The organism is Frondihabitans sp. PhB161 (genome assembly GCF_003814635.1).
In the GTDB taxonomy this organism is placed as follows: Bacteria; Actinomycetota; Actinomycetes; order Actinomycetales; family Microbacteriaceae; genus Frondihabitans.
In genome coordinates this window covers 339,604-397,274 of sequence record NZ_RKQW01000004.1, presented here as the reverse complement: position 1 = coordinate 397,274, position 57,671 = coordinate 339,604, and the positions used below count along the sequence as shown (strand labels likewise).

Here is a 57,671-nt window from a genome sequence, read left to right as displayed (position 1 = left end):
GTCGGTGCCCGTCCAGTAGCGAAGTCCGCTCTCCCCCTGCGACCGGAACGAGTCGCGGTAGCTCGTGAGCTGGCTGCGCACGTAGTCGTAGTCGTCGGTGAGCGGAAAGACCTGCACGGCCGAACTGTCGAAGACCGTCAACCCGATCCGCTCGCCGTCGAGCCCCTTGGCGAGCGTGGCGAAGGTGTCGACGATGCGCGCGTCGACGTCGGTCATCGAGCCGGACACGTCGAGGCAGAGCATGATGTCGCGCTTGTACGACTGAGGCTCGACGACGTCGCGACTGGCCACGCGGGAGGAGAGCAGCACTCCCGCACCGGAGGCGACGACCACCACGACGAGCAGGGCGGACAGGAGCGCTCGGTACCGACGGAGGACGCGGCGGTACTCCGGCAGCTCGGTGAGCCGCTCGCTGTGAGCGACGGGGGTTCCGTCGCGGTGGAGCCGCTCGCGAGTGCGGCGGCGCCAGCGGACGTAGACGAAGGCGCCGACAATGGCGGCACCGATGGCCGCGAGGGGCATCCACCAGAAGATCAGCTCCACGAGTGCACCACCTGACGCGCCTCGGCGATCGCGGCATCGGGATCTCCCGGGTGCTGCTTCTGGAAGGCGGGCGGGTAATAACGCTCCACTGCGCGAGTCACCGACGGCAACGGCGTGCGACGGAGGTCGTCGAGCGTCATGACCTGCGCGTCAACCCCGGCCGCCTCGGAGGCGAAGAAGCGGAGCAGCAGGCTGAGGCGGCTGTGCACGGCACGCTCGTCGAGACGCCCTGCAGAGGACTCCGACCCGACCTCGTCGATCATGGCGGAGTACTTCCGTTGGAGTTCATGGAGATCGACCCGAGGTGCCGGGCCCTCGACAACCGGCCGAGGGACTCTCGTCGCAGAGAAGCGCACGACGAAGACGTACCAGGCGGCGACGAGCGCCAGGAGGAGGACTCCGACGACGAGATAGAGCACCCAGCGGTCGTACTGGGTGGGGCCGAAGAAGCCCCTATCGCCCAGCACGGCGCTGCTTCTCGAGAAGGGTGAACAGGCCGGCGACAACCTCGCCCTGTGATGCGACGCGGTGGCTCGTGACGCCCAGCTGACGCAACTCGTGCTCGGTCGCCTCGACGGTCGTGGCCGCCGTCTGCTCGAAGAGGACCTGGAGCGATCGATTGGAGCGCACGTACGCCGGAAGCGCCGCCACCTCCTGCACGTCGTAGACCGGCGCGCCCATGGTCGCGCGGCGCATGAGGTCGGCATCCCCGATCGTCAGCCAGAGGAGTTCGTGGCGGACGCGGAGCCGACGCAGTGCGGAAACGTGCTCGTCGGTGAGTCGCCCGTCGTCGGTGACGATGAGGATCATCGAACGGGTGGTCAGTCGGCGAGCAACGTGCTCGAGCAGCCCCAGGACGTCGCTGTGGGGAGCATCGAGAGTGATGCGCTCGTCGACGACGCGCAGGAGGCGCTCGAGATGCTCGTCTTTCTGGCCGGACGGAAAACTTTGGACGCCGCTCTCGTCGCCGACCACGAGCGAGACGACGTCGCCGTGACCGGTGGCGATCGACGCCAGAGCGCCCGCCGCCATGATGGCGATATCTTTTTTCGCTTCCCCGCTCTCGGCGGTGGCCGCCATGTTGCGGCCGGTGTCGACAACGAGCACCAGGCTGTGCCGACGCGACGCGATGTAGCGCTTGACGAGGGGCTCGCCGTGTCGCGCGGTCGCCTTCCAGTCGATGTCTTTCACCTCGTCGCCGGGGACGTAGGCGCGCAGATCGTCGAAGTCGTGGCTTCGACCCCGGTGAACCGACGCGTAGCCGCCCTCGAGCAGGTCGAGGGTTTTGCGAGTCGCGAAGAGGCTCATCTTCGTCTTCACCCGGAACAGGAGGCCCGCCATGAAGCTACGGCGTCTGAACGGCGCCGAAGATGGCGTCGATGATCGTCTCGGGGCGCACCTCGTCAGCTGCGGCTTCGTAGCCGAGGATCAACCGGTGCCGGAGAACGGAGTGCCGCAGATGCTTGACGTCTTCGGGGATGACGTAGTCACGCCCATTCAGGATCGCAAGGGCACGGGCGGCCCGGGTGAACGCAATGCTGGCGCGGGGGCTCGCCCCGAACTGCACGTAGTCGGCCATCGTTCCGGGGATGTAGCCCTGCGGATGCCGGGTGACGTAGATGACCTGGACGATGTAGTTGACGATCGACTGGTCGATGTAGACGCGCTTGGCGACGTCTTGCAAGAACGTCACGTCGTCGAGGTGGACACCCGTCGACTCGGCCGCCGAGTTGTCGTCGTACACGCCCGTCTCGATCCGACGGATGACCTCGGCCTCTTCGGCCGGCGACGGGTAGTCGAGGATCTCTTTCAGAAGGAACCGGTCGAGCTGTGCCTCGGGCAGCTGGTACGTGCCCTCCTGCTCGATGGGGTTCTGCGTCGCGAGCACCAGGAACGGTTTGGGGAGCTTGTAGACCGTGCCGCCGATCGACGTCTGCTGCTCTTGCATGGCCTCGAGCATGGCGCTCTGCGTCTTGGCACTCGACCGGTTGATCTCGTCGAGCAGCACGAAGTTGGAGTGCACGGGGCCGAGCTGGGTCACGAACGTCGACGACTGGGCGTCGTAGATCTGTGTGCCCGTGATGTCGCTGGGGAGCAGGTCGGGGGTGCACTGGATTCGCCGGAAGCTCGCGTCGACCGCCTGCGCCAGTGTCTGGGCGGCGGTGGTCTTGGCAAGGCCGGGCACACTCTCGAGGAGGACGTGACCACCCGTGATCAACGCGATCAGAAGCGACTCGCGAAGACCCTCTTGCCCGACGACCTTGGCCGCGAACGCCTTCGACACCCGGGCGACGACCTCACCCGCGCGCTCGAGCTCGGCAGCGCTGACGGGGGCTGCATCGGCAGCCGTGACAGGAGCAGCCGTGACAGGAGCAGCGTCGGTAGCAGTCACCCCGTCGGCCGGAGACTCGGGAGTGGTCGTCGCGGCGTCGGTCACGCGGTGATGACCTCCGGCGAGCCGAGCTCACCCGGGGGCATCTCGGCGGCGAGACGGTTGGCCTCGCGGATGAGCGTCTCGACGATCTGGTCTTCAGGGACGGTCGCGATGACCTCGCCCTTGACGAAGATCTGGCCCTTGCCGTTGCCCGAAGCCACACCGAGGTCGGCGTCGCGCGCCTCGCCCGGACCGTTGACGACGCAGCCCATGACGGCGACGCGGAGCGGCACGGTCATGCCCTCGAGGCCATCGGTGACGTCGTTGGCGAGCTTGTAGACGTCGACCTGAGCGCGACCGCAGCTGGGGCAGCTGACGATCTCGAGCTTGCGCTCGCGCAGGTTGAGCGACTGGAGGATCTGCAGACCGACCTTGACCTCTTCGGCGGGCGGAGCGCTGAGCGAGACACGGATGGTGTCGCCGATGCCCTCCGAGAGGAGGATGCCGAAGGCGGTCGCGCTCTTGATGGTGCCCTGGAACGACGGGCCGGCCTCGGTGACACCGAGGTGAAGCGGCCAGTCGCCTCGCTCGGCGAGCAGGCGGTAGGCCTTGACCATGACGATGGGGTCGTTGTGCTTCACCGAGATCTTGAAGTCGTGGAAGTCGTGCTCTTCGAAGAGACTTGCCTCCCACACAGCGCTCTCGACAAGCGCCTCGGGGGTCGCGCGACCGTATTTCTGCATGAGGCTCGGCTCGAGCGAACCGGCGTTGACGCCGATGCGGATCGAGACGCCCGCGGCCTTGGCGGCGGCGGCGATCTTGCCGACCTGATCGTCGAACTTGCGGATGTTGCCCGGGTTGACGCGAACTGCGGCGCACCCGGCGTCGATCGCCGCATAGACATAGTTGGGTTGGAAGTGGATGTCGGCGATCACCGGGATGTTGCTCTTCTTCGCGATGATCGGCAGCGCTTCGGCGTCGTCACGGCTCGGCACGGCGACACGCACGATGTCGCACCCGGAGGCCGTCAGCTCGGCGATCTGCTGGAGCGTCGCGTTGATGTTCGTCGTCGGGGTCGTACACATCGACTGGACGCTGACGGGGGCGCCGCCACCGACGAGCACCTTGCCGACCTTGATCTGACGCGTCTTACGACGCGGGGCAAGGGTTTCGGGGATTTTGGGCATTCCGAGATTGACTGCAGGCACGTTTCACATCGTAAGCCCGACGCCCGACAATCGGCTCGACGGCGAGGCCGGTCTCTCGAACGCTCAGCCGATCGAGATCGGGTTGACGATGTCGGCGTAGAAGAGCAGCAGGCTCATGGCACCGAGGATGGCGACCACGGCGAAGGTCAGGGGGATCACCTTGGCCGTATCGACGGGCCCCGGATCCTTGCGTCCGAAGAGCTTCGCGAAGAAGCGACGCACGCCCTCGATGATGGCTCCCGCGACATGGCCGCCGTCGAGCGGCATGAGCGGAATAAGGTTGAAGACGAAGAGCGCGACGTTCAGCGAGGAGAGCAGACCCACCAGCACACTGGCGCGGTCGAGCACGGGCACCGAGTTTAGGCTCGCCACGTCGCCGGCCATGCGGCCGACGCCCACGACGCTGACCGGGCCGTTGGGGTCGCGCTCTCCGCCGCCGAAGGCCGCCTGCGCCACTCCGATCAGGCGCTGCGGCAGGTTCAGAATCAGGTGGCCGACATTGGCGATGTTGCTGCCGACAGCCGGCAGCACGGCCGACACGGGCGACTGCTGCCGCTCGTAGACCGAGCCGATGCCGACGAACCCGACCTCCTCGGTCTCTTTCGCCCCCGACGAGTCGGTGACGTAGTTGCCGTTCGCGTCGGTCACGTAGCGCTTCGTCAGCAGCGGGGTGATCTCGAGCGTCTCCCGTGCGCCGTCGCGAAGCACGACCATGTCGACCGCCTGGCCCGACGACTTCTGGATGATCGACGTCGACTGATCCCAACTCGAGACGGTCGTGCCGTCGATGCTCAGGATCCGGTCGCCCGCTCGAATGCCAGCCGCGGCCCCGGGCGACTGGGTTGCACCCGCGGGGCACGTCGTCTCGGTCGACCCCGCTGGCAGCACGCACGCCGAGACCGAGCCCACCGTGGTCGTCGGCTGCTGCGTGCCGATGCCGCAGAGCACGACGGCGAACAGAACGATGGCGATGAGCAGGTTCATGACGGGCCCGCCGAGCATGATGACGATTCGCTTCGGCACGGCGAGCCGGTAGAAGGTGCGCTGCTCCTCCCCCTCGTCGACGGTCTCGGCGCTGGCCGTGCGGGCGTCCTGCACGAGGGTCTGGAACACGCCGGTCGTGGCGGTGCGACCCGCCGCGACCCGATGCTGCTCACCCGGTGCGCCGAGGGCGTCTTCCGCGACCTCGGCGGTCCTCTGCGGTGGGAACATGCCCGACATCGAGATGTAGCCGCCGAGGGGGATCGCCTTGACCCCGTACTCGGTTTCGCCCTTTGTGCGCGAGAAGATCGTCGGCCCGAAGCCGATCATGTACTGGCCCACCTTCACGCCAAACGCCTTCGCCGGAATGAGGTGGCCGATCTCGTGCAGGCCGATCGACACGATGAGGCCGACGACGACGATCAGGATGCCGACGATATAGAGCAGGACTGTTTCCACGTAGGGCACAGTACGGGACGGAAGGCATGAACGAGCCGCAAGGTCGCTGTGCCTCGCGGCGGGTCGGCGGATCCTTCGGTCTCTGGACCCGAGCTAGCGGGAGCCGAGGATCCGGTCCGCCGCCGCACGAGCCCAGCGCTCGGCATCGAGCACACCCTCGAGCGTCAGCTCCGCCGGCTCGTGCAGGTCGACCACTGCCCTGATGGTGTCGAGGATGTCGAGGTAGCCGATGCGACCGGCGTGGAAGGCGAGCACGGCCTGCTCGTTGGCGGCGTTGAAGACGGCCGGGAATGTCGCCCCGGCACGGCCGACCTGTTTGGCCAGATCGACCGAGGGGAACGCGACGGAGTCGAGGGGCGCAAACGTCCACTCCGAGGCGGTCGTCCAGTCGAGGGGCCTGCCGACGCCCGGCACGCGGTCGGGCCAGGCCATGCCGAGAGCGATCGGCAGGCGCATGTCGGGCGGCGACGCCTGGGCGATCGTGGAGCCGTCGACGAACTCGACCATCGAGTGGACGATCGATTGCGGATGCACCGTGACGTCGATCCGGTCGTAGTCGATGTCGAACAGCAGATGCGCCTCGATCACCTCGAGACCCTTGTTGACGAGGGTGGACGAGTTGGTGGTGACGACGAGGCCCATGTCCCAGGTGGGGTGAGCGAGGGCTTCTCGCGGTGTGACGTCTTTGAGCTGGTCGCGGGTCCGCCCGCGGAACGGGCCGCCCGACGCCGTCAAGACCAGGCGGCGGACCTCCTGCTGCGTGCCCGAACGGAGTGCCTGTGCGATCGCGGAGTGCTCGGAGTCGACGGGAATGAGCTGACCGGGTGACGCCTTCGCCTTGACGAGGTCGCCGCCGACGATGAGGCTCTCCTTGTTCGCCAGGGCGAGAGTCGCCCCCGATTCGAGGGCGGCCAGGGTCGGACCGAGCCCTACCGAGCCCGTGATGCCGTTCAGCACGACGTCGGTCTCGACGTCGTGGACGAGAGCCACCGACTCGTCGGTGCCGAGAGCCGTGTGCTCGACGCCGAACTTCGCCGCCTGCTCGGCCAGCAGTTCGGCGTTCGTGCCGGCGGAGAGACCGACGATTTCGAACAGGTGCGGGTTGGCTTCGATGACTTCGAGGGCCTGGACCCCGATGGAGCCGGTGGATCCGAGAACGGTAACGCGTCGCATGCAGTCAGCCTATTGCGGGCGGCTGATCGGCCCCGTCTTTGGGTCTTGGCCCCGTCTTTCGGTCTCTGCACCGTCATTGGGCGGTGTTCGCGTCGGAAACCGGTGTCGAGAAATCCGTCTGGCCCTCAGGCCGAGGTGATCAGCCCTGCGCGAGGATGTCGACCACGAAGACGAGCGTGTCGGTTCCCTTGATGCCGGCGGTCGTGTTGCCGGCCGAGCCGTAGCCCTCGCTCGGCGGCACGATCACGACGACCTGCGATCCGATCGTCTGACCGACGATGGCTTTCTTGAAACCGGCGACCACCTTGTCGGTAGAGAACGAGGTGGGCCCGCTCCCCCAGCTCTGGTCGAACACCTCGCCGGTGCGCCAGAGCGTGCCCTGGTACTGCACGGTGACCGTCGCGCCGCTCTTCACGGTGGCGCCGTCGCCCTTCTTGAGCACCTCGAGTTTGAGCGACTTCGGCGCCGTCGTCTTGGGAATCGTGACCGTCGGCTTGCCGTCGGCCGCCAGCTTCACGGCCGGGAATCCGCTCTTCGGCGCCACGGTCGTGCCGGTCGCCTTCGTCGGCACCTTGGACAGGATGTCCATCACGATGACCATGTCGTCGCCGGCAGCGACACCGAGCGACTCGTTGCCGGTCGTGCCGAACATGTCGGCCGAGTCGGCGACCGTCACAGTGCGGGAGCCGACCTGGGCGCAGTGCATCCCATCGACGAGGCCCGCGAGGTAGAGGTCTTTCGAGACCGTGAACTGGGTGGCCGCGGAGCCCGAATAGCCGGCGGTCGAGATCTTCTTGCCGGTCTCGGCGTCGTAGATGGTGAAGGCGACGTCGAGGAGGGTGCCGCTGAGGGCCTTCTCGCCGGATCCTTCGATCACGGTCGACCGCTGGGTCGACGTGACCGACAGGCCCTTGTCGAACTTCACGGTGGGAGCGGCGTCGAGCTTCCCGGTGACCTTTACCGACTTCGACGCAGTACCCGCGGAGGGCGACGCGCACGACGACTGGGTCTCGGCGGCGGCGGTCGACGAGGGGTTCGGGGTCGACGTCGAGGTGGCAGAGGTGCTCGGGGATCCTGAGCAGCCGGCCAGAGCGACGGCGACAGCGGGAACGAGAGCGAGAGCGGCGAAAGCGGAGAGTCTGGGCATCGCCAGCCAGTGTCGCTGAGCTTTCAGGCGGGAAGCTGAGCGTTCGCCACGACGACGGTGGGTTCGTGGCGCACCGGGAAGTTCATCGAGGCGGCGATGAAGCACTTGGCCGACGCCTCCCGGTGCGCCTCTCGCGCCCGCTCGACCATCGACTCGTCGGCCACCGTGACCGTCGGATGCAGCACGACCTCGGTGAAGTGCCCGCCCCCGTCGGACGTCTGCACCATCGTGCCGGTGGCGTCGTCGACGTAGCCGGTGACGACGACGTCGACCGTCGTGCACACCCAGAGGTAGCTCAGCAGGTGGCACTGCGACAGGGCGCCGAGAAGCATCTCTTCGGGGTTCCAGCGATCGACGTCGCCGCGGAACGGCTTGTCGGCCGACCCGAGGATCTCGGGCTTGCCCGTCACGGTCAGCGTGTGATCGCGCCCGTACGAGCGGTAGTCGCGGGTTCCCTCGCCGCGATTGCCCGTCCAGACGGTGTGCAGCGCGTAGGTGTGGTCGATCATGCCGTCAAAGTTACACTCGGCCTCATGAGTCACGAGCACCAGGATCCGAAGCCCGCCACGTCGCGTCATCCGCTGGAGGTGTCGGGAAGCGTGGAGCTCGCGGTACTCGAGCGCTCCGGTATGGCCGAGAGTCGCCACATCGGCGCCGCCGCCGTGGTCGACTCGTCAGGGCGGATCGTGCGAACGCTCGGTGATGCCGCCGCCTCGATCTATCCGCGCTCGTGCCTCAAACCTTTTCAAGCTCTCGCCGTGCTGCGGTCGGGCGTGCGACTGGAGGGGCCGGAGGCGGTGCTTTCGACCGCCAGCCATGCCGGGACCCCGCGTCACCAGGCCGTCGTCGAGGGCATGCTGGCCCGGATCGGTGCTACCGAAGACGACCTGCTGTGCCCGCCCGACTGGCCGTATGATCGCGACACCGCCCGGACGGCGAGCGACAAGCGACGCATCTTCATGAACTGCAGTGGCAAGCACGCGGGCTTTCTTCTCGCCTGTGCCGAGAACGGCTGGGACCCGCGCTCGTACGACGACCTCGACCACCCGCTGCAGGTGGCTGCCCGAGAGACGGTCGCCGACTATCTCGGCGAGACGGTCGATCACGCCGGTGTCGACGGCTGCGGTGCACCCGTGTTCGCGGCGACGCTGACTGGGCTCGCGGGGGCCGTGGCTCGTCTGGTGCGGTCGGCCGACACCGACGACGACCCTCTGGCCGGCCACCTGGTTCGCGCCGTGTTCGACGACGCCTGGGCCCTCGACGGCGAAGGCCGCGCGAACACCGTCACGATCGACGAGACCGGCCTGTTCGCGAAGCTGGGTGCCGAGGGAGTCATGATCATGGGAAGCCGTGAGGGACTGGCCGTCGCCGTGAAAGTGCTCGACGGCAACCTCCGGGCCGGGACACTCGCAGGACTGAGCTTGCTCGAAGCCGAAGGGGCCGTCGCATCGGACGCCGTCGATCGCGTGCTCGACCAGACGCTGGAGCGCGTGACCGGCGGCGGCGTCGTGGTCGGCGGGATTCGGGCCGGCGCGGCGCTTGCGGGGCTGCGCGGCTGATTCGCGCGGCTGAATTGCGGGGCCGTGCGGCTGAGTTGCGGGGCTGCGCGACTGACGCCCGAGGCCGATTTGCGCGGTGATCTGCGGGGCTGCGTCACGCGGTGCTCCCGAGGCGTGACCGGTCGGGGCGAACTGGTCGGTCGGCCGGGGGCTGTACGACGGCCCCGAGCTCAAGGGCGGTCCAGGCGCCACCGCACTCCCCCGCTGCACGCACGCAGGCGATGCCGTCGGGCCCGACCCAGACATCCACCGTCTCCGGCGGCACAGCCAGACCGAGAGCTGCCACCGGCGGTGAGACCTCGACGAGAGTCTCGGCCCCGAGCCGGACCACGGACGAAAGCAGCGCACTGAGTGCCGGAGGGGCGAACAGGCGCACTCGCGTCGCTGACGCAATGAGAGGGGCCCTCTCAAGGATCCGCGGAGCCGCCTCACCCCCGACCTGCACCGCGCTCACGACCGCTCCCGATCCCACGACTACGCTCCTCGCCCGAGGAGGATCGCAGCCCCGAACGAGCCCAGCGAGCTCCTCGGCCATCGCCTCGTCAAGACGCCTCTCGAAGTCGAGCCGCGCTGCGGCACTCCCGTCGCGTCGACGCCGCTCTCGCAGCGCCGTGCGAACGAGTACCTCCGCGACGGCGGCGAGTGCGACCACGCCCATGCCGACCGCGAGCATCGGCGTCGGAGGCGAGAGCGCCAGAGTGACTGCAACGAGGAGGCCTAGGGCCGCGGAAGCGACGATGGGAAAGGACGGCGCCGGAGCACCCGGCGGAGGCTGCGGTGCGGTGAGGTGGACGTGGCTCATACGTCGAGTCAAGCCGTCGCGACACCTCGGCAGACGTGGATGCGGGGATTTGTGGTGAGACGGTCTCGGATCCTCGTCTGTGGAGACGAGGTGACGCCCGGCGACTCGGGCCCACGCTCAGAAAGTCGTGATCGCGTGCAGCGAGTCGCGCTCGCAGCCCGTCTCAGCTCACGATGAAGAACTGCTCGCCGATTTCGACCCGCGTTCCCCGGGGCACGCGAACCCGCTTGCCCGGCTCGGCCCGGCGGACCTCCTGCGACGGTGCCTTCACGATCGTGCCGTTGCCCGACCAGCGGTCGGCGACCCACAGGTGGCCGTCGTCCTGGCCGAATTCGAGGTGCGTTTTCGACACCGATCGGCCGGGGTCGAGGATCCGAACGAGCAGCTCGATCGCCTCGCCCGGCTGCGGCGTCGGCGCTCGTCCGACGAGGCCGCTTCCCTGAACGGTGAAACTCTCGCCCGTCGAGAACTGGAGGATGAAGGACTCCCCCACCTCGCGACGCGGCACGATGCGAGTGCTCTCGACGTCGTCGGCCGGCGCACCGAGGGTCACGGCCCAGGGCGCGGCCGACGGCGAGGGCTGCGGCGCGGGGGCGACGGTCGGCACTGCCGATTGCGCCGCGCGGCTCGCCGCAGGGGCCTCGGGTTCGGCTGCTCGCACAGGGGGTTGCGGGGGGCTGACGGGCCGATCGACCAGGGCCTCGGGCACGTCGCCGACGCGGACAGGAGGCACCTCCGGCGACGAGGCGGGCGGTGTGCGGCGCGCGGCCGTCGGAGCAGAGTGCGTGGGAGTTCCCGCGTGCCGGATCGGCTCGACGGGGGCGGCAGTAGGAACAGAGGGATCGGACGCGGGTTGCGAGGGCGCAGCTGACGACGACGACCACAACTGCGGCGCTTCGCTCGGCTGTCGACGACCGAAGAGGCGTCGTCGCTTGGGCGCGGGAACAGGATCAGGCACGAAAGGCGGAGACACCTCGACCGGCGACGGCAGGGGCGTCGGGGTCAGCGGAGCCGACCGGGGGGCCGGAGGGGCCTCGTGCGTCTCACCCGGCTGCGGGCGTCCCGGCTGAGCGCCTTCTGGCAGGGGGCGTTCCGACGGGGTCCGTCCACTCGATGGTGCCGCAGCAGTGCCGGTGATCGGCACGATGGGCCCGGTGAAGGAGGCGGCTACAGACTGGACCACGGCCCCGCACTCGCCACAGAAGATATCGCCCTGGTGCAGGGGTGCGCCGCAGTCCGAGCACACGGCGCCGGCCGATTCGCGCGCTGTTGTCGGCGCAACGAGCGGGGCGATCACGTTGGTATCGCCCTCGACGGCAGCCACGTCAACGCCGGGCGGAGCGGCAATGGGCTCAGGATCCGACGACTCATCCTCGAGCACCGGCTCGACCGCCACCGCAGGTGCGACGTCGGCGACCTCGACCTCGTCGTCGTCATCGTCGGCGGGCAATTCCACGGCGGCCGCGTGATCGACCACCTCAGGAGCGTCGGCGGTCTGCGCGGCAGCGGGGAGCGAGCCGGGGACGTCGGCTTCGTCGATCGAGTCGTGCGTGGTCGGGGTGGGGCGGGCATCCACTTTGACCGCGGGGTCAACCGTGATCGGAGTCACCGACGCCGTCCACAGCGGCCCGGACGCCGGACGCACCGTGCCCGTGTCGGGGCGCCGGGGCGTCTCGTCGTCTCCGGACTCGCTGTCCTCAAGAGCGCTGCCTTCGGGTGCGCCGTCTTCGCGCACGCCGTCTTCAGGCGCACCGTCTCCGCGCTCGCCGTCGAGCCACCAGGGTGTGCCGGCCGGAACAGCGGTGGCCTGGGGCTCCTGCAACACCCAGGGGCGGCGCGGCGGTGCCGCCACCGGTGCCTGCTCGACCGGAGCCTCGGCACGGAATGCAGCCCAGTCGGCCGCGGTGATGGCACGACCGCACTGGCCGCAGAACATGGCTCCGTCGGGCAGCGGGCTCGAGCAGGTGGGGCAACGCATGTGTGGTGAGTGATCCCTAACGCTTGAAAGGCTTCCGGCCATGGTATCCACGGAGCGACCTCGTCGAGACCGCGGCCCGGAATCGTTGCCACCGCGTGAGGCCGGTATCGAGATGGGTGCGCATCTCGCCGACCGCCTTCCAGACGCGATCCGCGTCGGGCGCGGACGGCGGCTCGGGAGCGAAGACGGCCCGGTCGACCACGCGAGCGAGAACGCCGGCGCGGGTGCTGCCGACCGCCGCCGCGACCTCGCTTCGCGTGGCGGAGCCCGGGGTGGGGATGCCGTGGTCGACGACGGCGTCGTGGTACTCCTGCCATCCGTGAGTCATGCGGACGCCAGGGTCACGGGCCCGGCGCCGCCGCACCCGTCGACGCCCCTTGACCGCAACGATCGCGAGGAACGGCGACATCACCAGGCCTGCTATGAGGGCGGCCCAGCCTGCGATGCGGCCGGCGGCGACCACGAGGGCGATCCAGGCCGGTGGGTCGGTGGGGCTGTCCTGGCGGCTCTGCGGTTGGGTCTGATCGTTCGGCGGGTCGGCCTCTTGCTGGGGTGGCTGAATCACCGACTGGGGTCTGGAGACCTGGTTCGGATCGACCTGCTGGTCTTTCGGGATCTCGCGGGGTTCCGGGTTCGGGTCGAGCGAGACCCAGCCGTACTGGGCGGTGTCGACCTCGATACGAGCCGTGATGTCGGATCCTGTAAAGGTCGCCGTGCCGCCCGTCGATGACGAGCCGGCGAATCCCAGTACCACCCGCGCGGGGAACCCGAGTTCGTCGGCCATCAGCGCGGCTGCCGCGGCGTATTGCTCACCGTCGCCGATCATCAGGTTGTCTGTGAAGAGGCGGGTGAGTCGGTCGGCTCCGTGGCCGGAGAGGCTGGCGGGTTCGTCGGAACCGACGCCGTGACTCACGTACCCGTTCTTCTTCAGGCCGTCGAGGGCCGCCTGCAGGCGTGGGCCCTGCCCCTGAACCCCGTCGACGTACGACTCGAGGGCGGCCGTGAGTGCCGAGGGCACCTTCGTCGGCGCAGGCACAGTGGCGTCGCCGGGGGTCAACGACTGGAGCGCCGCTCGCGAGGGCTGTTGCGGCTCGACGGCAGTGAGCCGATACGAGTCGTCTTGTGCGAGCCCGCCGAGCACGGCGGCGGTGCCCGTGGTGTCGTTGTAGAAGAACGCGTCTCGAAGAGCGGTGCTTCTCGAGCCGCCGAAGTCGATCGACTCCAGCTTGCCCACGGTCGGAACCCAGACACCCGTGTAGCCGTCGACGGCTACATCGATCGTGACCTGCCTGCCCCTGACCTGAGCCTGATCGATCGACGTGGGCACGCGCGTAAAGGTGCCAGAAGCGGTCGAGACTTCGTCGCTGCCGACCGAGTACTGCACGCCGTCGTAGGTGTCGAGAGTGGCGATCCTGACGAAACCGCCCGCTCCGAGACCGGTAACCGTGATCTGGGGTGTGTCGGCCTCGGCGGACTGCTCGTAGGCGCGGAATCCGCTGAGGGGGCTCACGTAGTCGCGCGGATCGAAAGGCGTCTGCACGGCGTCGCGGGCGACCCAGCGGGACGACTTCGGACCGATTGCACCGGTCACAGCCGCTCCCGCGGCGGTCGCGACGACGAGAGTCAGCAGCGTTCCGGCGACGGCACGGCGTGCCACGGCGCCGTGACCGGACCGACCGCGAGCCTCACCTCCGGATGGCCTCCGGCGGCCGGCAGCCGTTCCCCGTGTCAGCAGGTCGATGGCCAGGCGCCGCCGGCGAAGCCTCCACCAGACGATCCAGAGCACCGACACCGCGAGCAGCACCAGTCCGGTGACCAGGGGCAGGAGGGGCTCGCGCGGACCGAGGACGATGCCCACCAGATAGATCAGCGCGGGCGGCACGAGCGCGAGCTCGGCGCGGCGGCTGCGGAACGCCGTGCTGAGCCCCACGGTCGTCCCGGCGAGCACGAGCACTAGAGCCGGGACCAGCAGGGCCTGATAGTCACCCACCGGGAGCGTGATGGTCAGCAGCTGCTTCCAGCCGAGCGCGACGCCCCCGACCAGCTCACGCAGACCGTCGACGGTCGGGAGCACCCCGTAGAGCGCTTGGTTCGGCACCGCGAGAGCGACCCCGAAGACCCCGAACGCCACGATCAGAAGCGCGAGGATCCAGACGCTCGCCAACCGCAGAAAAAGACCGGCGAGAGCGATGGTCGCCCCGAGCGCGAAGCCGCCGACGAGCAGGATCAGGAAGGCGCTGCTGCGGTAGATGGGCCAGAGGGTGGCGCTAGCCGCCACCATGACGACGAAGTAGAGGGCTGTCTGGGCCAGGGCGAAACCGGTGCGGATCTTCGGCCGGGTGGATCGCGGGCGGAGCCCCGGCCCGCGGGCCGTCGATCCAGTCGTCGGTGTTTCTCTCCGGTCGACGACGGTCATGACGCCACCGTCCGTGCGAGTGACTTCTGCAGGTCTTCGAGGTAGCCGACCGTCAACACGGTCATGTCGGCGACGCGACGAAGGCCGGGAACCGTCTCGGGATCGCAGACGATCGCCACCGTCTCGACGCCCGCCGGGAACGCCGAGGCGGCTGCGCGCAACTCACCGATACCCGTCGTCGAGCCGACCACGAGGAACGCGACCGAGATGCCGGCGACCTGCTCCCCCGTCACCCGAGCGACGTCCGAGATTCCGAGCGCGGCCTCGGAATAGGCCACCAGCGAGAGATCGTCGAGGAGACGGGTCGGGGTGAGGGTCGACAGCGGACGGACGGCCAGGGTCTTCCGCTTCGCGAACTCGGGGGTCCGCTCCGACACGACCACCGAGACCTCCCGGGCGTCGCGAATCGCGCGCACCCCGAGTGACGCCGCCACGCCGACGCCGAGCTCGAACTCCTCCTCGGTGGCGAAGTCGGCGTTAGCGAGGCTCAGGGCGATCACGATGTGGCTGCGACGTGTCTCTTCGAATTGCCGCACCATGTAGGTGCCCGCGCGGGCGCTGGACTTCCAATGGATGTGGCGGCGGTCGTCGCCCGGAAGGTATTCGCGAAGGGCATGGAACGAGATATCGCTCGGCGAGAGGTCGCGGGTCGGACTGCCCTCGAGGTCACGGATCAGCCCGGTACTCGTCGACGGAATGCCGATGGTGCGCGGGTGGACGAACAACTCGACGACGTCGGTCCAGTCGAGCTCGCGGCGGACGAGGCCGATCGGATCTCCGCGAACCGTGCGAACCGGCCCCACGGGAATGACCCCGCGCTTGTTCGTCGGCACCTCGAAGGTCTCGTCGACCGATTCACCCCCGCGCAGGCCCGGGAGGGTGAGCTCCACCAGACCGGCGCCGATCGGAATCTCGACGGTGATCCCGAGCACGCGGCGCCTCGTCGGATTGCTCACGGTCACCCGACCGGAGGCCTCATCACCCACAGCCACCCGGCTGTGAGGCAGATCGAGAGCGATCGTGAAGACGCTGCGACCGATGGCCGTGACGACCGCCAGGATCAGGATGACGACGAGCGCGAATCCGACCGTGACGAGCTCGACCCAACCGAGCGCATAGCCCGCCAGGAGGCAGGCGGGGGTGAGAATCAGCAGTGCCCAGCCGACCGGGGTGACCACGCTCGAGGCCACCTCGACTCCCCGGCTGAAGACGAGGGCGAGCCGGCGCCCTAGCCGCACGATCAGCACGACGATGTCGGCGCTGAAGCCCTGCCTGTCGCCCACGATCCGGGTGCGGGCGTTAGTGAGCCCCTGCGTGCTGGTTCCGTAGTGCGAGTCGGCAGTGGCGTTTCGCGTGCTCTCGCCGCGCGCCCGATCGGGGCCCGGCCGCCCAGCGCGAGACCGCTCCGCCGGCGATCCCTGCACCCGCAAGCCCTCGGTTCGAGCGCGTTCTCCCGGCGGCGTCACGCGTACGCCGCCGCACAGGTCACGCGGAGACCCTCTCGGCGGGCGGCGCGATCTCGATCAGCAGTTGGCTGATGACGCTGCTGGCGGTGACTCCGTCGAACTCCGCTTCGGGATCGAGCACGATCCGGTGGGCGAGAACGGGCTCGGCGAGCAGCTTGACGTCGTCGGGCGTCACGTAGTGCCGACCGGTCGACGCCGCGTACGTCTTGGCGACACGCACGAGGGACAGAGCGCCGCGGACGCTCACACCGAGGCGCACTTCGGGAGCCGTTCGAGTGCCCTCGACTATCCGGGCGACGTAGTCGGCGACGACCGGATCGACGTGCACCGTTCGCGCGAGGCGAGACATCTCGCCGATGACTCCCGCCTCGACGATTGGCGACAGGCTGCCCTCGTGAACGCGAACCGCGGAGTCTTCGAGGATCCGCAGGGTGGCCGCATGGTCGGGATACCCGATGGAGGTCTTCATCAGGAACCGATCGAGCTGCGCCTCGGGCAGGCGGTAGGTGCCCGCCTGTTCGATGGGGTTCTGGGTGGCGATCACCATGAACGGCGACCCCACCTCGTGCGTCACCCCGTCGACCGTGACGCGCGACTCCTCCATGACTTCGAGAAGCGCGGACTGGGTCTTCGGGCTCGCCCTGTTGATCTCATCGGCGAGCACGATGTTCGCGAAAATCGGTCCGCGGTGGAACTCGAACTCGCTCGTCTTCTGGTCGTAGATGCTGACGCCGGTGATGTCGCCGGGCAGGAGGTCGGGGGTGAACTGGATCCTGGAGCTCTCGCTCTGCACGGTCTGCGCGACGGCTCGGGCGAGTGACGTCTTGCCCGTGCCGGGGAAGTCTTCGAGCAGAAGATGGCCTTCGCTCAGAAGGGCCGTGAACGACAGCTTGATCACGAACGACTTGCCGAGCAGCACCTTGTCGACGTTGCCGACGAGGCGCGCGAAGATATCGGCGAACCAGGTGGCCTGCTCAGGCGTCATGCTCATGCTCGGGGGATTCCTTTGGTGTGGGTGACGATCGCGGCGCTGGGGCTTACGGTGTGGCCGGGTCGGAGAACGTGTGCTCGTAAGTCTGCCCGTTGGCGGTCACTCTGATATCGAGGCTCGGCGCAAGGAGACCCCCTCCGTCGACCGTGCAGGAGTTCGCGCCGCTCACCGCATCCTGCCAGTCGCCGCCGACACAGCGGAATTCGAGCTTGCTGTAGCCGGGGTTCGCAGCCGGGTCGTAGTTGAACGCGTAGCTGCCGGTGAGAGTGAGGTCCGTCGGCCCCGTGTAGGTCGCTCCGACATCGGTGCTGACGGGTGTGGCCGAATTGCTCGTTCCGGCGGGCCCGCACACTGTCGCAGCGGCATCGCGGCAGCCGCGAACGGTATAGGTCTGAGGCGACCCGTACACACTTCGATCTTGAGAGCTGGTCAGCTGGTCTCCGCGCTGCACGGTCGTCCAGACGCCCGAGCTCCGCACCTGGTAAAGCACGGCCGTTCCGCTGGCGACAGACAGATCGCCGACTGTGACATCGGAGAAGACCGAAGTCGTGCTGGGCGCTACGGCGATTGACGCCGAGGCCTGCCCCGGAGCCGCCAGGCTCTGCACGCCGTCCGACTTCGCCGCCGAGCAGAAGTAGCCGTTGTCGGCGTAGACGAAGTACGTGTACGACTTGCCGTCCGACGCGTTGGAGTCGACGTACGACGTCGCCTGCAGCGAACCCGAGATCGCGCCGGGCTTGCTGGTGGCACTGCACGCGGGGGTCGAGGATCCGGCGGCATCGCGCCCCACCACGTAGTTCACGGCGCTGCCCCCGTTGCTCCCCGCGGCCGTCCAGCTCACCGTGATCGCGCCGTTTCGGTCGCTCGACGCGGTGATGCCGGTGACCGGCGCGGGCGTGCCCACGGGTGAGCCCGTGACCGCGCCGCTGCGAGCCCAGTCGTCGGAGCTATCGACCTCCGCGGCGTTCTTGGCGTACACCTGCACCGAATACTGCGCACCCGGGGTGAGCCCGCCGATCGTGGTCGAGGTCGACGAAGCGGGTACGGTCTGCGATCCGGGGGCACCGTCGCCGGCGATCTCGACCACGTAGCTGGCGACCGACGTGCCTCGGGCCGGTTTCGGCACGGCATTCCACGCGATCACGAGCGCACCCGGAGTGGTCGACGACGGGGTGACTGTCACCCCGGTCGGGGCCGAGGGGACGAAGTCGGCGCTGTACGCCGAGCTCAGGGCACTCGGTTGCGACGCTCCGACGGCGTTGATCGCCTGGACGGAGAACTGGTAGCGCACGCCGGGCTCGAGGTCGGTGAGCGTGCACAGGGTGGAGGTCCCGCAGTCTTTGACGTAGGTCGCCGAGCCCGAGGTGCCCGTGAGCCGGTACGACGTGATCGCGGAGTTGTTGGCCACCGACGCCTGGTAGGCGAGCGTCAGTTCGCCGCCCACGAAAGTACCCGAGCGCGTGGGTGCCGCCGGTGCGTCCGGGACGTCCTGCACAGAGATCGTGACATTGCCCCAGACGTACCGGGACGGATCGCCTGTGACGTCAGCGATCTGGTACTGCAGGTTCGAGTTCGTCGGCCTCGCTGACGCGGACACCGTGACGGTCAGGCGGCTCTTGTCGGCGGAAGGCTTTACCGACACCCCCTTCGGCAGGGAGCTGCCGCCGAGGCCGCGGATCGCGATCACGCGCAGCGCCTGACCCGGGAACGGGTTCGCGGCCCGATCGTTGGCGAGGACGTCGACGACCGTTGTCGAACCGCGCTTGACGATCGCGGTGTCGGCGGCGGCGATCGCCAACGGCCTCGTCGAACGGACGACCGTCATCGAGACGGATCCGGCCTGCGCAGCCGACGTGCGGTCTCGAACGGTGACGCCGATCCGGCCCGTGTCGCCCGTGACGGCACTCGAGGTCGCCGAGACGGTGAGGTTCGAGCCGGTCAGCTCCACCCGGAAGCCTGGCACGCTCGACGTGGTGAGGGCGTAGCGGAGCTGCCCGAGGTCGTTCGGGTAGTTGTAGGTGGTGAGACGTCGGAGGTCGAGAGTGCGAGACTCCCCCGGCTCGAGATCGATCGATGAGGCCTGGAAGACCGGCGGCTGATTCTGCCTGGCAGTGACCGTGATGGGCAGCACGAGCGTCGCGACGTGACCGTTCGGGTCGTCAGCCGAGGTGCCGTCGGTGACCTGGAACGAGATCGACGCCTGGCCGAAGAAGCCAGCGGCCGAGGTGAATCGAAGCCGACTCGGGCCGACCACGAGCTTCGCTCCGTCGGAGTGCGTAGCCCGAACGGTGCTGCTGTCGGTGACCCGGACCCCGTTGGATCCCGTTGCCACGACGTGGTCGTTGAGGTCGATGTCGAGGGTGGCGCCGCTGACCACGGAGAGCCCGGGCGCCGTCTCGTCGATCTGTGGGAGCGTCTCGTCGGAGCCCGGCACGCGGATGAACGCGTAGGTGGTGATGCGCGAGTCGTCGGGATGAGAGACGGCGAAGGGGATGATCTGGCTTTGGGCGGTGACGGTGACCCGGATCCTTTTGTTGGAAAGAACCCTCGCCGTGTCTCCGTACCCGTCGACGAGGCGCAGGCCGAGGCTCGAGACGCTTCCGTCGGCGAAGAACACGTTCGCGAGCACGTCGACGTCGACTGTCGTGCGGCCCAGCACGTCTTTGAGCGTAAGCACACTGTCGGCGGCTTCGGGGTAGTTGAGCTCGGCCCGGGGGTCGACCTTGACCGTGATGAAGTTCGAGCTGCTGCCGCCGCTGGCATTCGCCACCGTGTAGACGAGCCCGTAGGTGTTCGTCTTGGCGGGTGGCGTGACCCGCACCACGCCGTCGGCGAGGATCGTCGCCTTCACGGACGTGTCGTTCGGGCGAACCGCCGTGACCCGCAGCGCCTGCCCATCGGGGTCGGAGTCGTTGGCCAAGACCCGCACCAGAATGCTTCCGCCCGGCCGCATGGTGACTGCGTCGGCCACCGCGATCGGGTCTTTCGATCCCTGGGCGCGCGGGGCGATGCCGATGCGCACTGTGCCGGTCGCCCGAGCACCGAGCCCGTCAACGACCGTGTACGTGAAGGTGTCGGTGCCAGCCGAGTAGCTCCCCGCCTGGTACTCGATGTCGCCGGCTCCGACGCTCGACACGCTGCCCTTCTGCGGGTTCGAGTCGACGCCGAGCAGCTGAACGGAGTCGCCGTCGGGGTCGATGTTGTCGAGGGGCACCTGCACCCGCACGGTCTGCCCCGCCACGACCCGTGCCGTCACGGTCTGCGGAACCGGCGCCTGGTTGGTGGAGCGGTCGGATTCGCGAACCGAGATGCTGACCTGAGCCGTCGCCCTCTGACCGTCGGGCCCGTCGACGGCATACTCGGCCGTGAAGTTTCCTGGTGTGGTGGGCGCGAGGTACCGCAGTTGCTCCCCCGACACGAACAGCAGCCCTCCCCCCGACGAGACGTTCGAGACGAGTTTCGGCTCGAGCACGATGTCTTCGCCGTCGGGCTGCTCGTCGTTGGCGAGGACGTCGATGTCGACCGCTTGGCCGGCGCGGGCGGTGACCTGGTCATTGGTCGCGATCGGCGGCTGGAGTTGCGACGGCTTCGGGATCTCGACCACGGTGACGGTGCCCGTCGACGACGCGAGCCCGTTCGAGACCGTGTAGGTGAACGAGACGGGGGCCTCGATGGGCTGCGCCAGCGTGATCCGGAGGTAGCGCTGCTCGAGGGTCTGCACCTGGACTCCCGACGCGGTCGCCGGAGCATCGACGGCCGTGACCATGAGCACGTTGCCCGCCGGGTCGATGTCGGTCGCCGTGATGTCGACCGACTGCGAGCTGAGCGTCTGCACGAAGACGGTCTTCGGTGTCGTGATCGGAGCCGTGTTCGGGTCGAGAGGGCTGCGGACGTCGACCCGGATCGTGCCGGTGGCGGTCTTCTGACCGTCTGTCACTGTGTACTCGAGCTGGTGCGAGCCCACGTTGCCCGAGACGAAGGTGAACGTGCCCGTCGAGTAGCTCGGCGTGATGGTCACGCCCGATTTCGCGGGGACGCTGTTCAGCTTGATCGCGCCGGAACCGCCGGAGGCGTAGCGGAGCGGATTGATAGTGGTCGTGCGGTTCTCGTCGACCTGGACGGAGAACGACTCGGCGCGGAGGGGCGTGGCGCCAGGGGCGTCGACGGTGATCTGCAGGGTTCCACGGCCGGTCGAGCGGCCATCCGAGAGCGAGAGCACGATCTCTTGGGTCGACGGCCCGTCGCCGGCATCCTGGTAGACGACCTCGCCGGTCGGCTTGAACGTGACCGTGCCCCCGTCGCCACCCGATGCGCCGGTCAAGTAGAACGGATCGCCATCCGGGTCGACGAACGATCCCAGAGTGTCGACCGTCACCCGCCCCGACGACGAGACGACGTCGCGGAGAGCCCGCACCTGCTTGGGAGCGCCGTTGAGGGCATCGCCGTGGATTCCGACCTTCACCCGCGCCGTCGAGGTGCCACCGCGGCCGTCCGAGATCGTGTAGTCGAACGTCACCGATCCGGTCGCCCCCGCGGGGAGCGTCAGCATGATCTGCTGCCGGTTCGACACGACCTGCACTGTCGCGCCTGCCGACGTGGGATCGGCCACCGAGTCGATCGAGATCGGATCGCCGTTGGGGTCGTAGTCGTTGAGAAGCACCGGAAGCAGGGTGGCTCGCCCAGCCCGGGCACCGAGGTTGTCGGCAGTCGCCACGGGAGGCTTCTGCTGCACCTCGAGCTTCTCTTTGTCGTCGGTGACGGGTGTCTCGTCGTTCTGCTGGTCGCGCTGATCGTCGATCAGGTCGCCCCAGTTGTCGATGAGCTGGCCGTCCCGCTGAATCGCCCACGCCCGTCCCCCGGCCGTGTCGTTGAGCACGACCCGAGAACCCGTCACGGCGAAGGCCAGCGCCGCCGACGACGGCACCGAGGCCAGCTCGGTCACGCCAGTACCGGCCGCCCCTGCACCCGGGCAGTCGGTCCACGACGCGCCATCGGTCCATGCGGCGTACGAACAGCCGCCGACGACGACCGGTCGTGCCGGTGTTCCCGATTGATCGGCGACCCGATTCGTCACCGTGCCGCCGAACGACACCGAGACGAGGCCCGAAGAGCCCGCGACCAAGATCGAGGATCCGGCATCCGCCGATCGCTGCAGCGTCGCTCGGCCTGTTATCTCGCCGGAGAGCTCCACCGCGCGACCGTCGACCACGAGCGTCTTGGTGGTCCGGTCGAGAACCGCCCAGTGGGATCCGACGGTCGCGACCTGGAAAGCATCACGCTTGGGCAGACTCAGGCGCGCACGGTCGGTGACCCCGAACCGGGTGACCGACGAGACGATGGAGAGCTCGCCGGTATCGGCCGAGTAGGCGGAGAGACGGCCGGAGGGGCTCATGCCCGTCGTCACGGCCGACCCGAGGCTGAGCTCGGCCTGGGTCTGCGCGTCGAACGAGGCCAGAGTGTCGACCGGTGTCGTCCAGAACTGTCCGGTCTTCTGCGAGAGAACAACTGCCGTGTCGCCCGCCAGCAGCACGTCGGGAGAGTCGGGCGGAAGGGGCACGGTCTGACCGAGTTCGGCCGTGGCCGTGTCGACCACGCCGACCGTGGCGTCGCTCCGGTTCACCAGCAGGACATTCTGGGGATCTTGCACCACGGAGATGTCGGAGCTACTCGATCGGACGGCCGAGTTCAGCTCGAGCACACCGGGATTGGCCCGCCCGACGGCCGAGAGCGACTGGTTCGTCACCCAGACGGTTCCGTCGTCGAGGTTGAGTTTTTGGGCCTGGTAGCCGGGGCTCGTCAGGCCGATGGTGGCCGCGACGGCCGCCAGAAGCACCACGCCCAGACCGGTCGCGGTAAACGATCGGTGGGTCGACAGATACGAGAGGAGCCGCCTCACCCGGTCTCCTCCGGCGAAGCGCACTTTTCGGCGCTGACCTGCCCGGGTTTGCCCTCGCGGGTGACGGTGACCGTGATGCAGACCTGCTGGCCGGAGTCGACGGGCGCGAGGAACGTCGAGGAGGTTTGGGTGCTCGAGTCGGTGCCCTGCGTGACGAGGTACGAATCGCCGCTCCGGATGCCCGGATCCGCCCAGCTGAATTCGATCGACGATCCCTTGGTCGTCGCCTGGATGTCGCTGACCCGTGGAATGTCGGTTGACGTCGATCGCACGAGGAAGAGCGTGGCGACGCCCCCGAGGGCGATGAGCACGGCCGCCGCCGCGATGACGCCCCACCACAGGTACTGGCGACGCCGTACCGGCCCCGCCGGGCGCGTGCCCGTCGACCGGGGAATGGCATTCGAGTTGCGCGCCCCGGTGTCGAGCGTGCGCGAAACGGGCGTCGACGAGGCAGCGGGTCGACGACGTCGCCGTCGATTCGACGAGCCCGAGGTCGGCGTCTCGGAACCGCGCACCCGGGTGCGGTCTTCGAGATCGGCGACGGTGGCCAGCGCCCAATCGTCGACCGCCACCTCGATCGCGGTCTGGGCGACTCCGATCTCGGATTCGACCTGCTGGAACTCCCGGATCAGCTCCAGAATCGAACCCTGGCGGTTTTCGGGTCGGTGCGAGAGCGCTCGCGCGAGTGTCGCCTCCAGCCCGGACGGCACGTCCGTTCGGCCGATCGCCTGGAATCGACCCTTCTCGATTCGAGCCATGAGGTCGCTCGAGGTGTTCGATCCCCCCATCACCTCGAACGGGCTGCGACCGGCGAGAAGCGAGTACACCGTGGCGCCGAGCGACCAGACCTCCGAAGCGATCGTGCCCGAGCTGTCGTCACGCAAGACCTCCGGGGCCGACCACGGGATCGACAGCCCCACGACCTCGCTCGGTTCGCTCTCGCCGAGCGAGGCGGCGATGCCGAAGTCGGAGAGCACGGGATGGCCATAGGCGGTCATCAGGATGTTCGACGGCTTCACATCGCGATGCAGAACACCCTGCCGATGGGCCGTCTCGAGGGCGCTGCCGATTTTGACGGCGATGCGGAGGACGTCGGCGACGGGGATGCGCTCGCGCCGATAGCGCTCGCTCAGCGACGACGAGCACAGCTCCATCACGAGATACGGACGCCCATCGGCCGACACACTCGCCTGGTAGACGGTGAGGATGGAGGGGTGAGCGCTCAGCTGCGCCATCAGATTGGCCTCGGCCTGGAACATCTGACGAACCTGGTCGTTGACGACCTCGCTCAGCATGACCTTGACAGCGACCTGTCGCCTCGGCATGTTCTGCTCATACAGGAACACATCGGCGAAACCACCCGAGCCGAGCACGTGCATGTGCGAGAAACCCGGGAGGACAGGGGGTTGAGAAGGGAGGCGTCGTGCCATGTCGCCCCCTCCTCGAGTGCGTGCGGATCAGCATTCGCAGGGCGTTGGGTGCGCCCGTTTGTCTCCGCCCGGGGCTGATGCTCTGCGAGCCCCGACGAATTGCCGATGTCCGTCATTGTAAGCGGAGCCGCCGACACCCCTCTCGTCTCAGGGGTGCATCTGGGGACAACCGGGGACACCCCATTTCGGGGGGTGCCGGGCACTGAGACCCGACGTGGGCCGCCACGAATCAGTTGCGGGGCAGCTGTCCCGTCGGAACGGTCGCCTCGATGTCACCCGGGTGCTCGGCACCGCGCACGTCGACGACCACGGCCGTCACGTTGTCGCGCCCGCCCGCCTCGACGGCCGCCGAGACGAGAGCCTGAGCAGCCGCGTTCGACTCGGGGTTCGCATCGAGCAGCGTGGCGATCGCTCGCGGGTTCAACTCCTTGGTGAGACCGTCGGAGCAGACCAGGATCCGAAGCCCCGGCCGGGCAGGGACTCTCCAGTAGTCGGGGCTCGGCTCCGCCCCGAAGCCGATCGCCTTGGTGATCACATTGCTGTCGGGGTGATTCTCGGCGTCATCGGGGTGCAGCATGCCCGCCTGGACCATCTCCTGCACTACAGAGTGATCGACGGTGACCTGGCGGAGCACACCGGAATCGAGCATGTAGACGCGCGAGTCGCCGACGTTGAAGATGGTGAAGAACGCCCCCTCGCCCTCCCGCGTGAGAATCGCTCCCGTGACCGTGGTGCCCACACCCAGCTCGGTGCCGATGGCGGCGATCTCGATGTCGTCTGTCGCTGTGCGAAGGGCTTCTTCAAGGGCCTCGGTGTCGAAGAAATCACCGTCGGCGGCCTGGTCGAGACGGGTGACGACCGCGTCACTCGCAACGTCGCCGGCGCTGTGCCCGCCCATCCCGTCGGCGACCACGAAGAGCGGTGCCCGGGCGATGAAGCTGTCTTCGTTGTGGGCGCGACGCTTGCCGACGTCGGTAGCGCCCGCCCAGTCGAGCACGACGGTCGACCCCTCGTCGAAGCGAATGCTGTGGGCGGTCGTCGGGCGGCCGATCTCTGTCACGGAGTGAAGTCTTCCTGAGGAGTGATGCGCGTACTGGGCAGGATCTCGAGACGGTTACCGTCTCCGATGTCAATTGTGGTGCCGACGAGCACGACGATCGACTCGCCTTGCCGAAGAGCGACCGGATGCCGCCCCGGAATGGTCACACGCGTTCCGTTGGTCGAGCGGAGGTCGGTGACCACGACGGCACTGCCCTCCTGCCTGATCTCGACGTGAGTGGACGAGACTTCGCGCCGGGGCGACGGAGCGGTCAGCAGCACCGGCGTGACTCCCCGGACCACCCGGGGCGCAGAAGGACGACGACCCACTATTACCGGGGCAGTGAGCTCCACCGCCTCGGAGCCGATCCGAACGCGATGAAATCGCTGGGGGCTGAGCATCGCCACGGGCCCTCCTCGATCGACCGCCGGTCGGCGGATGGGATCACGCTACCAATGGTCGACAGTCCCGGTTCTCCCGGCTCTTTCGTCGCCCCTTGTCAGGCCTGTGGAAAGCGCCCCCGCGGTTGCTGCGCTTCCTTCTAGCGTCGCCCCATGCAGAAAACACGCCTCTTTCCCACCTCCTTCGTCCGCCACGACTCCCCCGTTGGGGCCTTGGGCATCCACACCCGATCCGGCAGCATCATCCGCGTCGACATCGCCCGAGGCGGCGTCCTCCCCGGAGAGGGTCTCGACGACTGCCCCACCGCTCTCCACGACGAGGCGCGTCGGCAGTTCGACGACTACTTCGCGGGCAAGCGAGATCGATTCGACCTGCCGCTTCTGCAGATCGGCACGCCGTTTCAAGACGAGGTCTGGGGCGCACTCCTCCGCGTCGCGTGCGGTGAGACCATCAGCTACGGAGAGCTCGGCCACCGTGTGGGCCGTGAGAACGGCGCCCGTGCAGTCGGCGGCGCCATCAGTGCCAACCGCATCGCCATCCTCATCCCGTGCCACCGTGTCGTGGGTTCCGATGGTCGAATCACCGGCTACACACCCGGCGAGGGCATCGAGACGAAACGCTGGCTGCTCCGACACGAGCAGGAGGCATTCGCCTGACAGGTGCCCGGTCGCCGTGCCCACGCCGGCACGACCGTCACGAGTGTTGCGCTCTCTCGGAGAAGGTCCCGAGGATCCCGCTGGTCACCCGCGAAGGACGGACTCCGACACGATCTCGAGCTCAGCGCCCGAAGTGTCGACGACGATGCCGTCATCTCGTGCCCACCCCACGAAATCCTCGATCGACTCGAGCGAAGGGCGCGAAGCCAGGAGCCGTGCAACGAGCACGCCCTTGGTCTTCTTGTTGAAGTGGTTGAGCGCGCGCCGCCGACCGCCTTCGTCGGACACGATTCGAACGAAGGCACTGCCGGCGGGCGCCGGGCCGAGCTCGGCGTAGCCCTCACTTCGGAGGTCGATCACCGGTCTTGCGGCATCCGCCAACACCCGGGCGACTGCGCGTGACCAGTGCGCCTTGAGCGCGACTCCCGGCAGGCGCGAGTCATGAGAGAGGCGGTACGCCGGAATGGGGTCGGTCGCCCCCACCAGGCCGAAGAGGGCGGAATGAATGGCGAGGTGCTCGCCAGCCCAGGCCCATGCCTCCGGCGGAAGCTCCGACGCACCAATGGGATCGTAGGCGACTCCGGTGTACCTCTCGAGGGCCCGCAGGGTGGGTGACTTCTTCACGAGACGGTTGCGCTCGACCTCGGTCGCGAGACGAGGGCCGATCTTCAGAGCCGCCATAGTCGCCTCGGGGTCGCGGCTCAGGCGATGCAGCGCAGCCGTGACCGATCGCCGCTGCCGGTCCAGACCGGGAAAAGACAGCGCTGTGAAGTCGAGAACGGAGTCGGGTGATCCTCCGTCGCGCTTCGTCTCGGACGGGGGCAGAAGAAAGAGGAGGGGCATCAGCATCTCGAAAGCAGGCGACGACTCGCCGTCGCACAACACGTGGGCATAGGTGAGGAGACGGGGCGACCGACCCCGGACAGACGAAAGCCCGGGCGGGAAGTGCAGAGTGCACTGCCCGCCCGGGCTTTTACGGCTGGGTTGGAACGATCAGACCAGCGACGCGTTCCGGGCGACGATCGTGACCGTGTCGTTCTCCACAGAGAGGAACCCGTCTTCGGCCGTCGCCTCGACCGTGGCACCACTTGCCTGGCGGACGCGAACCTGCCCGGAAGCAAGGATCGCCAGAACCGGCTCGTGACCCGGAAGGATACCGATCTCGCCCTCGGTGGTGCGAGCCGTGACCTGCGCGGCTTCGCCCGTCCAGATCTGCTGATCCGCCGAAACGACGTTCACTGTGAGAGCGGCCATGATCAGCCGTTCTCCTTCTGGATCTGTGCCCACTTCTCTTCGACGTCAGAAATGGAACCGACGTTGAAGAATGCCTGCGTTGCGACATGGTCGAACTCGCCGTTGGCGATAGCGGTGAACGACTCGATCGTGTCTTTCAGCGGCACAGTCGAACCCTCGACACCGGTGAACTTCTTCGCCATGTAGGTGTTCTGCGAGAGGAACTGCTGGATGCGGCGCGCACGCGAAACGGTGATCTTGTCTTCTTCGGAGAGCTCGTCGACACCGAGGATCGCGATGATCTCCTGGAGCTCTTTGTTCTTCTGAAGGATCGCCTTGACGCGGATGGCCGTGTTGTAGTGGTCCTCGCCCAGGTACCGCGGGTCGAGAATGCGGCTTGTCGAAGACAGCGGGTCGACGGCCGGATAGAGACCCTGAGACGCGATTTCGCGCGACAGTTCGGTCGTTGCGTCGAGGTGAGCGAACGTCGTCGCCGGAGCCGGGTCGGTGTAGTCGTCGGCAGGAACGTAGATCGCCTGCAGAGAGGTGATCGAGTGACCGCGGGTCGAGGTGATGCGCTCCTGGAGCACACCCATCTCGTCGGCGAGGTTCGGCTGGTAACCAACGGCCGACGGCATACGGCCGAGCAGCGTGGAGACCTCGGAGCCCGCCTGCGTGAAGCGGAAAATGTTGTCGATGAAGAGCAACACGTCTTGCTTCTGCACGTCGCGGAAGTACTCCGCCATCGTCAGCGCCGACAGGGCCACGCGCAGACGCGTTCCCGGCGGCTCGTCCATCTGGCCGAAGACGAGGGCGGTCTTGTCGAAGACGCCCGCCTCTTCCATTTCCATGATGAGGTCGTTGCCCTCACGGGTGCGCTCACCGACACCGGCGAAGACCGAGACACCACCGTGATCCTGCGCAACGCGCTGGATCATCTCTTGGATGAGGACGGTCTTTCCGACGCCCGCACCGCCGAAGAGGCCGATCTTTCCACCCTGAACGTAAGGCGTGAGGAGGTCGATGACCTTGATACCGGTCTCGAACAGCTGAGTCTTCGACTCGAGCTGGTCGAACGCCGGCGGCTGACGGTGGATCGGCCAGCGCTCGGTGATCTCCACCGTCTCGCCGGGGGCACCGTTGAGGATGTCGCCGGTGACGTTGAAAACCTTGCCCTTGGTGACGTCTCCGACCGGGACCGAGATCGGTGCTCCGGTGTCGGTGACCTCCTGGCCGCGGACGAGTCCGTCGGTCGGCTTCAGGGCAATGGCGCGGACCAGGTCGTCGCCGAGGTGCTGTGCGACCTCGAGGACGAGGTCGACGTGCTGGTCACCGATGGTGATCGACGTCTTGAGCGCGTTGTAGACGCCGGGGATGGCATCGTGCGGGAACTCGATGTCGACGACAGGACCGGTGACGCGGGCGATACGCCCGACACCGGGAGCCTTGTCGGCCTCGACTGGCGCGGTGGCGATGTCAGTCATTTTTCTCTCTTCTCATTGCCTCTGTGGAAGGCAGGCTACTTGGCCGAGCTCAGGGCGTCTGCGCCGCCCACGATCTCGGAGATCTGCTGCGTGATCTCGCTCTGGCGCGCATTGTTGGCAAGACGCGTGTAGTCGCGGATCAGGGTGTCGGCGTTGTCGCTCGCGGACTTCATCGCCTTCTGGCGAGCGGCGTGCTCGGAAGCGGCCGACTGCAGCATCGCGTTGAACAGGCGACTCTCGATGTACACCGGGAGGAGCGCGTCGAGGACGCTCTCCGCATCGGGCTCGAACTCGTAGAGAGGCAGAATCGCGTTCTCTTCGGGCTCTTCGACACCCTCGACGACTTCGAGAGGCAGGAGTCGGACGACCTCGGGGGTCTGCGTCACCATGCTCACGAAGCGGTTATAGACGACGTGGATCTCGTCGACACCGCCCTCGGCCGAGTCGGTCAAGAACTTGGAGACGACGGCGTCGCCGATCTCCTTGGCCGTCGAGAACTGGGGCTGGTCGGTGTTGCCCGTCCATCCCTGCTCGGCGTCACGCTGGCGGAAGGCGAAGTAGCTGGCCGCCTTCCGACCCACGAGGTAGTAGACGACCTCCTTGCCCTGGCTCCGGAGCAACGTGGCCAACTCTTCGCCCGCCTTCAGCACATTCGACGAGAAGGCCCCGTTGAGGCCCCGGTCGGAGGTGAAGAGGACGATGGCGGCTCGGTCGATGGACTCGGGCTCGGTGGTCAGCACGTGGTCGACGTTCGAGAACGTCGCCACGGCTGACACGGCGCGGGTGACCGCACGCGAATAGGGACCGGACGCGACCATGCGCGCCTGGGCCTTCTGGATCCGCGAGGCCGAGATGAGCTCCATCGCCCGGGTGACCTTTTTGGTCGTCTGGGCAGAGCGAATGCGCTGTCGGTAGACCCGAAGTTGCGCTCCCATGTGTCTCCTGTTGGTGTCGTGTGAGGAAAAGGTCGGTCAGCCGCTAGCGCGACTTGACGATCTTCTCCTGGTTGACGTCTTCGGCGTCTGTGGCCGTGAACTCTTCGCGTCCGACCGAGGCGAGAGGCTTGCCCTCGCCGGTCTGGAACTCCTTCTTGAAGGAGTCGATCGAGGAGTCGAGCTCGGCGACGATCTCGTCGGAGAGGACGTTCTTCTCGCGAAGGGTCGTCAGGACATCGCCGTTGCGGTCGAGGTAGTCGTGCAACTCGGCCTCGAAGCGCAGGATGTCGGCGACGGGAACCTCGTCGAGCTTTCCGTTGGTACCGGCCCAGATCGAGACGACCTGCTTCTCGACGGGGAACGGCGAGTACTGGGGCTGCTTGAGCAGCTCGGTCAGGCGAGCACCACGAGCGAGCTGGCGGCGGCTGGCCTGGTCGAGGTCGGAAGCGAACATGGCGAAGGCCTCGAGCGAGCGGTACTGGGCGAGTTCGAGCTTCAGCGTGCCGGAGACCTTCTTGATCGACTTGACCTGAGCGTCACCGCCGACTCGCGAGACCGAGATTCCGACGTCGACAGCAGGGCGCTGGTTGGCGTTGAAGAGGTCGGACTGCAGGAAGATCTGGCCGTCGGTGATCGAGATCACGTTGGTCGGGATGTACGCCGAGACGTCGTTCGCCTTGGTCTCGATGATGGGAAGACCCGTCATCGAGCCGGCACCGAGCTCGTCGGACAGCTTCGCGCAACGCTCGAGCAGACGAGAGTGCAGGTAGAAGACGTCACCCGGGTATGCCTCGCGTCCCGGCGGGCGGCGAAGAAGCAGCGAAACGGCACGGTAGGCCTCAGCCTGCTTCGAAAGGTCGTCGAAGACGATGAGGACGTGCTTGCCCTCGTACATCCACTGCTGACCGATGGCCGAGCCGGTGTACGGAGCGAGGTACTTGAAGCCGGCGGGGTCGGAAGCCGGGGACGCGACGATCGTCGTGTACTCCATGGCTCCGGCATCTTCGAGGGCACCCTTGACCGATGCGATCGTGGAACCCTTCTGACCGATAGCGACATACACGCAGCGAACCTGCTTGTTGGTGTCGCCGGACTCCCAGTTGGCCTTCTGGTTGATGATCGTGTCGATCGCGATGGCCGTCTTACCGGTCTGGCGGTCACCGATGATGAGCTGACGCTGGCCACGGCCGATCGGGATCATGGCGTCGATCGCCTTGATGCCGGTCTGCATGGGCTCGTGCACCGACTTGCGCTGCATGACACCGGGAGCCTGGAGCTCGAGGGCACGACGGCCCGAGGTCTCGATCTCGCCGAGACCGTCGATCGGGTTTCCGAGCGGGTCGACGACGCGACCGAGGTAGCCCTCGCCCACGGGAACGGAGAGGACCTCACCCGTGCGAGTGACCTCCATGCCCTCTTCGATTCCGCTGAACTCGCCGAGGACGATGACACCGATCTCGTCTTCGTCAAGGTTCTGGGCGAGGCCCAGAACGCCGTTGTCGAAGCGGATGAGTTCGTTGGCCATGACGCCGGGGAGACCCTCGACGTGGGCGATACCGTCGGCGGCGTCGATGACGTGTCCGACCTCGGTTGTTGACGTCTGCGAGGGCTCGTACGCCGAGACGAAGTCTTTGAGGGCGTCGCGAATCTCATCAGGGCTGATCTTGATGTCTGCCATTGGGATTCCTTTGTCGTTATGTCTTGTCACAGTAACCGAGGCACTCGCCTCGAGTCGGTGGGTCAGCCCGCTGGTGTGTGCGGCGAGCCGTTGCGTCGGTGGTGTCTAGCCGGCCAGCTCCAGTCGGAGATCGCTGAGACGCGTCGAGACGGTCCCGTCGATGACCTCGTCGCCGACCTGCACCCGAAGTCCGCCCAGAATGGACGGGTCGATGACCAGATTGACTCTAAGGTTACGACCGAACTGCCGGGCGAGACCGGCTTCGAGTCGGGTCACTTGCTCCTGAGCGATGGGTGCTGCGCTCGTGACGACTGCCACGAGTTCATCGGACTGGTCGGCCACGATGGCGCTCGCGTTGCGGATGAGCTCGCCGATCCGGCGGCCACGAGGCTGCTGGACGAGCTGCGAGACGATCGAGATCGTCTGCTGCGAGGCCTTGCCGGCGAGGAGCCGCTCGACGAGACCCGACTTTGCGGGCCCGTCGCTCAACTTGGTGCCGACAGCCAGTTCGAGCCCGGCATCAGAGGCGACAACCTCGCCGAAGGCGAACAACTCACCCTCGATCGAAAGACCGACAGGAGCGCTCTTCGCGATCGTCCGGATGCCGGTCTCTTCGATGCCGGCGAGCAGGTCGCCATGAGACGACCAACGGCTGCCGACGATCGAGGTGAGAAGCGCACGGGCCGACTGCGTGAACTCGCCGAACACTCGATCGAGGAACGCCTTCTTGCCGACCACGTCTTCAGCCGGATCGGCCAGGTAGGCGAGAAGCTTCGAGGAGCCGCCGATGATGCGACCCGCATTGAGCAACTGCTCACCCGTGGTGAGGTCTGCCGCGTCGCCGAGGTCGGCGAGCACGCCTCGCGCGGACGCGAGTGCCTCTCTCGACATCGAACCCACGGTTACTTGCCTGCCTTCGACTGTTCGTCGGCCTCGAGGTCGGCCAGGAAGCGGTCGACGATGGCCGAGGCCTTGGCGTCGTCGCTGAGGCTCTCGCCGATGACACCGGAAGCCAGGTCGATCGCGAGCGATCCGACCTCGCTTCGCAGCGAGACCAGAGCGCTCTGACGCTCTGCCTCGATCTGAGCGGTCGCATTCGCCGTGATGCGGTCGGCATCGGTCTGCGCCTGAGCCTTCACATCGTTGGCGATGCGGGTCGCGTCGGTGCGCGCCTGCTCGCGGATCTTGGCAGCCTCGGAGCGGGCGTCGGCCAGCTGCTTGTTGTACTCCTCGAGGGCGGCAGCCGCTTCAGCCTGAGCGTTCTCGGCCTTCTTGATGCCGCCTTCGATGACCTCGGCTCGCTCGTCGAGCGTTGCCTTCATGCGAGGAAGCACGAGGCGCCAGAAGATCAGGAGGATCGCGACGAAGCAGACAGCACCCCAAACGAGGTCGGGTGTCGCGGGGAACAACGGGTTGTGTGCTTCACCCGCCGCAACGATCATTTGTGCGCTGTTCATGCGTCGTCCTTAGTTGGTGCCGGTGAAGATGAAGTACGTAGCGATACCGATGAACGCCAGTGCCTCGGTGAAGGCGATACCGATGTACATGAGCACCGTGAGGCGACCCTGCAGCTCGGGCTGGCGGGCGACCGACTCGATGGTCTTGCCGACGACGATACCGACGCCGATGGCGGGGCCGATTGCCGCGAGGCCATAACCGACCGTCGCGATGTTTCCGCTGATCTCAGCAAGAACGGTTGTTGCGTCCACGTGTGTTTCCTTCCGTGATGGCGGCTTGGGCGGATGCCCGGGCCGTTATTAGTGTTCGTCGTTCAGAGCGAGCTGAACGTAAACAGCGGTGAGCAGCGAGAAGACGTAGGCCTGAAGAACAGCCACGAGGATCTCGAACAGGGTGAAGACGAAGCCGAAGGCGATCGTGCCGATTCCGAAGAGGGCGAACAGGTTGCCCGACTCGAAGAAGAAGAACGACGTCGCCGTGAAGAAGAGGACGAGGAGAAGGTGCCCGACGACCATGTTCATCAGGAGCCGGAGAGTCAGCGTGATCGGCCGAAGCACGAACGTCGAGACGAGCTCGATCGGGAACACGATGATGTAGAGCGGCCACGGCACACCAGGCGGGAACAGCGCGTTGCGCAGGAACGTACCCGGGTGCTTCCTGAGACCCGCATAGATGAAAGCGACGTACGCGACGACTGCGAGGATCAGCGGAATGCCGATGACGGACGTGCCGGCGATGTTGAACCCGGGAATGATGCCCGTGAGGTTCATGAACAGCACCATGAAGAAGATCGTCGTCAGCAACGGAAGGAAGCGACGGCCGTCTTTCTTGCCTAGCAGATCTTCGGCGACGTTGACTCGGACGAGGTCGAGACCCATCTCGACGACGCTCTGGAAGCGACCGGGCACGAGCTTCATGCGCCGGGTGCCGATCCAGAAGATCAGGAAGAGGACGATGACGACGAAGAATCGTGCCAGCGTGATGCGGGTGATCTCGAAAGGAGTGCCCTCGAAGAGAAGGACCGACGGAAAGAATTCGTCGATCGATGGGCCCTGGAAACCTCCGCTGCTATCACTCGCTGCGGCGAGAGGATGCAACAGGGTGATGGCGTTAGCTAACAGCGCTATCTCCTGATTCGGGACGCGGACACTCGGCGCCGAACGAAACCACGGCGCGACCGACGAGCCAATTAAGACAACGCCTGTCGTGCAACAGCCCCGCCCGCCACCGCGAGACGCGGCGATGATCTGTGGGGAAGCGACCCTTCGGCACTAAACAGGCCGGGGACACGAACAAGTTCAGCCTATCAACAGATTAGCCGCCAGACGAACCATTCCGGGCCGCCACGCCGCTTATTTGTCGGAATTTGCGTCTCGTGCACCGGGAAGCTGGATGTCACTCACGTACGGCAGCCTCGATCGCATCACGACGACGACATCGACGACGAGCGAGCCGACAACGCCGGCGACCAGGGCGAAGAACAGCACGTAGCGGTCAACCCACACGGCATCTTTCAACAGCACTACCAGAACGATGAAGATGATGAACTTGAGCAGCCATCCGCCGAGCACGATGCCGAAGAACGCTCCACTGATCATGTTGCCGCCCGACGCCTTGAACGCGAGCAAAATGCTTGCGGCCGTCATTCCGGTGAAGAGCAGCGCCAGGCCGGTGCCGACCAGGGCGCCGGCCACACCGGTCGGACCCACGGTGAGGCCGCCGACGAGGCAGCCGATGACGGCGATGGCCAGAGCCAGCAACGCACCGTAGCGAAGGATCCTGGTGTAGATCCGGTTGTTCTCGGGGTTCATGCGTGCCGTTCTGTCTCGGTGGGGCGGGCTGGTTCTGCGGGCCGCGAGGCGGTGGATCCTTGGGGAGTCGAGGGCGAGGACCCGGTTGCGCTCGAGTCACGGGGCGCGTTCGCAGAGGGCTCTACGGCGCTCAGGCCGAGGGCTGATCCCGGCTTGGGCGTCCGGTGCGACGACACGGTGCCGCGCAAGCCCTCGACTGCGGAGCGCTCTTCGGCAGCCGTCGGCTTTGGCGCGCCGACCACGGAGCGACCGGCCTGATCGAGGGCGTCGAAACGCTCGACTCCCGCGTCGGCGGCGCTGGCGGAGGGGGCGCTCTGGACGGCGATCTCGACCCGCTTGCGGCGGCTGAGCGGCGACAGGGTGAGGGCCGCGCACACGACGAGCCCCACCACCATGAAGATGATCACCCAGTTCGTCGGGATCGGGAAGTAGAACAGCAGGCAGCCGATCGAGACGACGGCCGTCCAGCCGTAGAGGATCAGCACGGCGTGGAAGTGCGAGTGCCCCATGTCGAGCAGGCGGTGGTGGAGGTGCTTGCGGTCGGCGCTGAACGGGGATTTGCCGGCACTGACCCGTCGAAGCACGGCGAGGCCAAAGTCGAGCAACGGCACGATGAGGATCGCGAACGGCAGGACGATGGGGATGAACGCCGGGAGGAGCGTGCTGCGGTCGGTCGTCGTCGGGTCGATGTTGCCCGTGACCGAGATCGCACTGACGGCCATCAGAAGGCCGGTCAGGAGCGCGCCGGCGTCGCCCATGAACATGCGTGCCGGGTGCCAGTTCAGCGGGAGGAAGCCCACCGCGGCCCCGATCAGCACCGCCGACACGAGAGCTGCGAGGTTGAAGTACTCCACGCCCTCGGTGCCGCTCGCGAGGACGAAGCTGTAGATGAAGAACACACCGTTGGCGATGATCGTGACACCCGCCACCAGGCCGTCGAGACCGTCGATGAAGTTGACGGCGTTCATCACCAGGACGACGGCCAAGACGGTCAGGATCAGCGACATGTAGCTCGAACCGACCGTGCGACCGCCGATCGGCAGGGAGACGAGAGCCACGCCCTGCCAGGCCAGCACACCCGCCGCGATGATCTGGGCCGCGAGCTTGGTCATCCAGTCGAGGTCGTAGAGGTCGTCGATCACGCCGACGACCACGATGATGAACGCGGCAGCCAAGATGGCGAGGATGTGGCCGGGCTCCGAGAAGACGAGACGGAAGTAGTCGACTCCCGATATCAACGGGAAGATGAACCACGCCGACAGCAGGGCCACGACGACACCGATGAACATCGCCACTCCCCCGAGCCGAGGCGTAGGGTTCGTGTGCACGTCGCGGTCGCGGATCTTGGGGGCCAGCTTGTACTTCGTGCCGAGGCGCCAGGCGAGCACCGAGAAGGCGAAGCTGACGACGGCTGAGACGGCCGCGGCCAGCAGGTAGTACCTCATCGCGCGAGCCTCAGACGACCACGTCGTCGCCCACGACGCGACGGATCTCGTCGTCGGAGATGACCCCGTGACGGACGATGCGAAGCACCCCGTCAGCTGCGGCCGTCGCATCGACGATGGTCGACCCGCTGTTCGCCCCGGGACGGGGCTCGTACGCCGTGCCCGCCGTGCCGCCGTCGAGATAGACCTCGACGCTGTCGCCGAGCATCTCGAGGGCTTCCATTGCGCTCATGGCGGCGGGTTTGCCGGTCAGGTTCGCACTCGAGACGGCCAGCGGGCCGGTCTCTTCGAGCAGTTCGAGCAGAAGCTTGTTGTCGGGCTGACGGAGGGCGACAGTGCCCCGTGTCTCGCCGAGATCCCATGCCAGCGATGGTTGAGCGCGCAGGATCACGGTCAGCCCACCGGGCCAAAACTCGTCGAGGAGCGGTCTGATCAGATCGGGGACGCTCTCGGCGAGGGCGGCGAGGGTCTCTTGCGACTTCACGAGCACGGGTGGCGGCGACTGGCGCGTGCGGCCCTTCGCATCGAGCAGGCGCTGAACGGCCTCGGGATCGAATGCGTCGCAGGCGATGCCGTACACGGTGTCGGTCGGCACGACGACGAGCTCACCGCGCCCGAGTGCGGCGCGCGCCAAGCGCATACCGGTGAGGAGTTCTGCGTCGCTCGCGCAGTCGTAGAGGGAGGCCATGACTCACCGATTGTAGTGCGACGCCCTGAGGGGTCTCGACGCCGCGCCCGCAGGATCCGACGGCTCAGCGAGTCGCGGTCGTCGCCCGGTCGCGACGCGTCAGGTCTTCATGCGTCGCCGGTCCGCGCCAGCCGTCGTGCGCGAGCAGCTCCCGGATCGCCGCCCCCTGCTCTTCGCCATGCTCGATCACGAGCGTTCCGCCCGGCACGAGGAGTGCGAGTGCCCGCTGCGAGAGCGCCCTCACGAGGTCGAGGCCGTCTTCTCCTCCGTAGAGCGCGAGGGCCGGATCGAACAGGCGCACCTCGGGGTCGCGCGGGATCATCCCGGTCGGGATGTAGGGCGGGTTCGACACGACGACCGAGACGGTGCCGTCGAGCTCGGGGAGGGCATCGGTCATGTCGCCGAGCACGAGGGTGACGTTCGCTCCGGTCGATTCGATGTTGCGGCGCGTCCAGACGGCGGCTTCGGGCGAGAGCTCGACGGCGTACACCCGCGACCGGGGCACCTCGGTGGCCAGGGCCAGAGCGAGCGCACCGCTTCCGGTACCGAGGTCGACCGCGATCGGCGACTCGTCGGCTCGGGCGTCGAGCGCGTCGATGGCTATCTGCGCCACGCCCTCGGTCTCGGGTCGCGGGACGAACACCCCGGGGCCCACGTGCAACTCGAGTGAGCGGAACGGCGCGAGTCCGGTGAGGTGCTGGAGCGGCTCACGCTCGGCTCGGCGCGCGACAAGCTCGTCGAAGCGAAGGCCGAGAGATTCGTCGAGGACTCCCCCGGTGATCGCCTTCACCGCGACCTCGCCGCGGCCGATGTCGAGCACGTGCGCAAGCAGCAACTCGACATCGACGGCCGGGTCGGGCACGCCGCCGGCCACGAGGATCCTGCGCCCCTCGTCGAGAGCGTCAGCGATCGACCGCGTCACTCGCCCGTGTCGCCGATGTCGGCGAGTCGCGCCTCTTCGTCGGCATGGATGCACGACTCGATGACCGGCTCGAGAGCGCCGTCCATCACGGCGTCGAGGTTGTACGACTTGTAGCCGGTGCGGTGGTCGGCGATGCGGTTCTCGGGGAAGTTGTACGTGCGAATGCGCTCGGAGCGGTCCATGCCGCGGATCTGGCTCTTGCGCGCGTCGGAGGCGACCGCAGCCTGCTCCTCGGCCTGACGAGCCAGGATGCGCGCACGGAGCACCCGCATTCCGGCCTCGCGGTTCTGCAGCTGCGACTTCTCGTTCTGCATGGCCACGACGATGCCGGTCGGGAGGTGGGTGATGCGCACGGCGGAGTCGGTCGTGTTGACTGACTGGCCGCCCGGCCCCGACGAGCGGTACACGTCGATCTTGAGGTCGTTCTGGTTGATCTCGACCTCTTCGGGCTCGTCGACCTCGGGGAACACCAGCACGCCGGTGGTCGAGGTGTGGATGCGCCCCTGCGACTCGGTGGCGGGCACGCGCTGGACCCGGTGCACGCCGCCCTCGTACTTCAGGTGCGCCCAGACGCCCTGTGCCGGGTCGGAGGAATTCGACTTGATCGCCACCTGGACGTTCTTGTAGCCGCCCAGGTCGGATTCGTCGCGGTCTAGCAGCTCGGTCTTCCAGCCCTTCGACTCGGCGTAGTGCGAGTACATGCGCAGGAGGTCGGCCGCGAACAGCGCGCTCTCGGCTCCGCCCTCGCCGCCCTTGATCTCCATGATCACGTCGCGCCCGTCGTCGGGGTCGCGCGGGATCAGCAGACGGCGCAGCTTCTCTTGGGCGAGGTCGAGCGTCTCTTCGAGTGCGGGCACCTCGTCGGCAAACGCCGCGTCTTCACCCGCGAGTTCGCGCGCGGCCTCGAGGTCGTCTTCTCCCTGCTTCCACGCCGAGTAGGCAGCCACAATGCGGCTGAGCTCGGCGTAGCGGCGGTTGATCTTCTTGGCTCGGGCCGCATCCGCGTGGACTGCAGGGTCAGAGAGCTGAACCTGCAGTTCGTCGTGCTCAGCCAGTAGCACGCTTACCGACTCGAACATGATCAGTCTTCTTTGTGGCCGGTGGCCGGCACGGACTTCTGCACCTGCACCAGGAACTCGACGTTCGACTGCGTCTCTTTGAGGTTGCGCAGCACGATCTCGAGAGCCTGCTGCTGATCGAGGCCCGCGAGGGCCCGACGCAGACGCCAGGTGATCTTGACCTCATCGGGGCTGAGGAGCATCTCTTCGCGGCGGGTGCCCGATGCGTTGACATCGACGGCCGGGAAGATGCGCTTGTCGGCCAGGTGGCGCGACAGGCGGAGCTCCATGTTGCCGGTGCCCTTGAACTCCTCGAAGATCACTTCGTCCATCTTGGAGCCGGTCTCGACCAGAGCAGTGGCGAGGATTGTGAGCGATCCGCCGTTCTCGATGTTGCGAGCGGCACCGAAGAAGCGCTTCGGCGGGTAGAGCGCCGACGAGTCGACACCACCGGAGAGGATCCGGCCCGACGCCGGGGTGGCGAGGTTGTAGGCGCGCCCGAGTCGTGTGATGGAGTCGAGCAGCACGACGACGTCGTGGCCCAGCTCGACCAGGCGCTTCGCGCGCTCGATGGCGAGCTCGGCGACCGTGGTGTGGTCTTCGGCGGGGCGGTCGAAGGTCGAGGCGATGACCTCGCCCTTCACCGTGCGCTCCATGTCGGTGACCTCTTCGGGGCGCTCGTCGACCAGCACGACCATGAGGTGGACCTCGGGGTTGTTCTGGGCGATGGCATTGGCGATCGACTGCAGCACCATCGTCTTGCCGGCCTTCGGCGGCGACACGATCAGACCGCGCTGGCCCTTGCCGATCGGCGACACGAGGTCGATGATGCGGGTCGAGAGCTTCGACGACTCGGTCTCGAGACGCAGACGCTCCTGCGGGTACAACGGCGTGAGCTTGTTGAACTCGACACGCTTGGCTGCCTCGTCGATCGTCTGACCGTTGATCGAGTCGATCTTGACGATCGCGTTGTACTTCTGACGACCCTGCTGGTTGTCGCCCTCGCGCGGCTGACGAATGGCACCGACCACGGCGTCGCCCTTGCGCAGGTGGTACTTCTTGACCTGGCCGAGCGAGACGTAGACGTCGCTCGCACCGGGCAGGTAGCCCGTGGTGCGGACGAACGCGTAGTTGTCGAGGACGTCGAGGATGCCGGCGACCGGAATCAGCACGTCGTCTTCGGTGATCTCGGGCTCGAACTCGTCGTTCTGGTTGCCGCGTCCGCGCTTGCGGTCGCGCTGGCGGTTGCGCCCACGCCCGTTCTCGCTGTCGTCGCGCTGCTGCTGGGCCTGGCTGCCCTGCTGGCCGCCGCCCTGCTGACCGTTCTGCTTCTGACGGTCGTCGTCGAAGTCGCTCTGGCGGTCGGCCTCGTTGCGACGGTCGTTACCGCCGGAGGGCTGGTTGTTCGACTGCTGGGCGTTCGCCTGCTGGTTGTCGCGCTGCTGGCCGTTGCCGTTCTCGGCGACGGTCGCCTGGCCGTCGCGCTGCTGGCCGTTGCCGTTCTGACCGTTGCCGTTTTGGCCGTTGCCGTTCTGCTCGCGGTTCTGGCGGTCGCCGCGATTGCGGTTGCGACCACGACGGCCGCCGCCCTGCTGCTGCGACTGGTCGTTCTGGCCCTGCTCGTCTTTGCCGGAGTCGCCCTGCTCGGTCGGCTCGGCCGCGGAGGTGGGAGCCGCAGCGGCCTCGTCGGCTGCCGGTGCGGCGGCGTCGCGCTCGGCGCGGAGGCGGGCCTGCTCGGCACGGGTCCGGTCGGCACGCGACTGGCGCGGCGGGAGGTCGATGGTGAGCTCGGGGCGACCCGACTTCTCACCCTGCTTGTCAGCCTGCTTCTCGGCCGGCGCCTCGGTCGTGGTCTCGGGGGTGACGTCGGCGGGTGCGCCGCCCTTGTCACTCGCGCGACGGGATCCTCGGCGACGGCGGCTGCCACCCTCGCGAGGCTCCGACTGCTCCGTCGGGGTCTCGATGGGTGCAGCGGCCTCAGTCGACGCTGTCTCGGTCGCTGCGGCCTCGACCGGCGCGGCTGCGGCAGTCTCGGTCTTCGGCGTCTCGGTGGGGATCTCGAGGACGCCGGAGGCACCCTGGTTGGCGTGGGCGTCAGCGGCCTTCGGAGCGGCGGCTGCGGCCGAAGCGCGGCGCGGTGCGCGCTTGGCGCGGACCGGAGCTGCAGGCTCGGCCTCGATAGCGAGTTCGGGCTGGACGGCCTCGGCGGCAGGCGCGTCGGCGACAACGGACTGGGCGTCGTCGGCGACAGGAGCCTCGGCAACCGGCGCGGCGGCGGCGGTCTCGGCCGGCGCTGCCGCCTGCGCGGAAGCAATCGCGGCGACGAGGTCGCCCTTGCGGAGCTTCGAGATGCCGGAGATTCCGAGCGAGGAGGCGAGAGCCTGGAGCGCCGGAAGACGCAGAGCCGAGAGGTCTGCGGAGGGATCGGAGGTGATGTCGGTCACGGGGATGGTTTCCTTTCGCTCCCCCGCACAGATAGGCGGGGGTGAGCTGGCCGTGCCTTGGGCAACGGCCTGCGCAGAGGACTCTCTCCGGACGTGTACGGATGCACAGCACGGAGGCGAGATGCGCGGGGTAAGAGCACTGATTGCAGAAGCACTGATTGGAACTACGTGCAACCCGGGAATCCGCTCCTGCCGTGACGAGGTCACTGCCGAAACAGGCAACCGCCTCTAAAGAAGCGGGGTTTCTACCGGGTGCGGCACCACTGTAGCACCCTTGAGATCGACGGCCAGCATGAGCGCGCGCCATGTCGTGACGGAATGCTCTCCGACGAGATCCGCGGCGAACAGCCTCTGGGCGGGGTCGCTTCCGAGAACGAGGAGCGACGGGCCGGCACCCGAGACGACTGCGGCCAGCCCCGCGTCGCGGAGCATGCGGATCAGCGTGTCGGTCTCGGGCATCGCACTCGCGCGATAGCTCTGATGCAGACGATCCTCGGTCGCGGCGAGCAGGAGCTCGGGGCTCTGAATCAGCGCGGCTACCAACAGGGCGGAGCGCGACACGTTGAACGTGGCGTCTTCGTGCGGCACGGAGGCCGGCTGGAGGCTCCGGGCGAGCTTCGTCGACAGGGTTGTCTCGGGCACGAAGACCACCGGCGACACACCCCGGTGCACCAGAAGCCGCTTGTGCGCCGGGCCGTCTTTCGTAGTCCAGGCGATCGTGAGACCACCGAACAGGGCCGGCGCGACGTTGTCGGGATGCCCCTCGAGCTCGGTGGCGAGTCGCAGCAGCGTCGATGAATCGACCTCGACGACACCGTCGAGCAGGCCTTTGGCGGCCATGATGCCCGAGACGATCGCGGCCGCGCTGGATCCTAATCCGCGCCCGTGGGGAATGACGTTCGTCGCCGACAGGGTCAGCCCGGGAAGGGGCTGTCCGAGTTGCTCGAAAGCGAACGCGATGGCTCGCACAACCAGATTGGTCTCGTCGGTCGGCACCTCACCGGCGCCGACACCGGTCACGTGGACCGAGACACCAGGATCCGCGCGCGCCGTGACGACCAACTCGTCGTACAGCGACAGCGCGATTCCCAGCGTGTCGAACCCTGGCCCGAGATTGGCGGAGGTGGCAGGCACCTTCACCAGCACGGAACGCCCCGCGAGCGAGGCGTGCTCTGCTGTCACGCCGACGCTCGCACCAGTCCGAGAACTCCGGCGACCTCGTCGGTGTCGACGCCGACCACCGTCGGTGTGACCTCGCCACCCTCGGGGGTCTTGAGAGCCCACTGCGGGTCTTTCAGACCGTGGCCGGTGACCGTGAGCACGATCGTGGCGCCCTTCGGCACCTGACCGGCTTCGGCGCGCTCCAGCAGACCGGCGACGCTGATGGCCGACGCGGGCTCGACGAAGATGCCCACCTCGGCGGAGAGGATGCGCTGCGCCTCGAGGATCTTGGCATCGTCGATGGCACCGAAGTAGCCGTCGGTGAGCTCGCGCGCCTCGAGGGCGAACTGCCACGAGGCCGGGTTGCCGATGCGGATCGCACTGGCGATCGTCTCGGGGTGCTTGACGACCGAGCCGCCGACGATGGGGGCGCTGCCCGCGGCCTGGAAGCCGAGCATGCGCGGCAGCTTGGTCGAGCGGCCTACGACGAGGTCTTCGCGGTAGCCGCGGGTGTACGCGGTGTAGTTGCCTGCGTTGCCGACCGGCAGGAAGTGGAAGTCGGGGGCATCGCCCAACACGTCGACGACCTCGAAGGCGGCGGTCTTCTGACCCTCGATGCGGTCGTTGTTCACCGAGTTGACCAGGTGCACCGGGTAGTTCTTGGCGAGGTCGCGCGCGATGTCGAGACAGTCGTCGAAGTTGCCCTGGATCTGCAGCAGCTGACCGTTGTGGGCGACGGCCTGGCTGAGCTTGCCCATGGCGATCTTGCCCTCGGGCACGAGCACCGCGGCGGTGATGCCGGCGTGAGCGGCGTAGGCGGCGGCCGACGCCGACGTGTTGCCGGTCGACGCGCAGATGACGGCCTTGGCGCCGTGCTCGACGGCCTTCGAGATGGCCATGGTCATGCCGCGGTCTTTGAACGAGCCGGTCGGGTTGATGCCCTCGTACTTGACGTAGACGTTCGCACCGGTTCGCTCGGAGAGAGCCCGAGCCGGGATCAGCGGTGTGCCGCCCTCACCCAGGGTGACGATCGGGGTCGCCTCGGTGACATCGAGACGGTCGGCGTATTCGCGCAGGACACCCTGCCACTGGTGGGCCATCAGGCTCCTTCGATTCTGAGCACGCTCGTGACGGAGTTCACGACTGCGGCGTTGGTGAGAGCGTCGACCGTGGCGGCGAGCGAAGACTCGCGGGCACGGTGCGTTCCGATGATCAGCGTAGCGGTGGCGGGCCCCTCGTCGCCGCGTGTGACGCCCGCGGTCTGCTGCACGGTCTCGACACTGACGCCGTGCTGGGCAAGGATCCCGGCGACCGTCGCGAGCACCCCGGGCTGATCGGCCACGTCGAGCGTGATCTGATAGCTCGTCGAGACGCTGCCCAGGGGCAGCACGCGGAGGTCGGCGTGGTTCGACTCAGCGAGACCGGGCCCGCCGATCACATGGCGCCGTGCCGCCGACACGAGGTCGCCGAGCACTGCGGATGCGGTCTCGACTCCCCCGGCACCGGCGCCGTAGAACATGAGGTCGCCGGCCGCCTCGGCCTCGACGAAGACGGCGTTCTTGGCGCCGTGGACGGCAGCCAGAGGGTGACCGAGCGGGACGAGAGCGGGATGGACTCGCGCTGCCACCCCGAGCTTGCCGTCGTCGTCCGAGATCCGCTCGCAGATCGCCAGGAGCTTGACGACGTATCCGGCCTTCCGGGCGGCCTCGACCTGTTCGTGGCTCACCCCCGTGATGCCTTCGCGGTGCACCGCGACGAGCGGAACGCTGGTGTGGAAGGCGAGGCTCGCGAGAATCGCTGCCTTCTGCGCCGCGTCGTAGCCCTCGATGTCGGCGGTCGGGTCGGCCTCGGCATAACCGAGATCGGTCGCGATGGCCAGAGCATCGTCGAGCGATTCGCCGAGGGTGTCCATACGGTCGAGGATGAAGTTCGTCGTGCCGTTGACGATACCCATCACCCGCACGATGGTGTCGCCCGCGAGGCTCTCGCGCAGGGGACGGATGATCGGGATCGCCCCGGCTACAGCGGCCTCGTAGTAGAGCTGAGCGCCGACCTGCTCGGCCGCCTCGAAGAGCTCCGGTCCGTGACTCGCGAGCAGGGCCTTGTTGCCCGTGATCACGTCGGCTCCCGACGAGAGCGCCTGGAGGATCAGGGTCTTGGCGGGCTCGATACCGCCGATGAGCTCCACGACGATGTCGGCGCCGAGGATCAGCGACTCGGCATCGGTGGTGAACAGCTCCTTCGGCAGGTCGACATCGCGCTCGGCGTCGAGGTCGCGCACGGCGATCCCGACGAGTTCGAGGCCGGCACCGGCCCGGCCGGCCAGCTCGTCAGCCTGTTCGAGCAGGAGCCTGGCCACCTGGCTTCCGACGGACCCGGCACCCAGAAGGGCGACGCGGACGTTGCGGTATTCGATCATGCGGTTCTCTCTGCTTCGTGTGGTCGAGCGTCGTGCTGCGGGTCGAACCCCGCGTCACGTGCCAGGAGGTCGTCGATGGTCTCGCCGTGGACGATCACGCGGGCCACACCGTCGCGCACCGCGACGACCGGCGGGCGGCCCACGTGGTTGTAGTTGCTGGCGAGACTCCAGCAGTAGGCACCGGTCACGGGAACGGCGACGAGATCGTCGGGTGCCACGTCGCCCGGAAGGTAGTCGGCGAGAACGACGAGGTCGCCCGACTCGCAGTGCTTGCCCGCGAGGCGGACGAGACGAGGATCCGACGCGGAGACCCTCGAGGCGAGCCGGACCGAGTAGTCGGCCGCGTACAGAGCTGTGCGCGCGTTGTCGCTCATCCCGCCGTCGACGCTCACGTAGCGGCGAACAGCGCTCGAGTGCCCATCGGCGCCGGTATCTTCGCCGTCGAGCGATACCTCGACGTCTTTGATGGTGCCGACCGTGTAGAGAGTGACGCCGGCGGGCCCGGCGATCACCCGGCCGGGCTCGACCGCGAGTACCGGAATCGGGATGTCGAGTCGGGCGCACTCCGCCGCGACGACGTCGGCGATCCCCGCGGCGAGTTCGGTGATAGGCGCGGCGTCGTCGACCCGGGTGTAGTTGACGCCGAACCCGCCGCCGAGGTTCAGCTCGGGCAGGTCGCCGCCCGCCAAGAGGCTCGCATGCACCTCGAGCAGTCGACGCGCCGCCTCGGCGAAGCCGTCTGTGCCGAAGATCTGCGAGCCGATGTGGCTGTGGAGGCCGAGCAGCCGGAGACCCGCGTGCGAACGGATCGCTGCGACCGCAGCCGGGGTGTCGGCGAGGGGAATGCCGAACTTCTGGTCTTCTCTCGCGGTGGCGAGATAGTCGTGGGTCGAGGCGTGCACTCCGCTGTTGACTCGGATCCTGACGTTCTGAACCGTGCCGTGGCGCTCTGCCGCCTCGGCGACGCGGTCGATCTCGAGGAGGCTGTCGATGACGACTGCGCCCACGCCGAGCGAGACCGCCCGGTCGATCTCGGCCCGCGACTTGTTGTTGCCGTGGAAGCCCATCAGCTCGGGGGCGACGCCCGCGGCCAAGGCCACGGCCAGCTCGCCCCCGGTGCAGATGTCGACGAAGAGGCCTGCGTCGCTCACCCAGCGCGCGATCTCGACCGACAGGAAGGCCTTGCCCGCGTAGTAGACCTTGGCTCGGGTGCCGATGCGAGCGGCCTCGGCGGCGAAGGCGTCGTGGGCGCCGACGGCACGCGCGCGGAAGTCGGCCTCGTCGACGACGTAGAGGGGGGTGTCGAACCGGGCCGCGAGTTCGGTGGCCGACACACCGCCGACCGTCAGCGCGCCGTCCTCGTCACGACCCGCCGAGGACGGCCAGATGCTTGCGACGAGGTCGTTCGCATCGGCGGGAACGTCGAGCCAGGCGGGTGCGAGCGGGTTGGCAGTGGTCGTCATGAGCAGCTCCCTGTTGCGGTAAGGCCGGTCTTCGTCAACGGCAGACCGGCCGAGCGCAAATCAATGGTGACGCCGGAGGGCTTGACCGTCAGCGAGGTCACCCGGGCATTCTTCGGAACGTAGCCAGCCAGGCAGACGGTCTGCGTCGCAGCTCGAAGGGCCGGCGCGAAGACGGCCGGCAGTGCGGCACCGTTGACCGAGGCGCTCTTCGGCACGACAGACAACTTCGAACCCTCCGCTGCCAGCTTCGGGGTCGCCGTGATCTGGGTCGCGATCGACTGGCCGAGAACCGTCAGCGTCTTGTCGAACGCGAAGTCGCCCGAACCGAGAGAAATCGAACCGCCCAGACCATTGACAGCCTTGGTCTCGTTGACGGCTTTCTCGGTCACGTGGATCGACGCCTCGACCGGGCCTGTCGTGCCACCCACCTTGAGGGGGACGTCACTGACATCGGCGGTGAAGGTAAGGGGGATCTTCTGCACCACGAGGTTCGACGACGAGAGAGTCACGTCGTCGAGCGAACCGCTGAGTGCCTGCAGGATCACCGAGAGACCGTGGATCTTGACATCGACCTGACCGGACGACCCGGCCGGCAGAGACGACTCGATCTCTTTCGAGGCACGACCTTCGGCGTAGTTGCGCGCAACGATGTCAGCGACCACGGCGAGGATCGCACCGATCACCACGAGCGAGATCAACACGATCATGAAGATCGTGAACCCGCGGCGCTTCTTGACGTTGTGGTTCGGCTCGAGGAAGGCGTCGAGATCGTCGGGTTTCGAGACGCTCATGCCCTACATCCTGTCAGGTGCGGACACGCCGAGGAGGCCGAGGCCGTTGCGAATCACCTGCCCAGCGGCATCGTTCAGCCAGAGGCGTGTGCGGTGGAGGTCGGTGACCTCTTCATCGCCGAGGGGCGTCACGCGGCACGCGTCGTACCAGCGGTGGTAGGTGCCGGCGACCTCTTCGATATAACGGGCGACGCGGTGCGGCTCGCGCAACTCGGCCGCCTGCTGGACGACTCGCGGCAGTTCGGAGAGTGCTCCGAGCAGCGATGCCTCAGTCGGGTGGGTCAGCAGGGAGGCGTCGAACGCGCTGCGGTCGACCCCGGAGGCACTCGCGTTGCGGGCGACGGCCTGGGTGCGGGCGTGCGCGTACTGCACGTAGAAGACCGGGTTGTCGTTGCTTCGCTTGGTGAGGAGGTCGAGGTCGATGTCGATCATCGAGTCGGCGGAGAACCGCACGAGCGAGTAGCGCCCCGCGTCGACGCCGACCGCATCGACAAGGTCTTCCATCGAGACGACGGTGCCGTTGCGCTTCGACATGCGCACGGGCTCGCCGTCGCGCATGAGGTTGACCAGCTGGCCGATGAGGATCTCGAGGTTGACGCCCGGAGTGTCTCCGAACGCCGCGCACATGGCCATCATGCGGCCGATGTAGCCGTGGTGGTCGGCGCCGAGCATGATGATGTTCCGCTCGAATCCGCGCTCGCGCTTGTCGAGGTAGTAGGCGAGGTCGCCCGCGATGTACGCGGCCTCGCCGTCGCTCTTGATGATGACGCGATCGCGGTCGTCGCCGAAGTCGGTCGTCCGCAGCCAGGTCGCGTTGTCGGCCTCGTAGACGTGTCCGAGCTCGCGCAGCCGGGCGATGGCGCGCTCGACGGCCTTCGACTCGTGCAGGGAGTTCTCGTGGAAGTAGACGTCGAAGTCGACGCCGAAGTCGTGCAGCGACTTCTTGATGTTGGCGAACATGAAGTCGACTCCGACCGCCCGGAAGAACTCCTGCGCCTCGTCGCGCGGCAGGTCTCGGACGTCACCGTCAAAGGTCTCGATGACGCGCGCAGCGATCTCGGAGATGTAGACGCCGCCGTAGCCGTCTTCCGGTGTGGGCTCGCCGAGCGCTGAAGCGATCAGGCTGCGGGCGAAGCGGTCGATCTGCGCGCCGTGGTCGTTGAAGTAGTACTCCCGCGTCACGACACCGCCGACCGCCTGGAAGATGCGGGCGAGGCTATCGCCGACGGCAGCCCAGCGGACACCGCCGATGTGGATGGGGCCGGTCGGGTTCGCGGAGACGAACTCGAGGTTGATGGTGACGCCCGCGTAGTAGTCGCCGTTGCCGTAGGCCTCGCGGCTCTCGACGATGGCCTTCGCGAGGGCCCCGGCCGCAGCCGCTTCGAGTGTGATGTTGATAAAGCCCGGCCCAGCGATGTCGACGCTCGCAACGCCGTCGGTCTCGGTCAGCTCGCGCGCGATCTCGGTCGCGAGCTCGCGCGGGTTGGACCCGAGGCGCTTGGCGAACTTCATGGCGATGTTCGAGGCCCAGTCGCCGTGGTCGCGGTTGCGGGGGCGCTCGAGCACGGCGTCGGCGAGGGTGATGTCGACCGGTGCCGCTGCGGCGGCTTCGTCGGCGGTCGCGGTTGCACGGCGTCGCTCGGCGATCCCCTGGACGATGGCGAGCAGAGAGGCGGAGAGTTCAGCGGGAGTCACGGTCGTCAAGCTTACCGGGCCGTCGCCCGCCTCTTCCGGGGCCGCCGACGGCGATCCGAATCTCCCACCAAGGTGAATGCCGCGAAGATGGAGACCATGCTCACGGCCCCGCGTCTCCTCGCTGTCCGCACCCTGCCCGCTGCCCTCGCGGTTCTTCTCCTCGCCGGCTGTACCGGCGCGGCGCCCGCCGCGTCGAGCTCCCCCACCGCGCCCCGCGCCTCGGCGACCCCGACGGGCGGAGCGGGAGCCCTTACGGCCACGCCGCTGACCGTGGACTGCCAGACGATCGCCCCCGACGCCACGGTCAGCGCCGCGTACCCCGGCATGACGCCCGAGGCGAAGCCCACTCCCCCCAAGACCAGCGACGCCGCGGTGATCGGCGGCTACGACGGCACCGTCTGCGGCTGGACCAGCGCGACCGGCGGCTCGATGACTCTCGCCGTCGGCCGGTTCGACGACGACAGCCTCACCCGGCTCAAGAACAGCCTGATCACGTCGAGCAACGCCGTGCCCACGTACGACGGCGAAGGCTACTTCGACCTCGTCGACGGGGTCGGCACGGCCGAGGCCTTCACCGGGTCGTACTGGATAGTCGCGACGTCTGATGATGCCGTGTTCGGCGAACCCGGCGGGGCCGAGCCGCTGGTCGACGCGGCAATCGCCGGGTTGAAGTAGGTCGGGCCGGATCCTCGGGTCTGGTCTTCGACGTGGGGTTTCTGCTGTGTGGTCTTGCAGTGTGATCTCTGCCGTCTCGGGAGACGGTGTCAGGCGGCGACGCGCTCCGGGTTTGCGGTGGGAGCCAGCCCGTCGAGCAGGCGCAGCAGCTGACCGGGCGGGGCCTTGCGATCTTCGGGGTGCCACTGCACGCCGGTGATCGGTGCGTCGCGGTGCTCCACGGCTTCGATCACGCCGTCGACCGCTCGACCCACGATGCCGAGGCCGTTCGCCAGCGCGTCGATGGCCTGGTGGTGGGCGCTCTGCACGTCGACCGAGTCGCCGAGGATCCGGGCCAACCCGCTCGACGACTCGAGCTCGACCCGGTGCGTCGTCATGAGCTCCTCGACCGGGGCTCCTGTGTTCAGGTGCGCCGAGTCGCCGTCGAGGTGCTGGATCAGCGTGCCGCCGAGCGCCACGTTGATCAGCTGGTGCCCGCGGCAGATGCCGAGCAGCGGAGTGCCACGGTCGAGGGCGCGGTGCACGAGCGCGATCTGCGCCGCATCCGCCTCTTCGTAGTGGCGCCCCTCACGGCGGTAGCCGCTTTCGCCGCCGTACCACTCGGGGGCGAGATCCTCGCCGCCCATCAGCACGACGGCGTCGGCGCTGTCGGTCAGCTGCAGGAGCGTCGATTCGCCCAGGTCGGCGGCGCCGTAACGCGTCGCCTCCCAACCGGTGACCTCGGCGAGACCCTGCACGCGACCGTTCAGCGTGTCGACGTACGCGTGGTACTCCGGCGCGTGCGGCCGGAAGCGCGTGACCTCGATGACGGCAAGCGTGTTCATGACTCCACTCTGCGGCAGGGGCGGCGCTCGTGTCGCGGGTGTGTCGCCCTGTTACGCGTGGGGCGCCGGTGCGTCGCCCGCCGAGTTTGGGCGCCCGCCGAATTTGAAGGAGAAACAGAAGGCGTACCCGGCCCGATCCGCATGACTTCGTTGCCGCCCGCGCGTTTTTCCTTCAAATTCGGAACGGCACCGGCTGGCAGAGGGGCGGCTCAGGGCCAGAGGCGGCTGCGGGTCCAGGTCGTGGGCGCGGTCCGGTCGTAGCGCACGCGCACCTGGTCGCGTCCCGTCGTCGCCTGCCAGAACTCGATGCAGGTCGGCACGACCCGGAAGGCCGTCCAGTCGTCGGGGGCGAACTCGTCATCGTCGGCGATGCGGGCCTTCGCGGCGTCGAGTGCCTGCTTGGCTTTCTCGTGATCGTCGACAGGGGTGCTCTGCGGCATGGCAATGGCGACCGCGCGCGAGTCGGGGTGTCTAGCGGTGAAATCGGCGACCGACGTCTCGCGAGGGCCGGGGCCGGCATCGCCCAGGATCCTGACCTGCCGCCCCTGCTCCCGCCAGTAGAGGGTCAGTGCAACCCGAGGGTTCTCGCGGATCTGCCGCCCCTTCGGGCTCAGCGACGAGCTGGCGAACCAGAATGCGTCGTCGACGTCTTTCAGCAGGAGGGTTCGCGCACTGACCGTCCCGGCGTGGTCGACGGTCGAGAGCGTCATCGCCTGCGGTTCGGTCACGCCCCCCTCGACTGCCGTCTCGAGCCAGTCGACGAAGAGGTCCATTGGCGATTCGGGAACGGATTCAGGATCCAGCCCGGCCACATCGGGGGAAGACTTCTTGGCCCTTTTGAGCAGCTGGCGAATGGAGGTGTCGTCGGTGGTCATGCGTCGAGCCAACACCCTCGCGGTTGGCGAGCGCCGCGTGGCGGAACGACACGCGCGGCCTGGCTAGCGCCGCGTGGCGGAACGACACGCATGGCCTGGCTAGCGCCGCGTGGCGGAACGACACGCGCGTACAAGCACGCACCGCTTCGTCGCTGGGAGTGAGCGCCAGCGAACGAACAGCGAGAACACGAGGTGGTGCCCCCAGCTGGATTCGAACCAGCGCCCCTGCCTCCGGAGGGCAGTGCTCTATCCCCTGAGCTATGGGGGCCAGGAGCGTGGACAACGTTAGCAGTTCCGGGGCGGGCACTCGCGCACCGGGCGCCGATTTGCGAGCGATCCGGGCTCCCAGCACCACCCGCCTCGGCGCGTCGAGGCGAATCGCTCACACATTGGCGGGGCCCGGGGTCAAACGACGAACGGCCCGCCGCCGAAGCGAGGGCCGTTCGTGGGGTAGAGCTAGTCAGATCAGCTGTACGTCAGAGCGATCACGGCGACGTCGAGGCTGCCGTAGGCGCCCTCGGCTCGTGTCGCACTGCGAACTCGACCCCGAAGCACTTCGAAGCGACCGTCGTTCTCCCGAATGAATCCGATGACTCCGGCTGTCGGCGTCGACACCCGGCTGTACCCCTCACCGAGCGGAACTACCTCGGCGGATGATGTGCGTTCCAGAACAGCTCCCATGGTGTTCCCTTCAACAACGTTGTCCGTCCCGTGTTCTGCAGGACCGTCTATGGCTAAGGCTACTCCCGAGCCGGGGTACACAGCTCTACAGATCTCCACGGAAAACGCTGTGTATGGGCGGAATTCGGGTGACAATTCACGCTGATCACTCCGTCAAGCGCTGGTTGGGGGCGGGGCCGGTGGCCCGACTCGCCTCACGGTGAGGGTCACGCCGACGCTGGCGATTGTCACGAGAGCGATCGCGACTATCTCGCGCGGAGTGAGGGCCTGCCCGATTACGGCGAAACCGGCCAGGGCCGCCACTGCCGGGCCGAGGCTCGACAGCACGCCGAACACGCGAGTGGGCAGCGCCCGAAGGGCAATCATCTCGAGGGCGTAGGGCAGGGCAGAGGTGAGCAGGGCGACCCCGATGAAGATCGGAACGAGACGAGGATCCGAAGCGATGGCCGTCGCGGCTCGACCCGCGCCGAAAGGGATGACGACGACTGCAGCCACGACGACCGCCACCACGAGTCCGTCGATTCCCGCGATCGCTTTGCCGGCGCGACTGTTGGCGACGATGTAGAGAGCCCAGAAGGCAGCGGCGCCGAAGGCCAGCACGACTCCCCCGAGAGCGACGCTGCCCGAGGAGCCGAGCCCCAGCAGCAGAACACCGCAGAAGGCGATGAGCGCCCAGGCGGCATCGCGGATCCTTCGGGTCTGTACGAGGGCGAGCACGAGCGGGCCGGTGAACTCGAGCGTGACGGCGACTCCCAGCGGAATCCGGTCGAGGGCGAGGTAGATGAGCGAGTTCATGCCCGCGAGGGCGATTCCGAGCACGATCGCCGCCAGCCACTGCGTGCGCGACCAGTGCCGAACTCGAGGCCGGACGACGATCAGAAGGATGACCGCCGCGAAGCCCAGACGAAGGGCTGCCGCCCCGGTCGGGCCTACCTCGTCGAAGTGGGTGCGCGCCACCGCGCTGCCGAATTGAACGGAGAAGATCGCGGTCACCGCGAGCAGTGGAGCGGGTACGCGGGGCACCTGTCAATTAACGCATACCGGCGTCGGGGGGCGTCGCTAGACTCCGAAAAGCGGCATGTTTACAACGAAGTGACTGCCCCGCGCACGGCTCTTTTCGTGTGCCGGGCGGTCTGACCCACGGGGAGTCACGTGTTCGGTACCACCAGCAGCAGCACCGGTCTTCGTCTCGGTCGGGGTCGTCGTACCGGCCGTGGAGTGCCCATGGTCGTTGTCGGCCTCGTGCTCGGCGTGTTCGGTGTAGCCCTGGGTCCGGCCCTCGCGGCTGAGGCCACCGCTCCCGTCGACTTCAATGGCGCCTACGTCGTCGACGAGGCCGGGGTGCTCAGCTCCGCCGATACCAGCGAGATCACGGCGGCCGTCGACAAGCTGCAGGCCGACACGGGCATCAACCTGCTCGTCGCCTTCGTGCCCGAGTTCACCAGCCCCACCGACCGCGTCGAATGGGGTGCCGCAACAGCGCAGCAGAACTCCCTCGGCGAGAACGACATCCTGCTGTCGGTCGCGGTCGACGACAAGCTCTACGACGTCTCGAAAGACTCCCATTCGACCCTCACTGATGCAAAGCTCGGCGACATCGAGACGAATGACCTCGTGCCCCAGCTCCGAAGCGGCGAGTGGGCTGCAGCCGCCGTTGCGATGGCGAATGGCATCGACAAAGCAGAGGGCCCGGCCGATCTCAGCTGGATCCCGATTGCGCTCCTCATCGTTCTGCTCGTGATCGCCGCCATCGTGGTCTTCGTGCTGATTCGTCGTCGACGGTCAGCCAAGGCCCTCGGCGCGAAGCAGCAGGCCGAGCAGACGGCCCTCGACCGGCGCGCCGGCGACCTGCTCGTTGGTATCGACGATCAGATCACACAGGCGTCGCAGGAGGTCGGTTTCGCGGCGGCCCAGTTCGGCGACTCGGCGGCTCAGCCGTTCGCCGAGGCGGTGCGCTCGGCCAAAGCCAAGGCGGCGCAGGCCTTCGAGCTCCGTCAGAAACTCGACGACGAGGTGCCCGACACCCCGGAGCAGAAGCGCGAGTGGACCACACAGATCATCGAGCTCTGTGAGAGCGCCCACGCCGACATCGAGGCGCAATCGGCGGCGTACGACAAGCTCCGCGCCTCGGAGGCGACCGTCACCGAAGACACCGCGCGACTCCGCACCGACGCCGCGGCGCTCCAGGATCGTACCCAGGCAGCCGAGACGACGCTCTCCACGCTCTCGACGACGTACAGCGCCCGCGCCGTCTCGAGCATCGCCGGCAACCCCGATCAGGTCGACCGCCTGCTCGAGTTCGTCGGCGATACAGCAACCAAGGCCGAGGCATCCATCGCTGCCGGCAACCCCGGTGAGGCCGTTGGCTCGGTGCAGGCCGGCCGGCAGGCACTCGCCCAGATCGACCAGTTGCTCACAGCGATCGACTCCGCCGGCGAGACGTTGCGGACGGCACAGTCGACCATCGACGCCGCCAGCGCCGACCTCCGATCCGACCTCCAGGTGGCCGCCACGGTGCCTAGCGGCCCGACGAGCTCCGCTGTCGACCTGCCCGGAGCGGTCGCCGAGGTCAAGGGGGCTCTTGGCTACGCCGAGGCGACTCGCGACGACCCCCTTGCCGTGCTCGATCGACTCACGACGGCGAACACCCGCATCGACGCCGCCATGGCGCAGATCCGCGAGACCGCGGTCGCGCAGCAGCGGGTCCAGGCCACTCTCGACCAGGCTCTCCTCGCCGCCCGCAGCCAGGTCAGCTCCGCCCGCGACTTCATCGAGACCCGGCGCGGTGCAATCAGCGCAGGGCCGCGAACCCGACTCTCGGAGGCCGAGCGTCACCTGTCGAGTGCGGTCTCGCAGGCACCCGCCAACCCACAGGCAGCCGTGGCGGAGGCGCAGCAGGCCTCAGCGATGGCCGACGCAGCGATGCGAGACGCCGACGCCGAGGTCGGCAGCTACCAGCAGGGCATGCTGGGCGGAGGCGGAGGCCTCCTCGGCGGTCGCGGCGGCGGCGGAGCCAACCTCGGCGGCATCCTCACGGGCGTGATCATCGGCGGGCTGCTGAACGGTGGTGGCGGCGGCTTCGGGGGCGGCGGGTTCGGCGGAGGCGGCGGCGGTTTCGGCGGAGGCGGCGGCGGCTTCGGAGGCGCAGGCGGAGGCGGCCGCGAATCCAGCGGAGGTCGCTTCTGACCGGGCGCCCACGCTCCCGGCCCCGACAGCCCCGGCACCGACAGGCCCAACACTTACAGACCCAGCACTGCCAGAAGCAAGGCAAGCGACACTACAAACGGCCTCGCGATCGCGAGGCACCACGAAAGGGAACCAGGATGGCAAAGCAGTCGATCTTCGGGCGCATCGCGCAGCTCACGAAGGCCAACATCAACAACCTCATCGACCAGGCTGAAGATCCGAAGCTGATGCTCGACCAGCTCGTTCGCGACTACACCAACAGCATCGCCGATGCGAAGAGCGCCGTCGCCGAGACCATAGGCAACCTGCGTCTCCTCGAGCAGGATCACACCGAAGATGTCGAGGCGGCTGCCAACTGGGGCACGAAGGCCCTCGCCGCCAGCAAAAAGGGCGACGAGCTCCGCACCTCGGGCAACTCGACCGAGGCCGACAAGTTCGACAACCTCGCCAAGGTCGCCATCGGGCGCCAGATGTCGGCGGAGAAAGAGGCCAAAGACGCCGAGCCCACCATCGCGCAGCAGACGGAGGTCGTGGCCAAGCTCAAGACCGGCCTCACGCAGATGGAAGAGAAGCTCCGCGACCTCAGCAACAAGCGCAACGAGCTCGTGGCCCGCTCGAAAATGGCCGAAGCGCAGGGCAAGGTCAATGACGCTATCGGCAGCATCAACGTGATGGATCCCACCAGCGACCTGGGGCGGTTCGAAGACAAGATCCGTCGCGAAGAGGCGAAGGTGATGGGCCAACAAGAGCTGCAGGCGTCGAGCCTCGACGCGCAGTTCGAGAGCCTCGACGACCTCGGCGCCGAGACCGAGGTGGAGGCGCGACTCGCGCAGCTCAAGCTCGGTGGTGGCGCCGCCCCGGTCGAGCACTGGGAGAGCAAGCCGCTCGGATCCTGAATTTCTCGGTGCCCCGGTCGAGCCGGACTCGGCTCGTCCGAGGGCACCGTGCCACACTGGCCGCATGAGGTTCGTCGCAGTTCCGCAATGGCAGGGTTCACCGTCGTCGCGAGCCATGAGGCTGGTCGATGGAGCGAACGCCATTCTCGGCGATCTGCCTGCCAAAGCCACATCGGTGATCGAGGTGCCGCCCGGTGCCGGCGACGGTGTGGGCACGAGCATCCACCGTCTCTCGGCTGTGTCCGCGGTTGCTCGGGCTCTCGCCGACGAGCTCTCCCGCAGCGACGATCCAGCGTTGGTCGTGGGCGGTGACTGCGGCATCGAGTTCGCCGCGGTGCGCACCGTACTCCGTGACGACACCGCGGTGGTCTGGTTCGACGCCCACCCCGACGTGCACTCGCCCGAGACCAGCGAAAGCGGAGCCTTCAGCGGGATGGTGCTCGGGGCACTGCTCGGTCGCGCCGACATCGAGCTCGCCTCGATCGGGATCGATCCGCCGCGCGTGCAACTCTCGGCGGACCGAGTCGTGCTCGCGGGTGCCCGAAGCTTCGACGAAGCCGAAGACTCCTACGTCGAGGCCACCGGGATGCGTTCCGTCGGCGCGTTCGACCTGGTCCCCGAGGAGGTCGTCGAGGCTGTCGCTGCCACCGGTGCGACCTCCGTATACATCCACGTCGACCTCGACGTGCTCGACCCCGCAGCCTTCGCCGGACTCCTCGACCCGCAGCCGTTCGGCCTCGAGCCAGCGACGCTGATCGCCACCATCCAAGCGCTTCGGGCCCGATTCGACCTGGTCGGGGCGGGCATCTGCTCGTTCGCGCCGGCGAACGACGACGCTGCGGCCGACGACATGAGCACGATTCTGCGGGTGATCGGAGCGATCGCCCGCTGAGCGGGCACTCAGCCTACGAAACCGTCCGAACTGGGCCCAGAAGTGCCAGAAATGCCCGAAATCGTAGGCTGACGGATCGGTGATCCTACGATGAGGGCATGAGCCCCGCCTCCAAGTCCAAGGCCGCCATAGCGGCCCTTTCCGACGATCGCCCGCGCGTCAGCGTCGAACGCGACGGCCACGTCCTCCTCATCGGCCTCGACCGCGAAGAGAAGCGCAACGCCGCCGACCTCCGTATGCTCCGCGAGCTGAGTCTCGCCTTCGGGCTCCTCGACCGCGATCCCGATCTCTGGTGCGGCCTCGTCTTCGCCCACGGCGAGCATTTCACCGCCGGACTCGACCTCGGCGACGTCGCGCGAGCAGTCACCGCCGACGGGCTCGACATCGTTCCCGAGGGGGGCCTCCACCCGTGGCAGGTCGACGGCACGCAGCTCACG

Annotated in this window: 50 protein-coding genes and 1 tRNA gene (2 of these 51 only partly in view); 7 read left to right on the top strand and 44 right to left on the bottom strand. The window is 67.7% G+C overall.

Annotated features, from left to right (window positions below):
* The 9 genes from EDF39_RS16560 to EDF39_RS16520 form a co-directional block, all read right to left on the bottom strand.
* Window positions 1–543: the 5' portion of a VWA domain-containing protein gene (locus EDF39_RS16560; RefSeq protein ID WP_123944821.1), read on the bottom strand. Its footprint begins 459 nt before the window's first position; the window shows 543 of its 1,002 coding nt (coding positions 1–543); it begins with the start codon at window positions 541–543; the stop codon falls past the left edge of the window.
* Window positions 534–1,010 carry a hypothetical protein gene (locus EDF39_RS16555; RefSeq protein WP_055958490.1) on the bottom strand — a complete coding sequence of 159 codons (477 nt, stop codon included), beginning with the start codon at window positions 1,008–1,010 and terminating at the stop codon, window positions 534–536. The genes EDF39_RS16560 and EDF39_RS16555 overlap by 10 nt, the downstream gene beginning before the upstream one ends.
* Window positions 997–1,884, bottom strand: a complete 888-nt coding sequence (locus EDF39_RS16550) for a DUF58 domain-containing protein (RefSeq protein ID WP_123944819.1) — start codon at window positions 1,882–1,884, stop codon at window positions 997–999. The genes EDF39_RS16555 and EDF39_RS16550 overlap by 14 nt, the downstream gene beginning before the upstream one ends.
* Before the next feature lie 4 nt (window positions 1,885–1,888).
* Complete coding sequence (locus EDF39_RS16545) at window positions 1,889–2,935, bottom strand: MoxR family ATPase (RefSeq protein ID WP_055961900.1); 1,047 nt, start codon at window positions 2,933–2,935, stop codon at window positions 1,889–1,891.
* Window positions 2,936–2,976: 41 nt separating this feature from the next.
* A complete protein-coding gene (ispG, locus tag EDF39_RS16540) occupies window positions 2,977–4,125 on the bottom strand; it encodes a flavodoxin-dependent (E)-4-hydroxy-3-methylbut-2-enyl-diphosphate synthase (RefSeq protein ID WP_194604263.1) in 1,149 nt (382 codons plus the stop codon).
* Between the two features lie 63 nt (window positions 4,126–4,188).
* Window positions 4,189–5,565 (bottom strand): RIP metalloprotease, encoded by a 1,377-nt coding sequence (locus tag EDF39_RS16535; protein WP_123944817.1) that lies wholly within the window; start codon window positions 5,563–5,565, stop codon window positions 4,189–4,191.
* 93 nt (window positions 5,566–5,658) lie between these two features.
* Window positions 5,659–6,738, bottom strand: a complete 1,080-nt coding sequence (gene dxr, locus EDF39_RS16530) for a 1-deoxy-D-xylulose-5-phosphate reductoisomerase (RefSeq protein ID WP_123944815.1) — start codon at window positions 6,736–6,738, stop codon at window positions 5,659–5,661.
* Window positions 6,739–6,877: 139 nt separating this feature from the next.
* Window positions 6,878–7,885 carry an FKBP-type peptidyl-prolyl cis-trans isomerase gene (locus EDF39_RS16525; RefSeq protein ID WP_123944813.1) on the bottom strand — a complete coding sequence of 336 codons (1,008 nt, stop codon included), beginning with the start codon at window positions 7,883–7,885 and terminating at the stop codon, window positions 6,878–6,880.
* A gap of 23 nt (window positions 7,886–7,908) precedes the next feature.
* Complete coding sequence (locus EDF39_RS16520; protein WP_123944811.1) at window positions 7,909–8,394, bottom strand: OsmC family protein; 486 nt, start codon at window positions 8,392–8,394, stop codon at window positions 7,909–7,911.
* Between the two features lie 24 nt (window positions 8,395–8,418).
* Between EDF39_RS16520 and EDF39_RS16515 the strand changes: the two genes are divergently transcribed.
* Window positions 8,419–9,444, top strand: a complete 1,026-nt coding sequence (locus EDF39_RS16515) for an asparaginase (protein WP_123944809.1) — start codon at window positions 8,419–8,421, stop codon at window positions 9,442–9,444.
* Between the two features lie 94 nt (window positions 9,445–9,538).
* Here EDF39_RS16515 and EDF39_RS16510 read toward each other — a convergent pair whose 3' ends face one another.
* The 9 genes from EDF39_RS16510 to EDF39_RS16470 all read right to left on the bottom strand — a co-directional run bounded on the left by EDF39_RS16510 (window position 9,539) and on the right by EDF39_RS16470 (window position 25,863).
* Window positions 9,539–10,246: a hypothetical protein gene (locus EDF39_RS16510; protein ID WP_123944807.1), complete on the bottom strand. Its 708-nt coding sequence runs from the start codon at window positions 10,244–10,246 to the stop codon at window positions 9,539–9,541.
* A gap of 163 nt (window positions 10,247–10,409) precedes the next feature.
* Window positions 10,410–12,224 carry a zinc-ribbon domain-containing protein gene (locus EDF39_RS16505; RefSeq protein WP_158613251.1) on the bottom strand — a complete coding sequence of 605 codons (1,815 nt, stop codon included), beginning with the start codon at window positions 12,222–12,224 and terminating at the stop codon, window positions 10,410–10,412.
* A gap of 16 nt (window positions 12,225–12,240) precedes the next feature.
* Complete coding sequence (locus EDF39_RS16500; RefSeq protein WP_123944803.1) at window positions 12,241–14,640, bottom strand: transglutaminaseTgpA domain-containing protein; 2,400 nt, start codon at window positions 14,638–14,640, stop codon at window positions 12,241–12,243.
* Window positions 14,637–16,064, bottom strand: coding sequence for a DUF58 domain-containing protein (locus tag EDF39_RS16495; RefSeq protein WP_233573179.1), 1,428 nt, complete (start codon window positions 16,062–16,064; stop codon window positions 14,637–14,639). The genes EDF39_RS16500 and EDF39_RS16495 overlap by 4 nt, the downstream gene beginning before the upstream one ends.
* 61 nt (window positions 16,065–16,125) lie before the next feature.
* On the bottom strand, window positions 16,126–17,097 hold the full coding sequence (locus EDF39_RS16490; protein WP_055958518.1) for a MoxR family ATPase: 972 nt from the start codon (window positions 17,095–17,097) through the stop codon (window positions 16,126–16,128).
* Between the two features lie 46 nt (window positions 17,098–17,143).
* Window positions 17,144–22,993 carry an Ig-like domain-containing protein gene (locus EDF39_RS16485; protein ID WP_123944801.1) on the bottom strand — a complete coding sequence of 1,950 codons (5,850 nt, stop codon included), beginning with the start codon at window positions 22,991–22,993 and terminating at the stop codon, window positions 17,144–17,146.
* A complete protein-coding gene (locus EDF39_RS16480; protein WP_123944799.1) occupies window positions 22,990–24,423 on the bottom strand; it encodes a serine/threonine-protein kinase in 1,434 nt (477 codons plus the stop codon). The genes EDF39_RS16485 and EDF39_RS16480 overlap by 4 nt, the downstream gene beginning before the upstream one ends.
* 229 nt (window positions 24,424–24,652) lie before the next feature.
* Window positions 24,653–25,483 carry a PP2C family serine/threonine-protein phosphatase gene (locus tag EDF39_RS16475; protein WP_055958526.1) on the bottom strand — a complete coding sequence of 277 codons (831 nt, stop codon included), beginning with the start codon at window positions 25,481–25,483 and terminating at the stop codon, window positions 24,653–24,655.
* Window positions 25,480–25,863, bottom strand: coding sequence for an FHA domain-containing protein (locus EDF39_RS16470; RefSeq protein WP_123944915.1), 384 nt, complete (start codon window positions 25,861–25,863; stop codon window positions 25,480–25,482). The genes EDF39_RS16475 and EDF39_RS16470 overlap by 4 nt, the downstream gene beginning before the upstream one ends.
* A 153-nt stretch (window positions 25,864–26,016) precedes the next feature.
* Between EDF39_RS16470 and EDF39_RS16465 the strand changes: the two genes are divergently transcribed.
* Window positions 26,017–26,520: a methylated-DNA--[protein]-cysteine S-methyltransferase gene (locus EDF39_RS16465; RefSeq protein WP_123944797.1), complete on the top strand. Its 504-nt coding sequence runs from the start codon at window positions 26,017–26,019 to the stop codon at window positions 26,518–26,520.
* A gap of 84 nt (window positions 26,521–26,604) precedes the next feature.
* Here EDF39_RS16465 and EDF39_RS16460 read toward each other — a convergent pair whose 3' ends face one another.
* The 21 genes from EDF39_RS16460 to argS form a co-directional block, all read right to left on the bottom strand.
* The gene (locus EDF39_RS16460; RefSeq protein ID WP_123944795.1) at window positions 26,605–27,363 is read right to left on the bottom strand and encodes a YaaA family protein; all 759 of its coding nucleotides are present in this window, start codon (window positions 27,361–27,363) and stop codon (window positions 26,605–26,607) included.
* A gap of 150 nt (window positions 27,364–27,513) precedes the next feature.
* Complete coding sequence (locus EDF39_RS16455; protein ID WP_055958533.1) at window positions 27,514–27,774, bottom strand: F0F1 ATP synthase subunit epsilon; 261 nt, start codon at window positions 27,772–27,774, stop codon at window positions 27,514–27,516.
* 2 nt (window positions 27,775–27,776) lie between these two features.
* Entirely contained in the window at window positions 27,777–29,237 is a 1,461-nt protein-coding gene (gene atpD, locus EDF39_RS16450) for a F0F1 ATP synthase subunit beta (protein WP_055958535.1), read from the bottom strand.
* A gap of 35 nt (window positions 29,238–29,272) precedes the next feature.
* Window positions 29,273–30,172: a F0F1 ATP synthase subunit gamma gene (locus EDF39_RS16445; protein WP_123944793.1), complete on the bottom strand. Its 900-nt coding sequence runs from the start codon at window positions 30,170–30,172 to the stop codon at window positions 29,273–29,275.
* A gap of 43 nt (window positions 30,173–30,215) precedes the next feature.
* On the bottom strand, window positions 30,216–31,850 hold the full coding sequence (gene atpA / locus EDF39_RS16440; protein WP_055958542.1) for a F0F1 ATP synthase subunit alpha: 1,635 nt from the start codon (window positions 31,848–31,850) through the stop codon (window positions 30,216–30,218).
* Window positions 31,851–31,955: 105 nt separating this feature from the next.
* Window positions 31,956–32,750, bottom strand: coding sequence for a F0F1 ATP synthase subunit delta (locus EDF39_RS16435; protein WP_123944791.1), 795 nt, complete (start codon window positions 32,748–32,750; stop codon window positions 31,956–31,958).
* A 2-nt stretch (window positions 32,751–32,752) separates the two neighbouring features.
* On the bottom strand, window positions 32,753–33,307 hold the full coding sequence (locus EDF39_RS16430) for a F0F1 ATP synthase subunit B (protein WP_123944789.1): 555 nt from the start codon (window positions 33,305–33,307) through the stop codon (window positions 32,753–32,755).
* A gap of 9 nt (window positions 33,308–33,316) precedes the next feature.
* Window positions 33,317–33,559 (bottom strand): ATP synthase F0 subunit C, encoded by a 243-nt coding sequence (gene atpE, locus EDF39_RS16425; RefSeq protein ID WP_123944787.1) that lies wholly within the window; start codon window positions 33,557–33,559, stop codon window positions 33,317–33,319.
* A gap of 48 nt (window positions 33,560–33,607) precedes the next feature.
* Window positions 33,608–34,408 carry a F0F1 ATP synthase subunit A gene (gene atpB / locus EDF39_RS16420; RefSeq protein WP_370275202.1) on the bottom strand — a complete coding sequence of 267 codons (801 nt, stop codon included), beginning with the start codon at window positions 34,406–34,408 and terminating at the stop codon, window positions 33,608–33,610.
* 252 nt (window positions 34,409–34,660) lie between these two features.
* Window positions 34,661–35,119 carry a hypothetical protein gene (locus EDF39_RS16415; RefSeq protein WP_199726233.1) on the bottom strand — a complete coding sequence of 153 codons (459 nt, stop codon included), beginning with the start codon at window positions 35,117–35,119 and terminating at the stop codon, window positions 34,661–34,663.
* Window positions 35,116–36,564 carry an MraY family glycosyltransferase gene (locus tag EDF39_RS16410; RefSeq protein ID WP_233573177.1) on the bottom strand — a complete coding sequence of 483 codons (1,449 nt, stop codon included), beginning with the start codon at window positions 36,562–36,564 and terminating at the stop codon, window positions 35,116–35,118. Before EDF39_RS16410 ends, EDF39_RS16415 begins: the two co-directional genes overlap by 4 nt.
* 10 nt (window positions 36,565–36,574) lie before the next feature.
* Window positions 36,575–37,252 (bottom strand): L-threonylcarbamoyladenylate synthase, encoded by a 678-nt coding sequence (locus EDF39_RS16405; RefSeq protein ID WP_123944783.1) that lies wholly within the window; start codon window positions 37,250–37,252, stop codon window positions 36,575–36,577.
* A gap of 64 nt (window positions 37,253–37,316) precedes the next feature.
* Window positions 37,317–38,174 carry a peptide chain release factor N(5)-glutamine methyltransferase gene (gene prmC / locus EDF39_RS16400; protein WP_123944781.1) on the bottom strand — a complete coding sequence of 286 codons (858 nt, stop codon included), beginning with the start codon at window positions 38,172–38,174 and terminating at the stop codon, window positions 37,317–37,319.
* The gene (prfA, locus tag EDF39_RS16395; protein WP_055958554.1) at window positions 38,171–39,253 is read right to left on the bottom strand and encodes a peptide chain release factor 1; all 1,083 of its coding nucleotides are present in this window, start codon (window positions 39,251–39,253) and stop codon (window positions 38,171–38,173) included. The genes prmC and prfA overlap by 4 nt, the downstream gene beginning before the upstream one ends.
* 2 nt (window positions 39,254–39,255) lie before the next feature.
* Window positions 39,256–41,676, bottom strand: coding sequence for a transcription termination factor Rho (gene rho, locus EDF39_RS16390; RefSeq protein ID WP_199726232.1), 2,421 nt, complete (start codon window positions 41,674–41,676; stop codon window positions 39,256–39,258).
* Window positions 41,677–41,904: 228 nt separating this feature from the next.
* The gene (thrB, locus tag EDF39_RS16385; protein WP_123944779.1) at window positions 41,905–42,858 is read right to left on the bottom strand and encodes a homoserine kinase; all 954 of its coding nucleotides are present in this window, start codon (window positions 42,856–42,858) and stop codon (window positions 41,905–41,907) included.
* A complete protein-coding gene (gene thrC / locus EDF39_RS16380) occupies window positions 42,855–43,937 on the bottom strand; it encodes a threonine synthase (protein ID WP_123944777.1) in 1,083 nt (360 codons plus the stop codon). Before thrC ends, thrB begins: the two co-directional genes overlap by 4 nt.
* Window positions 43,937–45,256 carry a homoserine dehydrogenase gene (locus tag EDF39_RS16375; RefSeq protein WP_123944775.1) on the bottom strand — a complete coding sequence of 440 codons (1,320 nt, stop codon included), beginning with the start codon at window positions 45,254–45,256 and terminating at the stop codon, window positions 43,937–43,939. The genes thrC and EDF39_RS16375 overlap by 1 nt, the downstream gene beginning before the upstream one ends.
* The gene (gene lysA, locus EDF39_RS16370) at window positions 45,253–46,719 is read right to left on the bottom strand and encodes a diaminopimelate decarboxylase (RefSeq protein WP_123944773.1); all 1,467 of its coding nucleotides are present in this window, start codon (window positions 46,717–46,719) and stop codon (window positions 45,253–45,255) included. The genes EDF39_RS16375 and lysA overlap by 4 nt, the downstream gene beginning before the upstream one ends.
* Window positions 46,716–47,510: a DUF2993 domain-containing protein gene (locus tag EDF39_RS16365; RefSeq protein WP_123944771.1), complete on the bottom strand. Its 795-nt coding sequence runs from the start codon at window positions 47,508–47,510 to the stop codon at window positions 46,716–46,718. The genes lysA and EDF39_RS16365 overlap by 4 nt, the downstream gene beginning before the upstream one ends.
* Window positions 47,511–47,513: 3 nt before the next feature.
* Complete coding sequence (gene argS, locus EDF39_RS16360) at window positions 47,514–49,205, bottom strand: arginine--tRNA ligase (protein ID WP_123944769.1); 1,692 nt, start codon at window positions 49,203–49,205, stop codon at window positions 47,514–47,516.
* A 96-nt stretch (window positions 49,206–49,301) separates the two neighbouring features.
* Between argS and EDF39_RS16355 the strand changes: the two genes are divergently transcribed.
* Window positions 49,302–49,880: a hypothetical protein gene (locus tag EDF39_RS16355; RefSeq protein ID WP_123944767.1), complete on the top strand. Its 579-nt coding sequence runs from the start codon at window positions 49,302–49,304 to the stop codon at window positions 49,878–49,880.
* Window positions 49,881–49,969: 89 nt separating this feature from the next.
* Here the strand turns inward: EDF39_RS16355 and EDF39_RS16350 are convergent, their stop codons facing one another.
* From EDF39_RS16350 to EDF39_RS16330, 5 genes are all read right to left on the bottom strand, one after another.
* Window positions 49,970–50,704, bottom strand: coding sequence for a gamma-glutamyl-gamma-aminobutyrate hydrolase family protein (locus EDF39_RS16350; protein WP_055958570.1), 735 nt, complete (start codon window positions 50,702–50,704; stop codon window positions 49,970–49,972).
* Between the two features lie 209 nt (window positions 50,705–50,913).
* Window positions 50,914–51,579 carry a pyridoxal 5'-phosphate synthase gene (locus tag EDF39_RS16345; protein ID WP_123944765.1) on the bottom strand — a complete coding sequence of 222 codons (666 nt, stop codon included), beginning with the start codon at window positions 51,577–51,579 and terminating at the stop codon, window positions 50,914–50,916.
* Window positions 51,580–51,772: 193 nt separating this feature from the next.
* A tRNA-Arg gene (locus EDF39_RS16340) sits at window positions 51,773–51,847 on the bottom strand.
* A 197-nt stretch (window positions 51,848–52,044) separates the two neighbouring features.
* Window positions 52,045–52,260: a hypothetical protein gene (locus EDF39_RS16335; protein ID WP_123944763.1), complete on the bottom strand. Its 216-nt coding sequence runs from the start codon at window positions 52,258–52,260 to the stop codon at window positions 52,045–52,047.
* Between the two features lie 153 nt (window positions 52,261–52,413).
* On the bottom strand, window positions 52,414–53,283 hold the full coding sequence (locus EDF39_RS16330) for a DMT family transporter (protein ID WP_055958576.1): 870 nt from the start codon (window positions 53,281–53,283) through the stop codon (window positions 52,414–52,416).
* Window positions 53,284–53,412: 129 nt separating this feature from the next.
* Here EDF39_RS16330 and EDF39_RS17845 point away from each other — a divergent pair, with 129 nt between their 5' ends.
* The 4 genes from EDF39_RS17845 to EDF39_RS16310 all read left to right on the top strand — a co-directional run.
* A complete protein-coding gene (locus EDF39_RS17845) occupies window positions 53,413–55,446 on the top strand; it encodes a TPM domain-containing protein (protein ID WP_123944761.1) in 2,034 nt (677 codons plus the stop codon).
* A 137-nt stretch (window positions 55,447–55,583) separates the two neighbouring features.
* Entirely contained in the window at window positions 55,584–56,342 is a 759-nt protein-coding gene (locus tag EDF39_RS16320; protein WP_123944759.1) for a PspA/IM30 family protein, read from the top strand.
* A gap of 64 nt (window positions 56,343–56,406) precedes the next feature.
* Window positions 56,407–57,234: an arginase family protein gene (locus tag EDF39_RS16315; protein ID WP_055958584.1), complete on the top strand. Its 828-nt coding sequence runs from the start codon at window positions 56,407–56,409 to the stop codon at window positions 57,232–57,234.
* Between the two features lie 98 nt (window positions 57,235–57,332).
* A protein-coding gene (locus EDF39_RS16310) for a crotonase/enoyl-CoA hydratase family protein (protein WP_123944757.1) crosses the window boundary here: on the top strand, window positions 57,333–57,671 show its start. The gene runs 492 nt beyond the window's last position; the window shows 339 of its 831 coding nt (coding positions 1–339); it begins with the start codon at window positions 57,333–57,335; its stop codon lies off the right edge, out of view.

Excerpts from the sequence above, each read along its gene's own strand:
- EDF39_RS16550 (WP_123944819.1), bottom strand. The coding sequence starts at position 1,884 with ATGGCGGGCCTCCTGTTCCGGGTGAAGACGAAGATGAGCCTCTTCGCG.
- dxr (WP_123944815.1), bottom strand. The coding sequence starts at position 6,738 with ATGCGACGCGTTACCGTTCTCGGATCCACCGGCTCCATCGGGGTCCAG.
- EDF39_RS16525 (WP_123944813.1), bottom strand. The coding sequence starts at position 7,885 with ATGCCCAGACTCTCCGCTTTCGCCGCTCTCGCTCTCGTTCCCGCTGTC.
- EDF39_RS16520 (WP_123944811.1), bottom strand. The coding sequence starts at position 8,394 with ATGATCGACCACACCTACGCGCTGCACACCGTCTGGACGGGCAATCGC.
- EDF39_RS16515 (WP_123944809.1), top strand. The coding sequence starts at position 8,419 with ATGAGTCACGAGCACCAGGATCCGAAGCCCGCCACGTCGCGTCATCCG.
- EDF39_RS16510 (WP_123944807.1), bottom strand. The coding sequence starts at position 10,246 with ATGAGCCACGTCCACCTCACCGCACCGCAGCCTCCGCCGGGTGCTCCG.
- EDF39_RS16505 (WP_158613251.1), bottom strand. The coding sequence starts at position 12,224 with ATGCGTTGCCCCACCTGCTCGAGCCCGCTGCCCGACGGAGCCATGTTC.
- EDF39_RS16500 (WP_123944803.1), bottom strand. The coding sequence starts at position 14,640 with ATGACCGTCGTCGACCGGAGAGAAACACCGACGACTGGATCGACGGCC.
- EDF39_RS16490 (WP_055958518.1), bottom strand. The coding sequence starts at position 17,097 with ATGAGCATGACGCCTGAGCAGGCCACCTGGTTCGCCGATATCTTCGCG.
- EDF39_RS16480 (WP_123944799.1), bottom strand. The coding sequence starts at position 24,423 with ATGGCACGACGCCTCCCTTCTCAACCCCCTGTCCTCCCGGGTTTCTCG.
- EDF39_RS16470 (WP_123944915.1), bottom strand. The coding sequence starts at position 25,863 with ATGCTCAGCCCCCAGCGATTTCATCGCGTTCGGATCGGCTCCGAGGCG.
- EDF39_RS16465 (WP_123944797.1), top strand. The coding sequence starts at position 26,017 with ATGCAGAAAACACGCCTCTTTCCCACCTCCTTCGTCCGCCACGACTCC.
- EDF39_RS16460 (WP_123944795.1), bottom strand. The coding sequence starts at position 27,363 with ATGCCCCTCCTCTTTCTTCTGCCCCCGTCCGAGACGAAGCGCGACGGA.
- EDF39_RS16455 (WP_055958533.1), bottom strand. The coding sequence starts at position 27,774 with ATGGCCGCTCTCACAGTGAACGTCGTTTCGGCGGATCAGCAGATCTGG.
- atpD (WP_055958535.1), bottom strand. The coding sequence starts at position 29,237 with ATGACTGACATCGCCACCGCGCCAGTCGAGGCCGACAAGGCTCCCGGT.
- EDF39_RS16445 (WP_123944793.1), bottom strand. The coding sequence starts at position 30,172 with ATGGGAGCGCAACTTCGGGTCTACCGACAGCGCATTCGCTCTGCCCAG.
- atpA (WP_055958542.1), bottom strand. The coding sequence starts at position 31,850 with ATGGCAGACATCAAGATCAGCCCTGATGAGATTCGCGACGCCCTCAAA.
- EDF39_RS16430 (WP_123944789.1), bottom strand. The coding sequence starts at position 33,307 with ATGAACAGCGCACAAATGATCGTTGCGGCGGGTGAAGCACACAACCCG.
- EDF39_RS16415 (WP_199726233.1), bottom strand. The coding sequence starts at position 35,119 with ATGAACCCCGAGAACAACCGGATCTACACCAGGATCCTTCGCTACGGT.
- EDF39_RS16410 (WP_233573177.1), bottom strand. The coding sequence starts at position 36,564 with ATGAGGTACTACCTGCTGGCCGCGGCCGTCTCAGCCGTCGTCAGCTTC.
- EDF39_RS16405 (WP_123944783.1), bottom strand. The coding sequence starts at position 37,252 with ATGGCCTCCCTCTACGACTGCGCGAGCGACGCAGAACTCCTCACCGGT.
- prfA (WP_055958554.1), bottom strand. The coding sequence starts at position 39,253 with ATGTTCGAGTCGGTAAGCGTGCTACTGGCTGAGCACGACGAACTGCAG.
- thrC (WP_123944777.1), bottom strand. The coding sequence starts at position 43,937 with ATGGCCCACCAGTGGCAGGGTGTCCTGCGCGAATACGCCGACCGTCTC.
- EDF39_RS16375 (WP_123944775.1), bottom strand. The coding sequence starts at position 45,256 with ATGATCGAATACCGCAACGTCCGCGTCGCCCTTCTGGGTGCCGGGTCC.
- lysA (WP_123944773.1), bottom strand. The coding sequence starts at position 46,719 with ATGACGACCACTGCCAACCCGCTCGCACCCGCCTGGCTCGACGTTCCC.
- EDF39_RS16365 (WP_123944771.1), bottom strand. The coding sequence starts at position 47,510 with ATGAGCGTCTCGAAACCCGACGATCTCGACGCCTTCCTCGAGCCGAAC.
- EDF39_RS16355 (WP_123944767.1), top strand. The coding sequence starts at position 49,302 with ATGCTCACGGCCCCGCGTCTCCTCGCTGTCCGCACCCTGCCCGCTGCC.
- EDF39_RS16350 (WP_055958570.1), bottom strand. The coding sequence starts at position 50,704 with ATGAACACGCTTGCCGTCATCGAGGTCACGCGCTTCCGGCCGCACGCG.
- EDF39_RS16345 (WP_123944765.1), bottom strand. The coding sequence starts at position 51,579 with ATGACCACCGACGACACCTCCATTCGCCAGCTGCTCAAAAGGGCCAAG.
- EDF39_RS16335 (WP_123944763.1), bottom strand. The coding sequence starts at position 52,260 with ATGGGAGCTGTTCTGGAACGCACATCATCCGCCGAGGTAGTTCCGCTC.
- EDF39_RS16320 (WP_123944759.1), top strand. The coding sequence starts at position 55,584 with ATGGCAAAGCAGTCGATCTTCGGGCGCATCGCGCAGCTCACGAAGGCC.
- EDF39_RS16315 (WP_055958584.1), top strand. The coding sequence starts at position 56,407 with ATGAGGTTCGTCGCAGTTCCGCAATGGCAGGGTTCACCGTCGTCGCGA.